The 55587-nt window shown below is 68.9% G+C and carries 53 protein-coding genes (2 of these 53 running past the window's edge); 32 read left to right on the top strand and 21 right to left on the bottom strand.

Going from position 1 to position 55587, the window contains the following annotated elements; genetic code table 11:
• From I5803_RS10540 to I5803_RS10505, 8 genes are all read left to right on the top strand, one after another.
• Positions 1-615: the 3' portion of a beta-ketoacyl synthase chain length factor gene (locus I5803_RS10540; protein ID WP_196986321.1), read on the top strand. Its footprint begins 201 nt before the window's first position; only the last 615 of its 816 coding nucleotides appear in the window; its start codon lies beyond the left edge, outside the window; its stop codon occupies positions 613-615.
• Positions 615-1043, top strand: coding sequence for an ApeP family dehydratase (locus I5803_RS10535; RefSeq protein WP_196986320.1), 429 nt, complete (start codon positions 615-617; stop codon positions 1041-1043). The genes I5803_RS10540 and I5803_RS10535 overlap by 1 nt, the downstream gene beginning before the upstream one ends.
• Positions 1040-1783 carry a 3-oxoacyl-ACP reductase FabG gene (gene fabG / locus I5803_RS10530; RefSeq protein WP_196986319.1) on the top strand — a complete coding sequence of 248 codons (744 nt, stop codon included), beginning with the start codon at positions 1040-1042 and terminating at the stop codon, positions 1781-1783. The genes I5803_RS10535 and fabG overlap by 4 nt, the downstream gene beginning before the upstream one ends.
• A gap of 2 nt (positions 1784-1785) precedes the next feature.
• Positions 1786-2631: a glycosyltransferase family 2 protein gene (locus I5803_RS10525; RefSeq protein ID WP_196986318.1), complete on the top strand. Its 846-nt coding sequence runs from the start codon at positions 1786-1788 to the stop codon at positions 2629-2631.
• On the top strand, positions 2628-3362 hold the full coding sequence (locus I5803_RS10520; RefSeq protein ID WP_196986317.1) for an ABC transporter ATP-binding protein: 735 nt from the start codon (positions 2628-2630) through the stop codon (positions 3360-3362). The genes I5803_RS10525 and I5803_RS10520 overlap by 4 nt, the downstream gene beginning before the upstream one ends.
• A gap of 2 nt (positions 3363-3364) precedes the next feature.
• Complete coding sequence (locus I5803_RS10515) at positions 3365-4582, top strand: ABC transporter permease (protein ID WP_196986316.1); 1218 nt, start codon at positions 3365-3367, stop codon at positions 4580-4582.
• Positions 4583-4641: 59 nt separating this feature from the next.
• Complete coding sequence (locus I5803_RS10510) at positions 4642-4917, top strand: hypothetical protein (protein WP_196986315.1); 276 nt, start codon at positions 4642-4644, stop codon at positions 4915-4917.
• A gap of 88 nt (positions 4918-5005) precedes the next feature.
• Entirely contained in the window at positions 5006-5266 is a 261-nt protein-coding gene (locus tag I5803_RS10505) for a hypothetical protein (RefSeq protein WP_196986314.1), read from the top strand.
• A 19-nt stretch (positions 5267-5285) separates the two neighbouring features.
• On the opposite strand, the gene I5803_RS10500 is transcribed toward I5803_RS10505, so the two are convergent.
• The 4 genes from I5803_RS10500 to I5803_RS10485 form a co-directional block, all read right to left on the bottom strand.
• On the bottom strand, positions 5286-5567 hold the full coding sequence (locus tag I5803_RS10500) for a cupin domain-containing protein (protein ID WP_196986313.1): 282 nt from the start codon (positions 5565-5567) through the stop codon (positions 5286-5288).
• 19 nt (positions 5568-5586) lie between these two features.
• Positions 5587-6498: a glutaminase gene (locus I5803_RS10495; RefSeq protein ID WP_196986312.1), complete on the bottom strand. Its 912-nt coding sequence runs from the start codon at positions 6496-6498 to the stop codon at positions 5587-5589.
• Positions 6499-6529: 31 nt separating this feature from the next.
• Positions 6530-6985, bottom strand: a complete 456-nt coding sequence (locus I5803_RS10490; RefSeq protein ID WP_196986311.1) for a carboxymuconolactone decarboxylase family protein — start codon at positions 6983-6985, stop codon at positions 6530-6532.
• Between the two features lie 95 nt (positions 6986-7080).
• Positions 7081-7956, bottom strand: a complete 876-nt coding sequence (locus I5803_RS10485; RefSeq protein WP_196986310.1) for an RNA polymerase sigma-70 factor — start codon at positions 7954-7956, stop codon at positions 7081-7083.
• A gap of 136 nt (positions 7957-8092) precedes the next feature.
• On the opposite strand from I5803_RS10485, the gene I5803_RS10480 reads away from it, so the two are divergent.
• Both I5803_RS10480 and I5803_RS10475 read left to right on the top strand, forming a co-directional pair.
• A complete protein-coding gene (locus I5803_RS10480; RefSeq protein WP_196986309.1) occupies positions 8093-9967 on the top strand; it encodes a SwmB domain-containing protein in 1875 nt (624 codons plus the stop codon).
• 29 nt (positions 9968-9996) lie between these two features.
• A complete protein-coding gene (locus I5803_RS10475; protein WP_196986308.1) occupies positions 9997-11040 on the top strand; it encodes an RNA methyltransferase in 1044 nt (347 codons plus the stop codon).
• Here the strand turns inward: I5803_RS10475 and I5803_RS10470 are convergent.
• From I5803_RS10470 to I5803_RS10460, 3 genes are read right to left on the bottom strand one after another with little or no spacing between them, the layout of a single operon-like run.
• Positions 11008-12795, bottom strand: a complete 1788-nt coding sequence (locus I5803_RS10470; protein WP_196986307.1) for a peptide ABC transporter substrate-binding protein — start codon at positions 12793-12795, stop codon at positions 11008-11010. The genes I5803_RS10475 and I5803_RS10470 overlap by 33 nt on opposite strands.
• Positions 12796-12831: 36 nt before the next feature.
• Complete coding sequence (locus tag I5803_RS10465; protein WP_196986306.1) at positions 12832-14076, bottom strand: DEAD/DEAH box helicase; 1245 nt, start codon at positions 14074-14076, stop codon at positions 12832-12834.
• Positions 14073-14300, bottom strand: coding sequence for a hypothetical protein (locus tag I5803_RS10460; protein ID WP_354001647.1), 228 nt, complete (start codon positions 14298-14300; stop codon positions 14073-14075). The genes I5803_RS10465 and I5803_RS10460 overlap by 4 nt, the downstream gene beginning before the upstream one ends.
• A gap of 67 nt (positions 14301-14367) precedes the next feature.
• Here I5803_RS10460 and I5803_RS10455 point away from each other — a divergent pair, with 67 nt between their 5' ends.
• Positions 14368-14622 carry a hypothetical protein gene (locus I5803_RS10455; RefSeq protein ID WP_196986305.1) on the top strand — a complete coding sequence of 85 codons (255 nt, stop codon included), beginning with the start codon at positions 14368-14370 and terminating at the stop codon, positions 14620-14622.
• 22 nt (positions 14623-14644) lie between these two features.
• Complete coding sequence (ltnD, locus tag I5803_RS10450) at positions 14645-15562, top strand: L-threonate dehydrogenase (protein ID WP_196986304.1); 918 nt, start codon at positions 14645-14647, stop codon at positions 15560-15562.
• Between the two features lie 10 nt (positions 15563-15572).
• On the opposite strand, the gene I5803_RS10445 is transcribed toward ltnD, so the two are convergent.
• Positions 15573-16067: a hypothetical protein gene (locus tag I5803_RS10445; RefSeq protein ID WP_196986303.1), complete on the bottom strand. Its 495-nt coding sequence runs from the start codon at positions 16065-16067 to the stop codon at positions 15573-15575.
• 89 nt (positions 16068-16156) lie between these two features.
• On the opposite strand from I5803_RS10445, the gene I5803_RS10440 reads away from it, so the two are divergent.
• Positions 16157-16855 (top strand): type 1 glutamine amidotransferase domain-containing protein, encoded by a 699-nt coding sequence (locus I5803_RS10440; protein WP_196986302.1) that lies wholly within the window; start codon positions 16157-16159, stop codon positions 16853-16855.
• A gap of 15 nt (positions 16856-16870) precedes the next feature.
• On the opposite strand, the gene I5803_RS10435 is transcribed toward I5803_RS10440, so the two are convergent.
• A complete protein-coding gene (locus tag I5803_RS10435; RefSeq protein WP_196986301.1) occupies positions 16871-17080 on the bottom strand; it encodes a hypothetical protein in 210 nt (69 codons plus the stop codon).
• Positions 17081-17173: 93 nt separating this feature from the next.
• Complete coding sequence (locus tag I5803_RS10430; protein WP_196986300.1) at positions 17174-18037, bottom strand: ion transporter; 864 nt, start codon at positions 18035-18037, stop codon at positions 17174-17176.
• Between the two features lie 39 nt (positions 18038-18076).
• On the opposite strand from I5803_RS10430, the gene I5803_RS10425 reads away from it, so the two are divergent.
• From I5803_RS10425 to I5803_RS10415, 3 genes are read left to right on the top strand one after another with little or no spacing between them, the layout of a single operon-like run.
• Positions 18077-18304 (top strand): DUF3820 family protein, encoded by a 228-nt coding sequence (locus I5803_RS10425; protein WP_196986299.1) that lies wholly within the window; start codon positions 18077-18079, stop codon positions 18302-18304.
• 7 nt (positions 18305-18311) lie between these two features.
• On the top strand, positions 18312-18674 hold the full coding sequence (locus I5803_RS10420; RefSeq protein ID WP_196986298.1) for a hypothetical protein: 363 nt from the start codon (positions 18312-18314) through the stop codon (positions 18672-18674).
• Positions 18675-18686: 12 nt separating this feature from the next.
• Positions 18687-19634, top strand: coding sequence for an acetamidase/formamidase family protein (locus tag I5803_RS10415; RefSeq protein WP_196986297.1), 948 nt, complete (start codon positions 18687-18689; stop codon positions 19632-19634).
• Here the strand turns inward: I5803_RS10415 and I5803_RS10410 are convergent.
• Positions 19619-20515 carry a LysR family transcriptional regulator gene (locus I5803_RS10410; protein ID WP_196986296.1) on the bottom strand — a complete coding sequence of 299 codons (897 nt, stop codon included), beginning with the start codon at positions 20513-20515 and terminating at the stop codon, positions 19619-19621. The genes I5803_RS10415 and I5803_RS10410 overlap by 16 nt on opposite strands.
• Before the next feature lie 89 nt (positions 20516-20604).
• Between I5803_RS10410 and I5803_RS10405 the strand changes: the two genes are divergently transcribed.
• A complete protein-coding gene (locus I5803_RS10405; RefSeq protein WP_196986295.1) occupies positions 20605-21672 on the top strand; it encodes a tartrate dehydrogenase in 1068 nt (355 codons plus the stop codon).
• A 29-nt stretch (positions 21673-21701) separates the two neighbouring features.
• Complete coding sequence (locus I5803_RS10400; protein WP_196986294.1) at positions 21702-22655, top strand: tripartite tricarboxylate transporter substrate binding protein; 954 nt, start codon at positions 21702-21704, stop codon at positions 22653-22655.
• A gap of 7 nt (positions 22656-22662) precedes the next feature.
• Here I5803_RS10400 and I5803_RS10395 read toward each other — a convergent pair whose 3' ends face one another.
• Both I5803_RS10395 and I5803_RS10390 read right to left on the bottom strand, forming a co-directional pair.
• Positions 22663-24114, bottom strand: coding sequence for an RNB domain-containing ribonuclease (locus I5803_RS10395; RefSeq protein ID WP_196986293.1), 1452 nt, complete (start codon positions 24112-24114; stop codon positions 22663-22665).
• A gap of 4 nt (positions 24115-24118) precedes the next feature.
• The gene (locus tag I5803_RS10390) at positions 24119-24958 is read right to left on the bottom strand and encodes a nucleotidyltransferase (RefSeq protein WP_196986292.1); all 840 of its coding nucleotides are present in this window, start codon (positions 24956-24958) and stop codon (positions 24119-24121) included.
• 130 nt (positions 24959-25088) lie between these two features.
• On the opposite strand from I5803_RS10390, the gene I5803_RS10385 reads away from it, so the two are divergent.
• Entirely contained in the window at positions 25089-25859 is a 771-nt protein-coding gene (locus tag I5803_RS10385; RefSeq protein WP_196986291.1) for a metallophosphoesterase family protein, read from the top strand.
• 15 nt (positions 25860-25874) lie between these two features.
• Here the strand turns inward: I5803_RS10385 and I5803_RS10380 are convergent, their stop codons facing one another.
• The gene (locus I5803_RS10380; protein WP_196986290.1) at positions 25875-26693 is read right to left on the bottom strand and encodes an isocitrate lyase/PEP mutase family protein; all 819 of its coding nucleotides are present in this window, start codon (positions 26691-26693) and stop codon (positions 25875-25877) included.
• Between the two features lie 133 nt (positions 26694-26826).
• Here I5803_RS10380 and I5803_RS10375 point away from each other — a divergent pair, with 133 nt between their 5' ends.
• From I5803_RS10375 to I5803_RS10365, 3 genes are read left to right on the top strand one after another with little or no spacing between them, the layout of a single operon-like run.
• A complete protein-coding gene (locus tag I5803_RS10375; protein ID WP_196986289.1) occupies positions 26827-27852 on the top strand; it encodes a hypothetical protein in 1026 nt (341 codons plus the stop codon).
• Positions 27853-27857: 5 nt separating this feature from the next.
• Positions 27858-28799 (top strand): hypothetical protein, encoded by a 942-nt coding sequence (locus I5803_RS10370; protein WP_196986288.1) that lies wholly within the window; start codon positions 27858-27860, stop codon positions 28797-28799.
• 9 nt (positions 28800-28808) lie between these two features.
• Positions 28809-30692, top strand: a complete 1884-nt coding sequence (locus tag I5803_RS10365) for a PAS domain-containing hybrid sensor histidine kinase/response regulator (RefSeq protein ID WP_196986287.1) — start codon at positions 28809-28811, stop codon at positions 30690-30692.
• A 4-nt stretch (positions 30693-30696) separates the two neighbouring features.
• Here I5803_RS10365 and I5803_RS10360 read toward each other — a convergent pair whose 3' ends face one another.
• From I5803_RS10360 to I5803_RS10350, 3 genes are read right to left on the bottom strand one after another with little or no spacing between them, the layout of a single operon-like run.
• A complete protein-coding gene (locus I5803_RS10360) occupies positions 30697-30954 on the bottom strand; it encodes a DUF5985 family protein (RefSeq protein WP_196986286.1) in 258 nt (85 codons plus the stop codon).
• Between the two features lie 3 nt (positions 30955-30957).
• A complete protein-coding gene (locus tag I5803_RS10355) occupies positions 30958-31215 on the bottom strand; it encodes a DUF5985 family protein (protein WP_196986285.1) in 258 nt (85 codons plus the stop codon).
• Positions 31216-31605, bottom strand: coding sequence for a hypothetical protein (locus I5803_RS10350; RefSeq protein WP_196986284.1), 390 nt, complete (start codon positions 31603-31605; stop codon positions 31216-31218).
• Positions 31606-31782: 177 nt separating this feature from the next.
• Here I5803_RS10350 and I5803_RS10345 point away from each other — a divergent pair, with 177 nt between their 5' ends.
• Together I5803_RS10345 and I5803_RS10340 are read left to right on the top strand one after the other, a co-directional pair.
• Positions 31783-38964: a HAMP domain-containing protein gene (locus I5803_RS10345; RefSeq protein ID WP_435520850.1), complete on the top strand. Its 7182-nt coding sequence runs from the start codon at positions 31783-31785 to the stop codon at positions 38962-38964.
• A gap of 13 nt (positions 38965-38977) precedes the next feature.
• The gene (locus I5803_RS10340) at positions 38978-40675 is read left to right on the top strand and encodes a response regulator (protein WP_196986283.1); all 1698 of its coding nucleotides are present in this window, start codon (positions 38978-38980) and stop codon (positions 40673-40675) included.
• Here the strand turns inward: I5803_RS10340 and I5803_RS10335 are convergent.
• Both I5803_RS10335 and I5803_RS10330 read right to left on the bottom strand, forming a co-directional pair.
• Complete coding sequence (locus I5803_RS10335) at positions 40629-40994, bottom strand: hypothetical protein (protein ID WP_196986282.1); 366 nt, start codon at positions 40992-40994, stop codon at positions 40629-40631. The genes I5803_RS10340 and I5803_RS10335 overlap by 47 nt on opposite strands.
• 62 nt (positions 40995-41056) lie before the next feature.
• On the bottom strand, positions 41057-48805 hold the full coding sequence (locus I5803_RS10330) for a hypothetical protein (RefSeq protein WP_196986281.1): 7749 nt from the start codon (positions 48803-48805) through the stop codon (positions 41057-41059).
• A 299-nt stretch (positions 48806-49104) separates the two neighbouring features.
• Between I5803_RS10330 and I5803_RS10325 the strand changes: the two genes are divergently transcribed.
• From I5803_RS10325 to I5803_RS10310, 4 genes are read left to right on the top strand one after another with little or no spacing between them, the layout of a single operon-like run.
• Complete coding sequence (locus tag I5803_RS10325; protein WP_231402382.1) at positions 49105-49605, top strand: phage tail protein; 501 nt, start codon at positions 49105-49107, stop codon at positions 49603-49605.
• A 13-nt stretch (positions 49606-49618) separates the two neighbouring features.
• Positions 49619-50137: a phage tail protein gene (locus I5803_RS10320; RefSeq protein ID WP_196986280.1), complete on the top strand. Its 519-nt coding sequence runs from the start codon at positions 49619-49621 to the stop codon at positions 50135-50137.
• Positions 50138-50139: 2 nt separating this feature from the next.
• Complete coding sequence (locus tag I5803_RS10315) at positions 50140-50643, top strand: phage tail protein (protein ID WP_196986279.1); 504 nt, start codon at positions 50140-50142, stop codon at positions 50641-50643.
• 3 nt (positions 50644-50646) lie between these two features.
• Positions 50647-51210: a GNAT family N-acetyltransferase gene (locus I5803_RS10310; RefSeq protein WP_196986278.1), complete on the top strand. Its 564-nt coding sequence runs from the start codon at positions 50647-50649 to the stop codon at positions 51208-51210.
• Here I5803_RS10310 and I5803_RS10305 read toward each other — a convergent pair.
• Positions 51121-51408 (bottom strand): DUF6916 family protein, encoded by a 288-nt coding sequence (locus tag I5803_RS10305; protein ID WP_196986277.1) that lies wholly within the window; start codon positions 51406-51408, stop codon positions 51121-51123. The two genes, I5803_RS10310 and I5803_RS10305, sit on opposite strands and share 90 nt — an antisense overlap.
• Before the next feature lie 44 nt (positions 51409-51452).
• On the bottom strand, positions 51453-52211 hold the full coding sequence (locus tag I5803_RS10300) for an IclR family transcriptional regulator (protein WP_354001646.1): 759 nt from the start codon (positions 52209-52211) through the stop codon (positions 51453-51455).
• A gap of 112 nt (positions 52212-52323) precedes the next feature.
• Between I5803_RS10300 and I5803_RS10295 the strand changes: the two genes are divergently transcribed.
• The 4 genes in view from I5803_RS10295 to I5803_RS10280 are tightly spaced (at most 58 nt apart) and all read left to right on the top strand, a layout consistent with a single transcriptional unit that may run on beyond the window.
• Positions 52324-53295: a Bug family tripartite tricarboxylate transporter substrate binding protein gene (locus I5803_RS10295; RefSeq protein WP_196986276.1), complete on the top strand. Its 972-nt coding sequence runs from the start codon at positions 52324-52326 to the stop codon at positions 53293-53295.
• A gap of 30 nt (positions 53296-53325) precedes the next feature.
• A complete protein-coding gene (locus I5803_RS10290) occupies positions 53326-54009 on the top strand; it encodes an RraA family protein (protein WP_196986275.1) in 684 nt (227 codons plus the stop codon).
• A complete protein-coding gene (locus I5803_RS10285; protein ID WP_435520849.1) occupies positions 54006-54935 on the top strand; it encodes an NAD(P)-dependent oxidoreductase in 930 nt (309 codons plus the stop codon). Before I5803_RS10290 ends, I5803_RS10285 begins: the two co-directional genes overlap by 4 nt.
• 58 nt (positions 54936-54993) lie before the next feature.
• On the top strand, positions 54994-55587 hold the 5' portion of the coding sequence (locus tag I5803_RS10280) for an aldo/keto reductase (protein WP_196986274.1). Its footprint extends 363 nt past the window's final position; the window shows 594 of its 957 coding nt (coding positions 1-594); the start codon lies at positions 54994-54996; its stop codon lies beyond the right edge, outside the window.

Genomic DNA, 55587 nt, shown 5'->3' with positions numbered 1-55587 from the left:
CAGGCGCTGCAGGGCAGCCCGTTCGCCGCGCAGGACCTGCGTTCGGTGTTCGCCACCGACGAGGGCACGGGCGAGGTCTGCCAGCAGATGCTCGAGACACTGGCCACCACGCGGCAGGTCTCGCCGCTGCTCTTCTCGAATTCGGTGGTGAATGCGCCCTCCGGCTACTTCTCCATCGCATGGCGCACCCGGCGGCCGGCGACGGTCGTGAGCCTGGGCATGGAGAGCTTCGCGAGCGGCCTGCTGTGCGCCGTCACGGAAGCGCTGGCGGACAACGAACCCGTGCTGCTCGTGGTCTACGATCCCGCCATGACGGCGCCCCTGAACGAACTGCTGCCCATTGCGCAAGGCACCGCCGCCGCGTGGATCGTCAGCGGCGGAACGCCGCGTGGCGACGCACCGGTGCTGGCATCGTTTGCGCTGAGCCTGGAGGATGCCGGCGCGCAGCCGGCTTCGCCGCTTCCCGGCTGGATGCCGGCGGCGTGGGCCGGGCATGCGAGCGCGCGTGCGCTGGCCGCGCTGTCGCTGATGGACGCGGCCGCCGGAGCGGCCGGGGGCTATCCGCTCGGCGGGCGCACGCTGCGCCTGCAATGCATGGCGAAGGCCGCGCCGTGATGCTCGACCGCGCACAGATCGAACGCGTCGTGCCCCATGCGGGCGCGATGTGCCTGCTGGACGAAGTCTCGAGCTGGGATGCCACGCACATCGCCTGCAGCAGCGCCGCGCCCACCGCGGCCCATCCGCTTGCGCGCGATGGCAGCGTGCCCGCCATCGCCGCCTGCGAATATGCCGCGCAGGCCGCGGCGGTGCATGGCGCACTGCTCGATGGCGCCCAGGCGCCGCGTCCCGGCATGCTCGCCAAGCTCATGGACATCGAGATGCATGCGTGCGCATTCGAATCCGGAGGCGCACCCGTCACGGTCCGCGCCGACCTGGAAAGCCGCGTCGCCACCGGCTGCCTGTACCGGTTCGAGGTGCGGGGGGACCAGCCCATCGCCAGTGGACGGTTCATGGTCGCCTTCACGGAAGGGGCGCCGGGATGAGCGCCACCGCCCACGGCGCCACGCGGCGCGCGCTCGTGACCGGCGGCAGCGGCGCCATCGGCGCGGCGATCTGCCGCGCGCTCGCGGCGCAGGGCGCGCATGTCATCGTGCATGCCCATCGCGGCACGGAGCGTGCGCAGGCGCTTGTCGCCGAACTCACCGAAGCGGGGCACGGCGCGCAGGCAGTCGCGTTCGACCTCTCGGATTCGCGGCAGGTGCGTGACGCGACGGAGTCGATCCTCGCGGCAGGCCCGATCCAGATCCTCGTCAACAACGCCGGCATGCACCGCGACGCGCTGCTCGCCGGCATGGACGAAGCGACCTGGCTCGACGTGATCGACACGAACCTCAACGGATTCTTTCGCGTGACGCAGCCGCTGCTGATGCCCATGGTCCGTACACGCTGGGGGCGCATCGTCAACATCAGCTCGGTGGCGGGACAGGCGGGCAACAAGGGCCAGGGCAATTACGCGGCCGCCAAGGCGGGCCTGCACGGCGCCACGAAGTCGCTCGCGCAGGAGCTCGCCGGGCGCGGCATCACGGTGAATGCGGTGGCGCCCGGCGTCATCGAAACGGACATGGCGCAGGACGCGTTTCCTCCGGAGCGGATCAAGGCGCTGGTGCCCGCGGGCCGCGCCGGACGCGCGGAGGAAGTCGCCGCGGTGGTTGCCTTCCTGGCCTCGGAAGGCGCAAGCTACGTCACGGGCCAGGTGATCGGGGTGAACGGAGGCCTCTACTGAATATGGAATCCATACGACAGGAGACGGGCGCATCCGCCTGGGAGGGCGTGTGGATCGCGATCCCCGCCTACCAGGAGGAACGCACGATCCGCACGCTGGCGCAGGAAGCGCTCGCGCAATGCCCGCGCGTCATCGTCGTGGACGACGGCTCGAGCGACGGCACCGCGCGCTGCCTCGAAGGCCTTCCGGTCCGGCTCATCCGCCATCCGCAGAACATGGGCAAGGCGGCGAGCCTGTGCACGGCGTTCCAGTACGCGCTCTCGCAGGACGCGCAGTGCGTCATCGCCCTCGACGGCGACGGCCAGCACGACGCCGCCGATGCGCCGGTGCTGCTGGCCGCCTGGCGCCACCACCCTGAGAGGATCGTCATCGGCTCGCGCCTGCATGACCGCTCGCAGTTCCCGCCTTCGCGCTATCGCGCCAACAAGTTCGCGTGCTTCTGGATCTCGTGGGCGGCGCGCCATCCGATCGCCGATTCGCAGTCTGGCTTTCGCGTGTATCCGCGCGAGGTCATGCGGCTCGCGCTGTCGGGCCGCGTGCGCGGCAGCCGCTTCACCTTCGAAAGCGAGATCCTGATCGAGGCGGCCTCGCGCGGCCACGAAACGCTGGCCGTGGCCATCCCGGGGCGCTACCCGGTGCATGCGCGCGCGAGCCACTTCCGGCCCGTCATCGACATCGCCAAGATCGTGGTGATGGTCGCGCGCCGGCTGCTCCTGAGCGGCATGGCGCCGCTCGGGCTCTGGCGCAGCCTGCATCCGGCTGTGGTCCTTCCGGGAAGGCATGCGGCCGGCGCAGCGGCCGGGTCGCACGACATGCTGGGCGCCGCGACCAAGGCTTCCGCGCAATGACGGCGGGCGCCGCGGTCATCGCGGCCGAGCAGCTCACCTACCGCTACGCGGGCCAGGACGAGCCGGCCCTTCGCGGCGTCGATCTCACGCTCCTGCGCGGCCACGCCATCGGCCTGCTCGGCCCCAATGGCTCGGGCAAGTCCACGCTGATCAACCTGCTGGTCGGCTTGCGGCAGCCGCAGGGCGGCCGCATCCGGCGCGAACCCTCGCAGTCCGTCGCGTGGGTGCCGCAGGAGTACGCGTTCTATCCCGAGCTCACCTGCATGGAGAACCTGCGCTTCTTCGCGGGCATGCTGGACCTCCCCGGCGAGGAGGCCGCGCGGCGCGTCGAGTCGGCGGTGCACACCTGCATGCTGCAGGAGTTCGCGCAGCGTCGCGCCCGCCATTGCTCGGGCGGCGTGCGGCGGCGCCTGAACCTGGGCATCGCCCTGCTGCAGCAGCCGGCGGCGCTGCTGCTGGACGAGCCGACGGCCGGGGTCGACCCGCAATCGCGGGCCTTCCTGCTCGATCGCGTGCGGGACATGGTGGCGGCGGGCACGTCGGTGCTCTATGCCACGCATTACATGGAGGAGGTGAGCGCGGTGTGCTCGCACATCCTGCTGCTCGACCACGGGCGGGTGCTCGCGAGCGGCGACCTGGCGACGCTGCTGCGCGGCCCCGAAGGACAGGCGCCTTTCGCGGACCTCGAGGCGCTCTTCATGCACTACACCCAGCGCCGGCTGCGGGACTGACGATGCACGGCACGCCCCCCATCGTCCACGCGCTGCGCCAGGTCGCGCGGCTCGCCGCGAAGGAGTGGCGCCTGCTCCTGCGCAATCCGCACGGGCTGGCCGTGCTGTTCCTGATGCCCGCGATCTTCGTGCTGGTGATGTCGTTCACGCTCAAGAACACGCTGATCGCGCGCATCGACCTGCCGAAGGCGGGCTGGGTGCTGGAAGACACCGGGCAGATCGCGGCGCAATGGACACGCGAATGGCTGCAGCGCAACGGCGGCGAGCGCTTCGCCTCGCGCGCGCAACTGCAGGCGGCGCTGAAGGCGCGGCAGGTCGAGGCGGGCGTGGTGGTGCGCGCGCCGCTGCTCGGCGAGGACGGGCGGCCGCGGCCGCAGCAGCTGGAGCTGTGGCTCGGCAACCTCGTGCAACCCGCCGCGGCGGCGCGGCTGCGCTCGGAGCTCACGTTCTCGCTGCTGCAGGTGCAGCTGAAGATGGCGGCCGCGCAGGCCGGGCCGTTCGCGAGCGTGCTGCTCGATAGCGCGCAACCGGAGCAGTTGTCGGCGCAGGGCGCCCCGGCGGTGCGCTACCTCTACGAGATCGAATCGGGCCGCACCATGACGGCGGTGCAGCAGAGCGTGCCCGCCTGGCTGGTGTTCGGCATGTTCTTCGTCGTGATCCCGATCGCGGGCGTGCTCATCCAGGAGCGCAACGAGGGAACGCTCGCGCGGCTCGCGACGATGGGCGTGCATGCGCAGGCGATCCTCGGGGGCAAGCTGCTGGCCTTCATGGCCCTCAACTGGGTGCAGCTTGCTTTCATGATCGTCGTCGGCCGCTGGGTGGTGCCGCTGCTCGGCGGCGATGCCCTGCACCTCGATGTCTCGGCCGGCTGGTTCCTCGCGATGGTGTTCGCCACGAGCGCGGCCGCCGTGGGCCTGGCATTGCTCATCGCGGCCCGCAGCACGAGCTTCGACCACGCCGCGGCGCTCGGCGGCGGCCTGAACGTCGTCCTGGGCGCGATCGCCGGGGTGATGGTGCCGCGCATGCTGATGCCGCCCGGCCTGCAGCGCGTGTCCGAATGGTCCCCGATGGGGTGGGCGCTGGACGGCATGCAGTCGGTGTTCCTGGGCGACCCGACGCCGGCGCTGATGCTGCCGCGCATCGGCCTGCTCCTGTGCTTCGCCCTGCTCTGCCTTGCCGCGGCCTGGTGGCCGCTGCGGCACCGGGCGGGCCCTGCCTGAGCCCCAAACCTGCAATACTTCGGGCGGCAATTTCCAACCATGTCCACCGAAAGACAACCATGAAGCAAATCATCGCCGCGATCGCCATGACCCTGGCCCTGTGGCCGCTCGCCCACGCCCAGGAAACGGCGGGCGACAAGGCGCAGAAGGCCAAGACCGAAGCCGTGCAGGCCAAGCGCGAAGCGGGCAGCGAAGTGCGCAAGGCCGGGCGCAAGGTGAAGGCCACCGGCCGCAAGGCACGCCAGGCCGTCATCACGCGCTGCGCGGACGGCCGTCACACCGTCAAGGGTGCCGCGGGCTGCAAGGGCCACGGCGGCGTGAGCGACCCGAAGTGAACCGGCCCTGGCCGGGGCATCGCGGCTGATCCATTCATGAGGCGGCGGCTGACAAGGGGCCGCCGCGCGCGTTCCTAGAATGGGTTCGATGGGATACGGGAACGCCACCGCAATCGAGACCGAGGGGACCACCTTCGGCCAACTGGTGCTGGGCCAGTACCTGCTGAAAGACCCGCCGGGCGACGAGGGACAGACCTTTTTCCTCGTCCTGGGCGTGCAACCTTCGATCGACCCGCGCCTGCTGTCCATCCGGGTCACCGACTCGGAGGGCTACGAATCCATGTTCACGGCGGAACCCGCCGGCAAGGCCCGCGTCGGCGCGGGCGACGTGCAGCCCTGGGGCGATTGATCGCGTTCGGGGGCCGCGCTCAGGACTTCCGCGCGACCCAGTAAGTCGCGCCCGAAGCGCCATAACGCTCCGTGTGCGGCGTGTCGGGCGCGAGGTGGAAGGTATCCCCGGGCAACAGCCGCCGCTCCACGCCGTTCTCTCCCAGCCACATCTCCCCCTGCACGACCAGCGCATCGGCTTCGAAGGGGTGGGTGTGCGTCTCCAGCACCGTGCCCGGTTTCCACACGCGCTCCAGGACCTCGTCGAATCCGCGGGCGAGGGCGCCCGACTGGAACTGCGCGAACGTGGGGAGCTGCTTCATGGCGGCACTGTAGCGCGCCTCAGAAAATCGACAAGCCCGTCTTCGCCGCAAAGAGCTCCAGCGCCTTCATGCCCAGCAGGGAATTGCCGCTCGGCTCCAGCGCCGGCGACCACACGCACAGCGTGAGCCGGTCTGGCACGACGGCCACGATGCCGCCCCCGACGCCGCTCTTGCATGGCAGCCCGATGCGAAAGGCGAACTCGCCGGCCGCGTCGTAGGTGCCGCAGGTCAGCATCAGCGCGTTGACGCGGCGCGTCTGGCGTTCGTTGAGCACCGGCTCGCCCGTGTACGGATGCGCGCCGTCGCGGCACAGGAAGCCCGCCGCGCGCGCGAGCTGCACGCAGCTCATCGTGATCGCGCAATCATGGAAGTACGCATCGAGGACGGGCCCCACGTCGTTGTCGATGCGGCCGAAGCTCTTCATGAAGTTGGCGAGCGCCACGTTGCGAAAGCCCGTCGCCGCCTCGGACGCGGCCACCTCCGCGTCGAAGCCCACCGGCTCGCCGCACAGGCTGGAGAGCAGCGCCAGCATCCGGGCCTTCGCGTCGCACCGGCTCACGAGCCTGTCCGTGACGGCCAGGGCGCCGGCATTGATGAAGGGGTTGCGCGGGATGCCGTGCTCCGCCTCGAGTTGCACCAGGGAGTTGAACGGGTTGCCCGACGGCTCGCGGCCGATGCGCTCCCAGAGGGTGTCGCCCAGTTCGCGCATGGCCAGGGCGAGCGAGAACAGCTTGGAGATGCTCTGGATGGAAAACGGCGTGCCGCTGTCGCCGGCCTGCGCCTCCTCGCCGTCGCAGGTGCGCAGGGCGATGCCGAACTGCGCCGCGGGCACGCGGGCGAGCGCGGGGATGTAGCTCGCCACCTGGCCGCCGCGGCCCAGCTCGGGGCGCAGCGTGGCGGCGATGTCGTCGAGAAGGGGCTGGAAGTGCATGGGGCATTGTCGCCCCGCGCACGTGGCCGGCTCAGGCTTTCCCGGGGACCGGGTTGCGGAAGCCCAGGTTCAAGAGGTTCCATGCGTTGATGACCGAGATCGCGAAGCCCAGTTCGGCGATCTCCTCGTCGCTGAACTGCGTCCTGAGCCGCGCGAACTCTTCATCGTTCGTGGCGTGGTGCGAGCGCGAGGTCACCGCCTCTGCCCAGTTCAGCGCGGCCCGTTCGCGGTCGCTGAAGAAGGGCGACTCGCGCCAGCCCGCCACGGTGTTGAGGTGGCGCGGGTCGGCGTCGAGCTTGACCAGGTCGCGCCAGTGCATGTCGATGCAGTAGGCGCAGCCGTTGATCTGCGAGACGCGCAGGAAGACGAGGTCGGTCAGGCGCGCGCCGAGCAGGTCGCGGCGCACGGCGGCGGAGACGTTCAGCATGCCCTGGAAGGCCTTGGGCGCGAGCTGGAAATAGGGGAGGCGTGCGTGGAGCGTCGTCATGATGGGATGCCTTTCGTGTTGCGGAAGCCGCACCGTGCGGCCTCCGATACGAACAAGACGCGCCGACGCTCGCGCTTGTGACAACCCCGGGTGCTTCAGTGCAGCGGCGGCACGCCTGCGAGCTTGTCCGGGTTGCGCATGGCATAGATGCCCACGACGCGCTCGCCATCGGTCTCGCAGCTCAGGACGGACTCGACCTGCCCGTCGAAGTAGCGCACCAGGCCGGGCTGCCCGTTGATGGTGGCGATGCGGTAGACCAGCCGGTCGCCCATGCGCAGGGCGCTGGCCAGGAACAGGTTCGCGAGACGGTCGGCACCGCGCATCACCTGCGCGAAGGCGCTCGCCTTGCCACCGCCGTCGCCCACGAGCTCGACGTTTTCCGCCAGCATCGCGCGGATCGCGCTGCGCTCGCCGCTGCGCGCGGCCGCCATGAATTTCTCCAGCACGCGGCGATGCGCCTCGCGCGGCACGTCGAAACGCGGGCGTTCCTGCTGCACGCGCCCGGTCGCCCGGTGCACGATCTGGCGGCAGGCGGCCTCGGTCTTGCCGAGCAGCGACGCGATCTCCGCATAGTCGTGATCGAACACCTGCCGCAGCAGGAAGGCCGCGCGCTCTTCGGGCGAGAGGCGCTCCAGCACGAACATCAGCGCGACGGACACGTCGCTCGCCAGTTCGGCCGCGGATTCGGGCGTGTTCTCGTCCAGTTCGGCCACGAGCGGCTCGGGCAGCCACCAGCCGGTGTAGGCCGCGCGCTCCGTCTTCGCGGCACGCAGCCGGTCGATGGAAAGGCGCGTCACCACCGTCACCAGCCAGGCCTCCGGCGACTTCAATTCGCCGGCGTCCGCGCGGCTCCAGCGCAGCCAGGCGTCCTGCAACACGTCTTCCGCATCGGCACGCGTGCCGAGCATCCGGTAGGCGATGCCGAAGAGGCGGGGGCGCAACGCCGCGAAAGGGTCGGGTTCGGTGCTCATGGAACGAAGACGCGCAAGTGCCCGCGTTTGTGACATCGCCCATCCTACGCCGCCCGGGTGCGTCTGTAACAAGCGGTGACACCACTGCCGAGTTCGTCTACAGTGGCCGATTCGTTTCATTCCCAGGGAATCCCACATGGCAACGACCAGCCAGGAAATCGTTCTTGAACTCGTCACAGGCATGTTCGGCGCCGCGCCGGGCAAGTCCTTCCTCGACCCCCTCGTCCTGCAGCTGAACGCCCGTGGCGAACTCCAGCTCGCGATCGACCTGGGGCAGTCCACCTATTTCAGGACGCTCTACCCGACCGACCAGGGCGGCTACGCGTTCGCGAATGCCTTCCTCTCCAAGTTCATCCCCGGCTTCACGGTGAACGAGCCCGCGCACCTGTGGGCGCTCAACTGGATGGCCGACCGCATCGACCATGGCGTGCCCGCCGGCCAGGTGGTGCTGGAAGCACTGCAGGCGCTCGAGAACGTACCCGCGGACAACCCGACCTGGGGCGCGACGCTCGCCCAGTGGAAGCACTGGACCGACATCGCGCGCGAGTTCTCCGTCAACGACGCGCTGAGCGGCTCGTCGCTCGAGCAATTGCAGGACGCCCTGCATGCGCCTGTGTTCCAGGGCGCCGACGTCGACGGTGCGACGCTGGTGCTGCATTACGCCGACCTGAACGGGCTCGATGCGGTGAACGGCCCGGTCGCGGCCAACTTCGCGGTCACGGTGAAGGGCGCGGCGCGCGCGGTGCAGACCGTGGCCGTCGATTCGGCCGCGCACACCGTGACGCTCACGCTCGCCAAGGCCGTGCTGTTCGGCGATGCCGTCACCGTGGCGTACACCGACCCGACGGCCGCGGATGACGCCAAGGCGATCCAGGACTCGGTGGGCAACGACGCGGCGAGCCTCGCCGCCACCGCGGTGACCAACAACACCGTCGAGGTGCCCGACACGACCGGTCCGGAATTCGTCTCCGCCAACATCGACGGCAACGTGCTCGTCATGACCTACGACGACGCAGGCCAGCTCGACGTCGAGCACCCGCCTCTCGTGGGCGCGTTCACCGTGAAGGTGGACGGCGTGGCTGTCGCGATCAGCGAAGTGCAGGTGAATCCGCCCGCGAACGAAGTGATCCTCCTGCTCGCTGCCCCCGTGACGGACGCGCAGGAAGTCACCATCGCCTACCACGACCCCAGCAACGCGGACGATGCGGCCGCCCTGCAGGACACCCTGGGCAACGACGCGCCGACGCTCGCCGCCACCGACGTCGACAACATCACCGTGGACACGACCGCGCCGGTGTTCGACGAAGCCACGATCGTGGGCGACACGCTCGTGCTCAGCTACATCGAAAAGCATGCGCTGGATGCCGATGGCGCACCCTTGCCCACCGCTTTCGCGGTGAACGTGGGGGGCTCGGCCGTCGCCGTGGATTCGCTGCACGTCGACGCCGCCGACGGCACCGTGACGTTGACGCTCGCGAGCGCGGCGGAGTTCGGCGACGCCGTGACCGTCGCCTACACCGACCCGACCGGCGGCAACGACAGGCACGCGCTGCAGGACGTCGCAGGCAACGACGCGGCGACGCTGCCGGCCACCGCCGTGACGAACGACACGCCCGACACCGCCAAGCCGGTGTTCGCGAGCGCGTCGGTCAACGGCGCGACGCTGGTCATGACCTACACCGATGCAACGAACCTCGACGGCGTGGGCAGCCACGCGCCGCTGCCGGGCTTTTTCGCGGTGAAGGTGGCGGGCGTCGTCGACCTGGTGACCGCGGTGAGCGTCAACGCCGCCGCCAAGACAGTGTCCCTCACGCTGACGACGGCCGCGACGAACGGCCAGGTCGTCACCGTGGCGTACACCGACCCGACCTCCGGCAACGACACGCGCGCAATCCAGGACCTCGCCGGCAACGACGCGGCTTCGCTGGCCGCGCATGCGGTGACGAACGTGACGATCGCCTCCCTGTCGCTGATGGGCGCGCACGCGGACCTGTTCGACACCGGCGCCTGAGCCGCCGCCGCGCGCGGTAAGCTCGCGCGATGACGACGATCGGCCATTTCCGCGAGAGCCTGCGTGCGGCCGGGGCCAAACCCGGCCACGCGCAGCGCGTGCTGCGGCTGTGGGCGCAGGCCCTGCCGCAGGACAGCGGCAGGCGCGACATCGATGACTTTTTGCCCAAAACGCTGCGTGCCGCGCTGCCGGGGATCGAGGCCGAGCTCTCGGGCCTGGCCCGTATCGCATCGCGGCATCCCGGGCAGGACGGCTCGATGCGGCTGCTCGTGCAGCTGGCCGACGGCCAGACCTGCGAGAGCGTGCTGCTGCCGCGGGACGGCTTGTGCGTGTCCAGCCAGATCGGCTGCGCGGTCGGCTGCCGCTTCTGCATGACGGGCAAGGACGGCTTGCTGCGGCAGGTCGGCAGCGCAGAGATCGTCGCGCAGGTGGCGCTGGCCCGCACGCTGCGGCCGGTGAAGAAAGTGGTGTTCATGGGCATGGGCGAGCCCGCGCACAACCTCGCGAACGTCATGGAGGCGATCGAACTGCTGGGCACCGTGGGCAACATCGGGCACAAGAACCTCGTCTTCTCCACGGTCGGCGACGAACGCGTGTTCGAGCGCCTGCCGCAAGGCCCGGTGAAGCCCGCGCTCGCGCTGTCGCTGCACACCACGCGCGCGGACCTGCGCGCCGAGCTGCTCCCGCGCGCCCCGCGCATCTCGCCGGACGACCTCGTCGAAGCAGGCGACGCCTATGCGCGCGCGACGGGCTATCCGATGCAGGTGCAGTGGACGCTGCTCGAAGGCGTGAACGACACGGCGGAGGAAGTCGCGGGCATCGTGCGGCTGCTGAAGGGCCGGCGCGCGGTGCTCAACATGATTCCGTACAACACCGTGCCGGACCTGCCGTTTCGCCGTCCCGCGTGGGAGAAGGCCGTGGCGCTTGCACGCGAACTGCACGGCAAGGGCGTGCTGACGAAACTGCGGGACTCCGCGGGCCAGGATGTGGACGCCGGCTGCGGGCAGTTGCGCGCGCGGTCGCTGCCGCGTTCAGCCGGGTCAGGCTTCCCGGTACCAGTCGTGCAGCTGTGAGAAGTCCAGGTCCCAGCCGCTCATCACCGGCTTCAATTTCGTGGAGGCGGCCGTGACCCGCGTGCGGTTGATCAGCGGAACCACGGCGACGTCGCGGATCACCAGGTCGTTGAGCGCGATGTACATCGCGGCGCGCTTGACGGGGTCGAGCTCCGATTCGGCCTGCGCGTACAGCTTCTCGTAGGCGTCGCTGTGCCAGCGGGCGAGGTTGCGGCCCTGCCACTTGTTGGCCTTCTGCGAAATCTCGGCGCGCGTGAAGCGGTTCATGAAGAGGGCGGGGTCGGGGGCGCCGGCGAGCGAGGTGAACATCTGCATGTCGCACCAGAACTTGCCGTTGGTGTCGGGGTTCGCGAGGTCGGTCGAGAAGAACACGGAGCCGCTCACCGACTTCAGCTCCAGGTCGATGCCGGCCTTCTGGCAGGCCTGCTTGATGACCGCCTGCTCCTTCTGGCGGATGCCGTTGACCGACGTCTGGAACACGAGTTTGAGCTTGCGCCCGCCCTTCGCGCGCACACCGTCCGCGCCTTTCTTCCATCCGGCGTCTTCCAGCAGCGCGTTCGCCTTGTCCACGTTGAATTCGAATCGGTTGTTCGGTGAGCGAAAGCGCGAGGGCGCGTTGAGGTAATTGGGCGTCGCGATCCCCGTGCGCCCGTAGATGAAGTCCTGGATGCCCTTTCGGTCCGCCAGCAGCGCCATCGCCTGGCGCACGGCGAGGTCGCTGAAGGCGAAGTGCCTGCTCTTGATGCTCGCGCGCTCGCCGTCGACCTCCGTCCACGGGTCGGTCATGTTGAGCTGCATGAACTCGATGTCGCCCGCGACGGTGATGACGACGCGGCCCTTGCCGCCGTCTTCCATCCGCTTGAGCACTTCGTCTTCCACCTGCAGGTTCCAGGCGTAGTCGTATTCGCCGGTCTGCAGCACCGCGCGCGCGGCGGAGGTCGCGTCGCCGCCGCCCTTGATCTCGATCGTGTCGAAATACGGCCGGTTGGGCATGTGGTAGTTCGGGTTGAGCGCGCCGCGCAGCAGGTCGCCCGGCTTGAAGTCCACGAACTTGTACGGGCCGGTGCCGACCGGCTTCAGGTTGGCGGGCGCATCGCGCGACTTCGCGCCGGTGTAGGCCGAAAAGAGATGCTTCGGGATCAAGGACTCCGTGCACAGCGCGCGCGACCAGAAGGGCGAGGGTTTGTCGAAGGTGATGCGCAGCGTGAGGTCGTCCACGCGCTCGGCCTTGAAGCCGGTGAAGCTGCCACCGGTCGTGGTGGCCGTCGCGGGGTCGCGCGAGTACTCCCAGTTGAAGACACAGTCGTCGGCGGTGAAGGGCTTGCCGTCGTGCCAGGTGACGCCGGGCTTGAGCTTCCAGGTCACCGTCTTGCCGTCGGCGGCGAGGCCGCCGTTCGCGCGCGACGGGATCTGCGCGGCGAGCACGGGCACGAGCAGGCCCTCGGCGTCGTAGGCCGCGAGCGGTTCGTAGAACACGCGCGCGCCTTCCGCGTCCTTGTTGCCCGTAGCGAAGTGGGGGTTGAGCAGCGTCGCGCCCTGCCAGAAGAGGCACTTCAGCGCGCCGCCGCCGCCGCGTTTCGTGGGCTTGTAGACGGATGCGGGCGCCTGCGCATGCGCCTCGCCGGGGTTCAGGAGGAGTTGCGCCGCCATGGGCGCCGTCAGGCCCAGCGACACCATCCGCTGGATGAAGCCGCGCCGCGCGAGGCGGCCCTCGTGGACGTCATCGACCAGTCGCCTGAGCTGCGCTTCGTTCATGGTGCTGCCTTCGACCCCCGCGGGCCGGGGGCGGGCTCATTTTGTACCAGCGGCGCGCAGCTTGTCTTTCTTGTTGGGCCGCTTGCCCTTGATGCCGCCCGCTGCAGCCCCCGGCAGCGGCTCGGGAGCGATATCCACGGGTTCGAAGCCCGGCACCTGCTCGCGTGGCAGCGTCATGTGCTGGCGCTTCTCGATGAGGCGGAAGTGCGCCTCGGTGGCAGCGCTCACGAAGCTCACCGCCATGCCCGCCGCGCCTGCGCGGCCCGTGCGGCCGATGCGATGGACATAGTCGTTCGGCGAGCGGGGCAGGTCGTAGTTCACGACGATCGCCAGGCCCGGGATGTCGATGCCGCGCGCCGCGAGGTCGGTGGTGACGAGCACGTCCCAGCGGCCATCCTTGAAGTCCTGCAGCACCTCGGTGCGCCGCCCCTGGCTCATGTCGCCGTGCAGCGGCACGGCGTAGACGCCCCGGTCGTACAGCTTGCCCGCGACGAGTTCGACTGCGTAGCGCGTCGCCACGAACACCAGCACGCGCTCCCACTTCCCTTCCTGGACGAGATGGCGCAGGAGTTCCGTGCGGCGCTTCGCGTCGACCGCGATCACGCGTTGCACGATCGCCGGCTCCGCGCCGGGCTCGGTCGCCACGTCGATGCGAATCGCTTCGTGCAGCAGGCTGGCGGCCAGCGCCTCCACTTGGGGCGGGAAGGTTGCGGAGAACATCAGGGTCTGGCGCTTCGCGGGCAGCGCGGCGAGCACGCGCTCGCGCTCCGCGCTGAAGCCGAGGTCGAGCAGGCGATCCGCTTCGTCGAGCACGAGCGATTCGACGGCGTCCAGCCGCAGTGCGTTTCGCTCGAGCAGGTCGAGCAGCCGCCCGGGCGTGGCGACCACCACATCGGCGCCGCCGCGCAGGTTCATCATCTGCGGATTGACCGATACGCCGCCGAAGAGCACGGCGATCTTCAGGCGATGCGCGGCCCCTGCGCCCAGCACGCGAAACACTTCGCCCACCTGCGCCGAGAGCTCGCGCGTCGGCACCAGCACGAGCACGCGCGTGCGGCGCGGCGCGAGGTGCTTTCCCGCGGCCAGGCGCTGCAGCAACGGCAGCGCGAAGGCGGCCGTCTTGCCCGAGCCGGTGGCGGCGAGGCCGAGCAGGTCCCGCCCTTGCAGCAGCGGCGGGATCGCCTGGACCTGGATGGGCGTGGGCGTGTCGAAGCCCGCATCCTTGCACGCGGCCGCCAGCGTGCCGGAGAGCCCGAGAGAGGCGAAGGAGGGTTCGCTCATGGCGAGCGATGCAGGCGCGGCGCGGACAGTGCTTCCAGGCTTTCGGTGATCGCGAGGTCGACATCGCGCCACTTGCCGTTGAGCCTGGCGGCGGCCAGCGCTTTCTCGAGCGCGCGCAGGTCCCGCACGCTGGGCGCGACCTTGATCTGGGCGATCGCCGCCGCGGGGTTGCCCGCGCGCAGCACGGCCATGACTTTGCCGGGCCAGGGGGAGGGAGAGGGCACGATGGTGTTCCGTGGGGCGGTGAAAGGCTTATTGTCCCCCCGCGGCGGGTTCACTTACAGTGCAGGCATGGCCGAAGCCTCCATCACTACCGGCACCTACAAGCTGTATCCCTCGCCGCGCAACCGCGTGCGCGAAATCTTCCTGCATGAAGTCTTCGTGCCGCATCCCTATGCGATCGTCGATCCGCCGAGCTACGACCCGAGAGGCAGGTGGAGCCTGTTCGCCGCGCACCGGCTGGCCGACGGCAAGAACGGGCAGCTCGTGACCTTCGAGCTGGAAGCCGATGCGCAGCGGTTCAGCTCGCGCTTCGTCCCGGACTGAACACACCCCAGGAAAAACCTCGATGAACACCTCATCCGCAGCGGCCCGGGTCGCCGTCATCGGCCTCGGCTCCATGGGCCTGGGCATGGCCCGCTCGCTCCTCAAGGCCGGTTTCGACGTGTCGGGCTGCGACGTGGCCCAGGCCGCCGTGACGCGCCTGGCCGAAGCCGGCGGGCGCGGGGCGACATCGCCCGCGCAGGCAGCGCAGGATGCTTCGGTCGTCGTGTCGGTGGTCGTCAACGCGGCGCAGACCGAGCAGGTGCTGTTCGGCCCGGGCGGCGCCGCGGAAACCATGGCGCCCGGCGCCGTCTTCGTCTCGTCGGCCACCATGGACCCCGAGAAAGCGAAGGACTTCGGCCGGCGCCTCGAGGCGACGGGCCGCCTCTACCTCGACGCGCCCATGAGCGGCGGCGCGGTGCGCGCCGCCGAAGGATCGCTCGTCTTCCTCGCGTCCGGCAGCGAAGCGGCCTTCGCAAAAGCCCGGCCCGCGCTCGACGCGATGGCGGGCAAGGTCTACGAGCTCGGGCCGGAAGCGGGGCAGGGCGCGGCCTTCAAGATGATCAACCAGCTGCTCGCCGGCGTGCACATCGCGGCAGCGTCGGAGGCGATCACTTTCGCGGCGCGCCAGGGGCTGGACATCCGCAAGGTCTACGAGGTGATCACCGCGTCGGCCGGCAATTCGTGGATGTTCGAGAACCGCGTGCCGCACGTGCTGGACGGCGACTACACGCCGCGCAGCTCGGTCGAGATCTTCGTGAAGGACCTGGGCATCGTGCAGGACATGGCCCGCTCGGCGCGATTCCCGGTGCCGCTCGCCGCCGCGGCCCTGCAGATGTTCCTCGCGACCGCGGGCGCGGGCATGGGCGCGGACGACGACGCATCCGTCGCGCGCCTGTATGCGCGCATCTCCGGCACGCCGCTGCCGGACGACGAGAAGTAACCTTTCGCGCTCAGCGCACCGCTTGCGGGCTGAACCGCGCCTCGCCCCAGGCGCTCGCGCTGGCGCGCGTGAGCTTGAAGCCGGGCGATACGCGCGCTTCCCCGAGCACCTCCCCGGATGCGTCCGTCGCGCGCAGCATCGCCGTGGGGTTCTCCTCGTCGGGCTCGATGTCCAGCGTGACGCTGACGCGCTCGCCGTGGTGGGTGATCGCGATCTGCTGGTGCAGCGTCGCATGGAGCTGCTGCTCGTGGCGGCGCACGAATTCCGCGGCGGTCTTCACAAGGGTGTTGAACGCGGAGGTGTCCAGCGGTTTGGGATTCTTCTTGTCGCGGCCCATGGTCCACGGGCCGACCAGCGCGGGTTCGGCCTGGCCGTCGGGCGTCATGGAAACAGCCCAGCCGTCGTCGTCCTCGTTCTTGATGACGCGCGCGGTCCAGCCGTTGTCCTGCCAGAGGCGCGCCTCGTGGATGGCTTCCTGTTGAGTATCGTCTTCGGGGGATGTCATGGGGTGATTGTGCCGCGCGAAATTTCCCAAGCTCAGCCGCCTCCGCTTCCCTTACGATGAATCGACATGCAATTCACGGGGTCACGCACATGAAGATTCTGATGGTTCTCACCTCGCACGACCGCCTGGGCGATACGGGCAAGAAGACGGGCTTCTGGCTCGAGGAATTCGCGGCGCCTTATTACGTCTTCAAGGACGCAGGGGCCGACATCACGCTCGCGTCGCCCGCGGGCGGCCAGCCGCCGCTCGATCCGAAGAGCGACGAGCCCGACGCGCAGACCGCCGACACGAAGCGCTTTCGCGCCGACAAGGAGGCCGTGCAGGCGCTGGCGTCCACGAGCCGGCTCGCGTCGGTGCGGGCGGACGATTACGACGCGGTCTTCTATCCCGGCGGCCACGGCCCCTTGTGGGACCTCGCGGAAAGCCGCGAGTCGCAATCGCTGATCGAGGCCACGCTCGCCGCCGGCAAGCCCGTCGCCGCCGTGTGCCATGCGCCGGGCGTGTTGAAGAATGTGAAGGCCCCCGATGGGTCCCCCCTGGTGAAGGGCAAACGGGTGACCGGTTTTGCCAACAGCGAGGAAGAGGCGGTCGGCCTCACGAAGGTCGTGCCCTTCCTCGTCGAGGACATGCTCAAGTCTGCGGGCGGCCACTACAGCCAGGGCGCCGACTGGTCCTCGCACGTGGAAACCGACGGGCTGCTGGTGACGGGCCAGAACCCGGCTTCGTCCGCCGAGGCGGCCAAGGTGCTGCTGAAGGTGTTGAGCGAGCAGCCGTCAAAAACGCACTGAACGAGCCGGGCGGACTCAGTGCGGGTCCGCCGCCTCCACCGCCGGGAAAGCCAGTTCCCGGCCGATCATCGCGCGGGCGTACAGGTAGTTGTTTCGGCTGACTTCGCTCAGGCCGTCCAGGTCCACGCGGCCGCGGTCGTCGCAAGGAAAGGAAAAGCCCCGCCCGCTCTGGTACAGGGACCGGAAGCACAAAAAGAAGCTGGTTGACCGGGACTGCTGTGTCATCTCGCATCTCCTCGCCGGCAGGCGATGCGCATACAACGCGCGCCGGGGCGTCCCAGCGGACGCCCGGCTGCAAAGCAGCGGTGAAGTTACGTTTCAGGACGCATCGGCGGCGGCCGTGGAGAGCGGCGCGCCGCACATCTCGCAAAAGCGCGCCTGGGGCGACGCGGCCGGGGCGCCGCACGCATGGCAGGTGCGGGGCGCCGGCAGGTCGCCGCGGCGCCGCACCGCGATTTCCGCCGTCACGATGCCCGTGGGCACCGCGAGCGTTCCCCAGCCGATCAGCATCATGATCGATGCGATGAAGCGCCCGAGTTCGGTCTTGGGCGTGAGGTCGCCGAAGCCGACCGTGGTGATGGTCGTGATCGCCCAGTACACGGACGTGGGGATGTCCTTGAAGCCATGCTGCGGCCCTTCCACGACGTACAGCAGCGTGCCGACGATCAGCACCACCATCAACACCGCCGAGAGGAACACGAGGATCTTGCGGCGGCTCGCGGCCAGCGCGTCGCCAAGCATCTGGTACTCGGCCACGTAGTCGGCGAGCTTGAAGATCCGGAAGATGCGCAGCAGGCGCAGGATGCGCACGTCGATCAGCGCCTGCGCCTCGGGAAAGAAGATCGCGAGGTAGGTGGGCAGCACCGACAGCAGGTCCACGATGCCGAAGAAGCTGCGCATGTAGCGCAGCGGCCGCTGCACGCTCAGGATGCGCGCGATGTATTCGAGCGTGAAGAGCGCCGTGAAGCACCACTCGGCGATGTCGAAGGCGAGTCGATACCGCCGGTTGAGGCTCTGCACGCTGTCGGCGATCACCACCGCGACACTCACGATGATGACGGCGATGATGACCTTGTCGAAAGCGCGTCCGGCGGGTGTTTCCGATTGGAAGATCACCTCGTGCATGCGGCGGCGCCAGCCCTGCGGCGGGCGGCCCAGTTCGCTGGACGTGTCGGTCACCATGGGCGCCAATGGTAGTCGGCGCCGCGCCACAATGGGGGAATGCACGACTCCGAGCAACTGCTGCGCCTGCTGCGCACCGAGATGCCCTACGGCAAGTACAAGGGCACGCCGATCGCCGATCTCCCGGGCAACTACCTGAACTGGTTCGCGCGCGAGGGCTTTCCCCCGGGCGACCTCGGCCGCCTGCTGGCGCTGATGCACGAGATCGACCACAACGGGCTGCAGGACCTGCTCAAGCCGCTGCGTGCCTCCCGCCGCGATGCCTGAAGGGGTCATGCCGCTTCTCTATCTCGACTTCGACTTCAGCGACGAAGAATCCGGGCGCGGAAGTTTCGACGCCATGGCTTCGGTGCTGCCCGAACGGTTGCCTGCCTTGCTCGCCGAGATCAGCGAAGTCCTGCGCTGGGCCGTGCGCTCCTTCGGCGCTGCGGCGGCGGAGGCCGACCAAGGCGAATGGGATTTCGAATTGCAGGGTGTCGCCGAGCCGGACGATGCGCTCGATGTCTCCTTCGATGCGCAACGCGGCACGGTCGAGCTCTCGCCCGGCCCCGGCAGCGCGCGCGTGACGCTGACGCTCACGCTCGGCGGCTCGCCCGCCTTCTGCGACGCCTTCCGCGAGGCGTTCGCGGTGGGCTAAGCTAGCCGCACCATGCATCACCACCTGAAGTCTTCCCCCGAGTCGGTCCACTGGGGTTGGTTCGACGCGGCGCTGCCGCACGCCATCACCATCGACAGCGGCGACAGCGTCACGATCGAGGCGCTGTCCGGCGGCCCCGCGAACCTGCCGGGCGAGGGCTTCCACGTGCCGCCGGAACTTCTGCACGTGCACGAGAAATCGCAGCGGCGCTTGCCCGGCCACATCCTCACCGGTCCCGTCGGCGTTCGCGGCGCGATGCCGGGCGACGTGCTGGAAGTGCGCATCCTCGACGTGCGGCTGCGCCAGGACTGGGGCTATACCTTCGTGCGTCCGCTCGCGGGCGCGCTGCCGGGCGAGATCGACGCGTTCGAGCAGATCATCACGCGCCTGGACGGCGAGCGGAACGTGGGCACGCTGCCCTGGGGCCTCGAGATTCCCTTGCGTCCCTTCTTCGGCGTGATGGGTGTGTCGCCGCCGAAGGCCTGGGGCTCGATCTCCTCGATCCAGCCGCGCGCGCACGGCGGCAACCTGGACAACAAGGAGCTCATCCCCGGCGCCACGCTGTACCTGCCCGTGTTCAACGAAGGCGCGGGTTTCTCCGTGGGCGACGGCCATGCGGTGCAGGGCGACGGCGAGGTGTGCACGACGGCCATCGAGACCGCCCTCACCGGCACCTTCGAGATCCACCTGCGCAAGGACCTGCGCCTCGACTACCCGGCCGCGGAGACGCCCACGCATCTCGTCACCATGGGCATGGACCCGGACCTCGACACTGCAGCGAAGGACGCACTGCGCCGCATGGTCGATCGCCTGGTGCAGGAGACGGGCCTGTCGCGCCCGCGCGCCCTGATGCTGATGAGCCTGGTCGCGGACGTGCGCGTCTCGCAACTTGTCAACGAGCACAAGGGCATCCACGTCATGTGCCCGAAGTCGGCGCTCTCGCCTCAGCCCGCGAAGTAGCGCGACAGGTGCTCGACGAAGGCCTGCACGCGCATGGTCTTCGCGTGCTGCAGGGGATACACCGCATGGATGTCCGCCGGCGGCGTCTGCCAGTTCTCCAGCACTGGCTGTAGCCGCCCGCTGCGCAGGTAGCGCGCGACGTCCCACTCGGCGCGCAGCACGACGCCCAGCCCGGCCAGCGCCCAGCCGACGGCGACTTCGCCGTCGTTGGTGCTCAGGTTGCCGTGCGCCTTCACCGTCTCGGTGCGCCGGCCGCTCGTGAGCCGCAGCAGGCCCTGCGCATCGTCCGCCTGCCGGATCGAGATGAAGTTGTGGCGTGCGAGCTCCTGGGGGTTGCGCGGCGTGCCGGCGCGCGCGAGGTAGGCGGCCGACGCGCACAGCAGGCGCCGGTTGGGGGCGAGCATCCGCGCGACGAGGCGCGAGTCCGGCGGCTCGCCGAAGCGGATGCCCACGTCGTAGGCCTCGTCCACGATCGGCGGCGGGCTGGCGGTCAGCTGCAGCTGCACTTCCACGCGCGGGTACTTGCGCGAGAAGCTCGCGATCGCCGGCGCGACCTGCATGCGGCCGAAGCCCAGGGTCGCGTTCACGCGCAGCAAACCCGCGGGCTGCGCGCGCGCCGCCTGCAGGCCGCTTTCCACCGCCTCGATTTCCTCAAGGATCCGCCGCGCGCTGTCGAGGTAGGTGCGGCCCTGCTCGGTGAGCGACAGCCGCCGTGTGGTGCGGTTGAGCAGCGGCACGCCCAGGCGCGCCTCCAGCGAGGTGAGGCGCTTGCTCACCGCGGCGGGCGTCACCTGCAGCTCGCGCGCCAGCGCGGCCAGGCTCGCGCAACGGATGAGCTGCGCGAAGAACTGCATGTCCTGGGAGGAGGTGTTGCGGCTCATTGGTGAATCCCCGGTTGAGAATGGATTGAATTCTGCCTCCGGATCCGCGGCGCGGGCCGGCCTACAGTCCTTCCAACACAGGAGTGGCCATGAAGACATACAGGATCGCCTGCATCCCGGGCGACGGGATCGGCAAGGAAGTGGTGCCCGCCGGGCAGAAGGCGCTGCAGGCGCTGGCGGACTCGGGCGCGGATTTCCGCTTCGAGTTCACGTCCTTCGACTGGGGCGGCGACTACTATCGCGCGTACGGCAAGATGATGCCGGACGATGGCCTGGAGCCGCTGCGCAAGATGGACGCGATCCTGTTCGGCTCGGCGGGCGATCCGCACATCCCCGACCACATCACGCTGTGGGGCCTGCGCCTGAAGATCTGCCAGGGTTTCGACCAGTACGCCAACGTGCGCCCCACGCGCATCCTGCCCGGCATCGACGCGCCGCTCAAGCGCTGCACCGCGAAAGACCTGGACTGGGTGATCGTGCGCGAGAACTCGGAAGGCGAATACGCCGGCGTCGGCGGCCGCGCGCATCAAGGCCACCCGATCGAGGTGGCGACCGACGTCAGCATGATGACCCGCGCGGGCGTCGAGCGCATCATGCGCTTCGCCTTCAAGCTCGCGCAGTCGCGTCCCCGCAAGCTGCTCACGGTGGTGACCAAGTCCAACGCCCAGCGCCACGCGATGGTGATGTGGGACGAGATCGCCCTGCAGGTGAGCAAGGAGTTCCCGGACGTGAAGTGGGACAAGGAACTCGTGGACGCGTGCACGGCGCGCATGGTCAACCGCCCCGCGTCGCTCGACACGCTGGTGGCCACCAACCTGCACGCGGACATCCTGAGCGACCTCGCGGCGGCGCTCGCCGGCAGCCTGGGCATCGCGCCCACCGGCAACATCGACCCGGAGCGCCGCTACCCGAGCATGTTCGAGCCGATCCACGGCTCCGCCTTCGACATCATGGGCAAGGGCCTCGCCAACCCCGTGGGCACCTTCTGGAGCTGCGTCATGCTGCTCGAGCACCTGGGGGAAAACGATGCGGCCGCGCGGCTCATGCGCGTGATCGAATCGGTCACGGCGGACAAGGGCCTGCACACCGGCGACCTCGGCGGCCAGGCGACCACGGCCATGGTGACGGACGCCGTGTGTCAGCGATTGAAGTCGTAAGCAGTTCAACGATTACCAAGGAGACAGACATGAAAAAGTTCATCGGCGCCCTCGCGCTCGCGGCCCTCGCGCCCTTCGCCCACGCGCAATCCGTGCCCTGCCCGGAGAAGAACGTCAACTACTGGCAGGCCTTCCCGCCCGGCGGCGAGTCCGACCTGTCGGCGCGCCACCAGCAGGTCGTGCTGCGCAAGAAGTGCGCGAACATCGACACCATCATCCAGTACAAGGCGGGCGCCGGCGGCGCCCTGATGTGGTCGCAGATGAACCAGCTGCCGGGCGACGGCCTGAACGTGGTGGGCGTGAACCTGCCGCACATCGTCTTCCAGCCGATCGAAGGCCAGGTGCAATACAAGACGGCGGACGTGACGCCGGTGTACTGGTTCCACTTCACGCCGGACATCCTCGTGGTGCCCTCGTCCAGCCCGATCAAGACCTTCCAGGACTTCGTGAAGGCCGCGAAGGCGAGCCCGGGCAAGCTGAGCCTGGGTGGCTCGGGCCAGTTCTCCGCCAACCATGCGGCGCACGAGCGGCTCGACGCCGCCTTCGGCATCCAGACGCTGTACGTCCCCTTCAAGGGCACGGGTGACATGGCGACGTCCGTGATGGGCGCGCAGGTCGACGGCGCGATGACGTACACGCCTTTCGCCATCACGAACCGGGAGCGCATCCGCCCGCTCGCGGTGGCGATGGACAGGCGCCACCCGCTGATGCCCGACGTGCCGACCTTCAAGGAGCTCGGCGTCGACTGGGTCGACGGCGCCTACCGCGGCATCGGCGTGCCGAAGTCCACCTCGCCCGAAGCGCGCAAGCGCCTGTCGGACCTGTGGCGCGGCCTGAACAACGACGCCGAGATGAAGGAGCTCGCGGCGAAGAACGGCTTCGAGCTGGTGAACGTCGGCGTCGAGGAGATGGATGGCTTCATGGCCGGCAAGACGAAGCTCTACACCGAAGGCGCCGCGCGCATGGGGCTGGGCAAGAAGTAGCCCGGGACTAGGCGCGCTCGAAGTCGATGTAGCCCTGCGCCGCATCGACCGCCACCAGACGCACGCGCGCCGTGTCGCCGACGTCGAGCCCTTCGAAGCCGCGCACCACGCGGCCTTCGACCATGGGCCGCGCGATCCGCACGAAGGTGCCCTTGGGCGCCGCGCCGGTGACGATCGCGTCGAAGCGCTCGCCGATGCGGTGTTGGAGAAGGAACGCAGCCGCGGCCTTGAGCACCTGGCGTTCGACCTTGGCCGCGTTGTCCTCCTGCAGCGTGCAATGGCTCGCGATCGCCGCCAGCGTCTCGGCGGAATAGGGCGGCGGCCGTCTCGCGAGCGCGGCCTTGAGCAGGCGCTGCGTCACCAGGTCCGGATAGCGGCGGTTGGGCGCGGTGGAGTGCGCATAGTCCGCCACGGCCAGGCCGAAGTGGCCGGGCCCGGCGGCGCCCGGCGCGGTAGCCGCGTACTCGCCCGACCCGAGCATCTTCACCACCGAGAGCGACAGGTCGGCGAACCCTTCCGGGTCCGCCGCGCGCCGCGCCTGGAGGAACGCGTCGAGCGCCACGGGGTCCGGCGCCGCGGGCAGCTGCACGCCCTGGCCCGCCGCCAGGGCGACGAGGCGGTCCCAGCGGCGCGGCGCCTGCAACAGGCGGCGCAGCGAAGGAAACTGCTGCTGCGCGAGGAAGCGCGCGGTCGCACCATTGGCCGCGATCATCAGGTCCGCGATCAGGTCTTTTGCGCGGTTCTTCTCGTCGGGGCGCAGGTCCACCAGCTCGCCCTGCTCGAACACCGGGCGCGATGAGGCGGTCTTGACGTTGAGCGCGCCGCGCTGCTGGCGCCATTGCCGCAGTTGCGTGGCGACTGCATCGTGCATGCGCAGCTGCTCCTCCAGCCCCCGCACGCGCGCGAGATGCGCGGGCGCGGGCCCCGTGCCGTCGAGCCAGGCGGACACCGCGTCGTAGGTGAGCTTGGCCTGGTTGAGGACGCAGGCGCGGTACACCTCCGACGACGCCACGGTCCCGTCCGGCTGCACCTGGAGGTCCACGACGACCGCGAGCCGCTCCTCGCCTTCGTGCAGGGAGGTGAGGTCGGTGGAGAGGATCTCCGGCAGCATCGGGAACACGCCGGCGGCGGTGTACACGGAGGTCGTGTTGGTCGCGGCGTGCGCGTTCACCGCGCCGTCGGGCCGCACCAGCGCATCGACGTCGGCGATGGCGACCAGCAGGCGCGTCGCGCCGCCGGGCAGGGCCTGCGCCACGCTCAGCTGGTCGAGGTCGCGTGTGTCGTCGTTGTCGACGGAAAACCAGGGCATCGCGCGCAGGTCGCGCACCGGCGCGGTGGAATCCGCGGGCGCGGGGCGCGCCGTTTCCGCCTCGCGCACGGCCTGCGGCGTGAAGGTCGGCAGCAGGCCACGCGTGCGCATCGCCGACTCGGCGATCTGTTTCAGGTCGATGGGAGCCATCCGGCTATTGTGGTGCCTGCCGCGCGGGGATCGCCTCCGTCCACACCGTCACGTCGCGCGGCGTCATGGTGCTCGCGGGCGTGAGCCGGCCGTCCACGTAGCCCAGCCGTTCCACGTCGTGCAGGTATTGCTCGCGCGACAGCAGCGTGCCGGCGCAGACGTGCGGATCCTCCTCGGGCGGCATCATGGTCTCCGCCGTGAGCCGGTCGATCAGCTTGTCCATCACCCATTTCGGGATGCGGTGGCGCTCGCCGGGGTAGATGTAGCCGAAGAGCGTGAGGTGCGCGAGCAGCACGCGCCAGTTCGAGCCGAAGCGCTCGACGAGCCCCTGCCAGTCGAGCTGCTCGGCGTTGGCCTGCAGCGTGTGCGCGATGTCCGCGCCGTCGTAGCGCTCGCGCTCCATGATGAAGGCCTTGGACAGGAAGCTGTCTTCCATGTTGGCGATGCGCACCGGCACGCCCAGCACGTCGGCCATCGGGTTGTGGCGGAACCACCGGTCGTCCACCGGCGTCACGCCGTTGCCCGAGTTGAAGATCAGGTCGATGAAGTCCTCGCCCGCATACACCTTGGCGAGCCAGTGCGGATAGGTGAGCTCGGCCCGCCAGCCTTCGGCCTGCATGAGCGCCGCGACACGGTCGTAGTCGGCGCGCTGGATGAACAGGTCGAGGTCCTTGGTGGGCCGGCGGATGCCGGTGAAGCAGGCGTGCGCGAACGCGCCGCCCACCAGGAAGGGCACGCCCGCATCCGTGAGCGACTGCAGCGCGCGCCGGTAGAACGCGGCGGTGTCGGGGTGAACCTCTTCTTCGAGGGACGGCGCGAGGACGGCGTTGGAGGGAGAGGTCATGGCCTCACCATAAGCAGGCGCCGGGGCGCCGTGGCGTGACGGGTTGCCCCATGCAACGTCGGCTTTGGCCTACACCCCGCGACGGCGGATTGCCCATGCCCGCGCGCGTTCCCGCTTGCATCATCGTGTCATGGGCCAGTCCGCCAACTCCAATACCGTCCGCTTCGCCGCCATCGGCGACATCCATGTCACCAAGGATTCCGCCGGTTCCCTGCGCGCCCTCTTCGCGCAGGCGGGCGCCGCCGCGGATGCACTGCTGCTCTGCGGCGACCTCACCGACTACGGCACGGCCGAAGAGGCGCAGGTGCTCGTCGACGAACTCAGTGTGGTGAAGATTCCCATCGTCGCCGTGCTCGGGAACCACGATTACGAATCGGGCACGCCCGAGGTCGTGACCGCGGCGCTCACGCGCGCCGGCGTGCGCGTGCTCGATGGCGAGGCGTGCGAGATCGAGGGCGTGGGCATCGCCGGCGTGAAGGGCTTCGCGGGCGGCTTCGGGCGCGGCTCGCTCGGCGCGTGGGGCGAGCCGGCGATCAAGGTCTTCGTGCAGGAAGCGCTCAACGAGGTGCGCAAACTCGAGTCGGCGCTCGCCAAGCTGCGCACGCCGCGGCGCATCGCCATGCTGCATTACTCCCCCATCGTAGGGACGGTGGAGGGCGAGCCGGTGGAGATCTATCCCTTCCTCGGCTCGAGCCGGCTGGAGGAGCCCCTGCTGCGCTATCCCGTCGACGCCGTCTTCCACGGCCATGCGCATCGGGGCACGATGGAAGGCCGCACGATCAACGGCGTGCCGGTCTTCAATGTCGCCAAGCCGCTGCTGCAACGCAGCCGCCCGGACGTGCCGCCCTTCCGCCTGTTCGAAGTGGCGCGCGAGCTCGCGGAGAGCCCGGTCGAGGCTTGATGCGCCAGCGCCGCGTCAGGCGAACGGCGCGAACATCCCGTTGAGCTCGCGGCTCGGCGTCGCGCCGGCGAATCCGTCGAAGGAGCCTTCCCGCAGCGTCCTGGCCGCGTCCAGCGCGCCAGCCCACGCGGCGCGCGCCAGCGCCCCCCCGATGCTGATGCGCCGCACGCCCATCTCCGCGAAGTCCGCCACGCGCGTGCCGGGTTTGGAGATCACCACGTTGACCGGCTTGGGCGCGACCGCGCGCACCATCGCGACGATGTCCGCCTTCGCCATCACGCCGGGTGCATAGAGGCAGTCCGCGCCGGCCTGCGCGAAGGCGACCAGCTTGTCGATGGCGGGAGTGAGCGCGGACGGATCGACCAGCAGGCCCTCGGTACGCGCGACGAGGATGACGTTTTGCCCGCTGTCGTCGATGGCGCGGCGCGCGGCGCGGATGCGCTCGGTGGCGAAGGCGATGTCGTAGAGGCCCGTGGGCGTGCCGTCCCGGTCCTCGATCGACAGGCCGGCCACGCCGGTGTCGATCGCGAGCCGGACGTTGGCCGCCACGCCTTCGGGTTCCTCGGCGAAACCGGACTCGTAGTCGGCATTGACGGGCAGGTCCGTGGCGCGGCACAGCTGCGCGAGGTGCTCCAGCACGCCGTCCCGGGTCACCTGGTTGTCCGGCAGGCCGATGGTCCACGCGTAGCCCGCGCTCGTCGATGCCAGCGCGGAGAAGCCCAGGTGCGCCAGCATCCGCGCGCTGCCCACGTCCCAGGGGTTGGGCAGCACGAAGCAGCCGGATTGGTGCAGGGCGCGAAACGACGCGCGGGCGGCGGTGACATCGTGCGGCATGGGCGGACTCCTCGGTGGCGGTCGGGCAGGAGCGCCAGTATGCAACCGCCGTTGCACCGCTGCGTCGGGGCGGGTATATGCGGTTTGCATGCAAACCCCATGCGCCGTTACCATGTGCGGTGGAGGGTGGCTTATGAATGCACCGTTGATGCGGATGGGGTTGATCGGCTTTGCCGACGAGCAGTACCTGCTCAACCTGTTGATGGCACGCAGCCAGGCCGTCCGCTGGCAGCCGGGTCCCGTGGCCGATGCGGACGCCCTGTGGATCAACGGCGAGCACGCCCTGCCCGTTCGCGGCCAGTTCGTGCGCGTTCCCTCCGGGCAGCCGGACAAGCCGGCGATTTCCCTGAACCTCAGCGAGATCGACCGGCCGTTCGCCTTCACGCTGCCCGTGCGCTCGCCGCTCTTCACGCCGCCGCGCGCGTTCGATCCGCATTCGGCAGAGAGCGTCGCGCAGATCCTGCGCGCCTTCGAGTCGGAATTGAACCAGTCGACGCTCGAGCAGACGCTCGGCGGGGAGATCGCCGAGCGCCGGCAGGACCTGCGCTCGCCCGTGTTCCACCTCATGCTGCAGGGCAGGCTGGTCGGCATCCTCAACGTCAATGGCGACATCGGCCTGGCCCCCGGCCTCACGGGTACGGAACTCCTGCAGGCGCAATGGACCGGGCGGCCCGCCGCGGCCGACGCGATGCCCCCCAACTTTTCCAAGACGACGATGGCGCGCGTGATGTGGCGCTTCATCGGCCGCTCCGACGGCGACCACCTGCCCCCGCGCTACCGGCAGGCGAAGATCTTCTACCGGCGCAAGCCCTCGGTGTCGCCGCGCATGATCCGCGACCCGCACCTGGCGGTGCTCTCGGAGCTGGGCACCATGCCGCAGACCTTCGCCCAGCTCGCCCTGTCCACCGGCATGGGCGACCGGCAGCTCAGCCAGGTGCTGGCGGCGCTCTATTTCGCCGGGTCGATCACGACCGATTTCCGCCGCGCCGCACCGGGCGCCACGGGCGACTCCACCTCAGGCGAAGGGGACCTGCCGCCCAGCGACATCCACTCGGACATCATGGGCGACACCCCGGAGAGCGTGCCGACGCGGCCGGGGCGGCGCAGCCGCGGCTCCGAAGCGATGACGGTGCCCACGCCGCTCGAACCGAAACGCTGAACGGCATGTCGCCGGGTACCGGTCCGGACACCGCGCCCCGCAAACCCTCGGGCCAACCCCCGCACGTGCTGGCGGCGTGGATGGCCGACGCCATCCACGAGGTCCACACCGAACACCTGCCCCGCGTCGTGCAGCTGCGCGACATCCTGGAAGCCCAGGCGCAGGCGTGGGAGGCGCAGGAACTCGAGCAGACATTCCACGCGCTCCTGCTGGCGGCCCGCGGGCTGGACCTCCAGGCGCTGGCGATTCCCGCCTGGTGGCGGCGCCTGTGGCCGTGGGGCCGCCGGCCGGCGCAGGACTTCGAGGCGGCGCATCGCGCCATGCTGGCCGCGGCGGGCGACGCCCGGCAGCGACTCGATGCGCTCGCGCGCGAATGGCGGCCCATCGCGTCCGCCTCGCGGCGTGCCGTGGTGGAGCTGGACCTGGAGCATCGGGCCATCGCCGGCGAAACCGGGGATGCGGTCCACTGGCTCGCGGAGCTGACGGAGCACCTGTCCGCGGGTCCCGTGCCGGGCAAGGAGGAGCGGATGCGCAAGTGGGCCCAGGCCGCGCAGCAAGCGACCCAGGCCCTGAAGCGCCTGGACACCATCGGCGACCTCGTGGGCGAAACCGTCCTGGTGGGCCGCACCCTCTTCGAGCGGCGCACCATCTGGCTGGAGCAGCTGCGGCGCGACCTCGATGCCTTCGACCGCGAGTGGTGTCCCCGGGTGGCGGCCCTGTCCGGCGGCCACTGCACGGCGCAGCAGCTGGAGCCGGCGGCGGAGGTCCATGCGCGGCTGCTGGACGGGTTCGAGCGGACGGACAGCGCGGTGATGGCCCTGCGCATCGAGGCGCAGGGGTTCGGGCAGCTGCTGTCGCGGCTGGGCGAGCAGTTCGCGGCTCCGGGGCCATCCCCTATCGAGGACCGTAGGCCGGCGCCTACGTCCTCATCCGCCTCCCGGGAATAACATGGCCCCATGGAGCCTGATATTGAGCGCGCCGCAGGCGAGGTGCAGGGTACGGATCGTTTTCGCCTGCTGGTCGATTCGGTGGTCGACTACGGCATCTTCATGCTCGATCCGGCCGGCAACGTCGCTTCGTGGAACACCGGCGCCGAGCGCATCAAGGGCTATACGCGTGCGGAAGTCATCGGCCGGCACTTCTCGATGTTCTATACGCAGGAGGCGCGCGACCGCGGCTGGCCAGAACACGAGCTGCGCGCGGCGACGCGCGAGGGCCGCTTCGAAGACGAGGGCTGGCGTGTCCGCAAGGACGGCTCGCAGTTCTGGGCGAATGTCGTCATCACCGCGCTGCACGACAGGGCCGGCGGGCTCGCGGGCTTCGGCAAGGTCACGCGGGACCTGACCGAGCGGCGCCAGCACGAGGAGGCGATGCGCGAAAGCGAGGAGCGCCTGCGGCTGCTCGTGGAAGGCGTGCGCGACTACGCGATCTTCATGCTGAGCCCGGACGGCATGGTGGAGAGCTGGAACTCGGGCGCCGAACTCCTCATCGGCTACCGCGCGGGCGAGATCATCGGCTCGCACTTCAGCCGCTTCTACCGGCCGGAGGACGCGGCCGCCGGCCAGCCGGCGGCGGAACTGGAAACCGCCTTGCGGGTGGGCCGCGCGGAAGGGGAGGGCTGGCGCATCCGCAAGGACGGAAGCGCCTTCTGGGCCAACGTGGCGGTGTCCCCCGTGCGCGACGCCCATGGCGTGCTGCGCGGCTTCGCCAAGGTGACGCGCGACATGAGCGACCGGCGGCGCCTGGAGCAGCTGGAGAATTCCAGCCGCCGCATGAACGAGTTCCTCGCGATGCTCGCGCACGAGCTGCGCAACCCGCTGGCGCCCATCCGCAATGCGGTGACGGTGCTGCAGCTGGAACCTTCGCCCAGCCCCATCGTGCGCAGCAGCCGCGACATGATCGACCGTCAGCTCACGCACATGACGCGCCTGGTGGACGACCTGCTAGACGTCGGCCGGCTCACCAGCGGCAAGGTGCGGCTGAAGAAGGAGCGGATCCTCTACAACCAGGTCGTGGCTCGCGCGGTGGAAGGCGTGCGCCCGCTCATGGATGCGCGCCACCACGAGTTCCACGCCCGCGTGCCTTCCGCCGACATCCACGTGATGGCGGACGCCACGCGGCTCACGCAGGTGATCCAGAACCTGCTCACCAACGCCGCGAAGTACACGCCCGCCGCCGGCCGCATCGAGCTGGAAGCCTCGGTGGACAACGGCGTGCTGACCACGCGCGTCACCGACAACGGGGCGGGCCTGAGCGAGCCGGCGCGCGAGCAGATCTTCGAGCTCTTCTTCCAGGGCGCGGAACAGGGGCAATCGAAGGAAAGCGGGCTGGGCATCGGCCTCACGCTGGCCAAGTCGCTGGTGGAGATGCACGGCGGGTCGATGCAGGCCAAAAGCCCCGGCCCCGGGTTGGGCAGCACCTTCAGCTTCACCATTCCCAACGCCACGATGGAAGGCCGTGGCGGCGCGGACGGCGGCGCGGGGAGCGCGCGCGTGCTCATCATCGACGACAACCGCGACGCCGCGGACAGCCTCGCGGAAATCCTGCGGCTGATGGGTTGCTCCGTCAAGACGGCCTATGACGGCCCGACCGGGATCGCACGCGCCAAGGAATACGCGCCCCACGCGGCGCTGGTCGACCTGGGCATGCCGGACATGAACGGCTTCGAAGTGCTGAAGGCGCTGCGGGTCGATTCGCCGCGCCTGCTGGTGGCGGCGGTGACCGGCTACGGCAACGAGGAAGACAAGCAGCGGACGACCGCGGCCGGCTTCGACCTGCACTTCGTGAAGCCGGTGGACTTCGCGACGCTGCAGGCGCTGGTGGGCCGGCTCGTGCCTTGACGCGTCAGGCCCGCGGCCGGTTCTTCTGCCAGATGGCCACGATGATCAATCCGTAAGCCACCACCCGCAGGCCGTAGAACACCGGGCTGAGTTCGCTCGCCTCGGGCAGCAGGCCCAGCGCGAGCCGGTTGATGCCCTCGATCCAGAACGAGCCCGCGAAGTAGAGGAAGAAGCCGTCGCGCGTCGTGCGCCAGAAGCGGAAGAAGAACAGGCCCGCGACGAACGAGCCCGCGACGATGCCGCCGGTGAGTATCTGTTCCATGGCTCAGTCTTCCTCCCACACCAGCCCGACGACGAGCAGCATCACGGCCGCGAAGCCGACGGCCAGCCGCCACAGCTTGAGGTCCGCATCCGGCAGCATGACCTTGTCCACGACCAGCACGACGTTGTTGACGGTGAGCAGCGCGAAACACAGCGCGCTCCAGAAGAGGAGCCGGTGCCCGCCGAGCCGCCAGGTGCGCCACAGGAAGACGAAGCAGGCCAGGCTGGTGAGCGCGCACAGCGAATAAATGATGGCCGCCATCTAGTCCTCCTTCTTCCAGCGGAACGCGTCCGCGAACTGCTGCGCACGCCGTTCCGTGCGCGAATGGATCAGGTCCGTCACCGCGACCAGGTGCGTGGTGTAGCAGCCGGCCAACGCATCCAGGCGCTGTGCCAGGTCATCCGAAGCCGGCCGGTAGGCGAAGGCGGTCGTGCCCTCGGCCGCGGCGATGCCTGCGTCGCACAGTTGCTGCAGCAGGTCGGCGGCCGCCTTGCGCCGCGTGTACAGCGCCTTCGCCATGCGCGGCGCATCCCAGTGCTGGATGCGGTCGGCCCGCATCAGCAGCATGGCCTCGAGAAAGGGCACCGACGGCACGCTCGTGAGGATGAAGCGGCGCACGTCGGGGGAAAGATGCTCGGGTGGGTCAGCCATGGGGCGTGAATTTATCCTGTATCGCACGGCTGAGCCGGCCGAACTCATGCGTTGTGGGCTTCGTCCTACACCGGGCGTCGGCCAACGGGAAGACACTGGCAAACCCGCGCGCCTTCCCAGGAGGAGGTAGCGCGCACGGCCCGCGATGTTTGCGGGTGCGAACTTACGGAGTCACGCATGGATCAGGCAATACAAACGGGGACCAAGCGCAAGGCGGCCAAGGCGATGACGATCCGGACGCGAAACGCATCCGGCAACGGTCATCCTCCGGCGGAACTCGGAGAGGGCGCCAGGCCCTGGGAAGACAACGAGGTCCGCTCCCGCCAGATCCTGGCGGCGATGATGGCCTTCTCCAACGGTGACTTCAGCATGCGCCTGCCGGCCGACTGGGTCGGCACCGATGCGCGCATCGCCGAACACTTCAACACCGCGATCGCGAATGCAGAGCGCATCGGCAGCGAGGCCGAGCGCCTGCGCGTCACGGTGGGCAAGGAAGGCCGGCTCGCGCAGCGGATGTCCGCGCCCGGCGCGCTGGGCGGGTGGGCCGACCAGGTCGATTCATTCAACACGCTGATCGACGACCTGGTGCGCCCCACCACCGACATCGCGCGCACGATCGGCGCCGTGGCGAAGGGCGACCTCAGCCAGTCGATGGAACTGCAGGTCGATGGCCGGCCGCTGAAGGGTGAGTTCCTACGGTCCGCCAAGCTCGTGAACACCATGATCGAGCAGCTCTCGGTCTTCACGTCGGAAGTGACGCGCGTGGCGCGCGAAGTGGGCACCGAGGGCAAGCTCGGCGGCCAGGCCAAGGTGAAGGGCGTGTCGGGCGTGTGGAAGGACCTGACCGACTCCGTGAACCAGATGGCCGGCAACCTCACGGCGCAGGTGCGAAACATCGCGGACGTGACGATCGCCGTGGCCAACGGCGACCTGTCCAAGAAGATCACCGTGGACGTGCGCGGCGAAATCCTGCAGCTGAAGGAAGCGACGAACACCATGGTGGACCAGCTTCGCTCGTTCGCGTCCGAAGTGACGCGGGTGGCGCGCGAGGTGGGTACCGACGGGCGACTGGGCGGCCAGGCCGTGGTGCCCGGCGTGGCCGGCACCTGGAAGGACTTGACCGACTCCGTCAACTCCATGGCGAACAACCTGACGTCGCAGGTGCGAAACATCGCGACGGTGACGACCGCCGTGGCCCGCGGCGACCTGTCGCGCAAGATCACGGTGGAAGTGAAGGGCGAGATCCTGGAGCTGAAGGAAACCATCAACACCATGGTGGACCAGCTCAATGGCTTCTCCTCCGAGGTGACGCGCGTGGCGCGCGAAGTGGGTACCGAAGGCAAGCTGGGCGGCCAGGCGCAGGTGCCCGGCATCGCGGGCACGTGGAAGGACCTGACCGACTCCGTGAACTCCATGGCCTCGAACCTCACGGGGCAGGTGCGAAACATCGCGGGCGTGGCAACCGCCATCGCGAAGGGCGACCTGTCGTCCAAGATCACGGTGGAAGTGAAGGGGGAGATTCTCGCGCTGAAGGAAACCATCAACACGATGGTGGACCAGCTCAACGGCTTCGCGTCGGAGGTGACGCGCGTGGCGCGCGAAGTGGGTACCGAAGGCAAGCTGGGCGGTCAAGCCCAGGTGCCGGGCGTCGCGGGCACGTGGAAGGACCTGACCGACAACGTGAACTCGATGGCGTCGAACCTCACGGGCCAGGTGCGAAACATCGCGGAAGTGACGACCGCGGTTGCGAACGGCGACTTGTCCAAGAAGATCACGGTGGACGTGAAGGGTGAAATTCTCGAATTGAAGGAAACCATCAACACGATGGTGGACCAGCTCAACGGCTTCTCGTCGGAAGTGACGCGGGTGGCGCGCGAAGTGGGCACCGAAGGCAAGCTGGGCGGCCAGGCCGTGGTGCCGGGTATCGCGGGTACGTGGAAGGACTTGACGGACTCCGTGAACTTCATGGCGTCGAACCTCACGGGCCAGGTGCGAAACATCGCGGAAGTGACGACCGCCGTGGCGCGCGGCGACTTGTCCAAGAAGATCACCGCCGACGTGCGCGGCGAGATTCTCGAACTGAAGAACACCATCAACACGATGGTGGACCAGCTGAACGGCTTCGCGGGCGAAGTGTCGCGTGTGGCGCGCGAAGTGGGTACGGAAGGCAAGCTGGGCGGCCAGGCCGTGGTGCTGGGCGTGGCCGGTACCTGGAAGGACCTGACCGACAACGTGAACTCGATGGCGTCGAACCTCACGGGCCAGGTGCGGAACATCGCGGAAGTGGCGACCGCCGTGGCGAACGGCGACTTGTCCAAGAAGATCACGGTGGACGTGAAGGGCGAAATCCTCGAGCTGAAGAACACGCTCAACACCATGGTGGACCAGCTCAACTCCTTCGCCGGCGAAGTGACGCGCGTGGCGCGCGAGGTGGGCACGGAAGGCAAGCTGGGCGGACAGGCGCAGGTGCGTGGCGTGGCCGGCACCTGGAAGGACCTGACCGACAACGTCAACTCCATGGCCAACAACCTGACGTCCCAGGTGCGGAACATCGCCGACGTGACGACGGCCGTGGCGCGGGGCGACCTCTCGCGCAAGATCACGGTGGAAGTGAAAGGCGAAATCCTTCAGCTCAAGGACACCATCAACACGATGGTGGACCAGCTGAACGGCTTCGCCTCCGAAGTGACGCGTGTGGCGCGCGAGGTGGGCACCGAAGGCAAGCTGGGCGGCCAGGCCGTGGTGCCTGGCGTCGCGGGTACCTGGAAGGACCTGACCGACAACGTGAACTTCATGGCATCGAACCTGACGGGCCAGGTGCGCAACATCGCGGACGTGGCCACGGCCATCGCCCGCGGCGACCTCTCGCGCAAGATCACGGTGGACGTGAAGGGCGAGATCCTCCAGCTCAAGCAGACCATGAACACCATGGTGGACCAGCTGAACTCCTTCGCGGGCGAAGTCTCGCGCGTGGCGCGCGAGGTGGGCACGGACGGCAAGCTCGGCGGCCAGGCCGCGGTGGAAGGCGTGGCCGGCACCTGGAAGGACTTGACGGACAACGTGAACTTCATGGCGTCCAACCTGACCGACCAGGTGCGAAACATCGCGGAAGTGACGACGGCCGTGGCGAACGGCGACTTGTCCAAGACCATCACCGTGGACGTGCGCGGCGAAATTCTCGACTTGAAGAACACGATCAACACCATGGTCGACCAGCTGCGATCGTTCGCGGCGGAAGTCTCGCGCGTGGCGCGCGAGGTGGGTACGGACGGCAAGCTGGGCGGCCAGGCGCAGGTGCCCGGCGTGGCGGGCACGTGGAAGGACTTGACGGACAACGTCAACTCCATGGCCAACAACCTGACGGGCCAGGTGCGGAACATCGCGGACGTGGCGACCGCCATCGCGCGGGGCGACCTGGGCCGCAAGATCACGGTGGACGTGAAGGGCGAAATCCTCCAGCTGAAGGAAACCATCAACACGATGGTGGACCAGCTCTCGGCCTTCGCCTCCGAAGTGACGCGCGTGGCGCGCGAAGTGGGTACCGAAGGCAAGCTGGGCGGCCAGGCGCAGGTGCCCGGCGTCGCGGGCACGTGGAAGGACCTGACCGACAACGTGAACTCGATGGCGTCGAACCTCACGGGCCAGGTGCGAAACATCGCCGAAGTGACGGTGGCCGTGGCCAACGGCGACCTGTCCAAGAAGATCACGGTGGACGTGCGCGGCGAGATCCTGCTGCTCAAGGAAACGATCAACACCATGGTGGAGCAGCTTCGCTCCTTCGCCTCGGAAGTGACGCGCGTGGCGCGCGAAGTGGGTACCGAAGGGCGCCTGGGCGTGCAGGCCGTGGTGCCGGGCGTCGCCGGCACGTGGAAGGACTTGACCGACTCGGTCAACACCATGGGCGCGAACCTCACCTCGCAGGTGCGCAACATCGCGGAAGTGACGACGGCCGTGGCGCGGGGCGACCTGAACCGCAAGATCACGGTGGACGTGAAGGGCGAAATCCTGGAGCTGAAGGACACCATCAACACGATGGTGGACCAGCTCAACTCCTTCGCCGGCGAAGTGACGCGCGTGGCGCGCGAAGTGGGCACGGAAGGCAAGCTGGGCGGCCAGGCCGAAGTGTCCGGCGTGGGCGGCACCTGGAAGGATTTGACCGACAACGTGAACTTCATGGCGTCCAACCTCACCGAGCAGGTGCGAGGCATCGTGAAGGTCGTGACGGCCGTGGCCAACGGCAACCTGACGCAGCGCCTGACGGTGCAGGCCAAGGGCGAGGTGGCGGCGCTCGCCGACACCATCAACGGCATGACCGACACGCTGGCAACCTTCGCCGACCAGGTGACGAACGTGGCGCGCGAAGTGGGCGTGGACGGACGGCTGGGGGGCCAGGCCAACGTGCCGGGCGCCGCGGGCACGTGGAAGGACCTCACGGGTAACGTGAACCTGCTGGCCGCCAACCTGACGACGCAGGTGCGAGCGATCGCGGAGGTGGCGACGGCCGTGACCAAGGGCGACCTGACGCGTTCCATCCAGGTGGAAGCCAAGGGCGAGGTGTCCGAGCTCAAGGACAACATCAACACGATGATTTCCAACCTGCGCGAGACGACGGAGTCGAACCGCGAGCAGGACTGGCTCAAGACCAACCTGGCGCGCTTCACCGGCATGCTGCAGGGCCAGCGCGAGCTGGATACCGTGGGCCGCATGCTGCTCACCGAACTCGCGCCGCTGGTGAACGCGCAACAGGGCACGATCTACCACTGCAGCAGCGCGGACGACCGCAGCGCCGACCTCACGCTGCTCTCCAGCTACGCGCAAAGCGGCAAGGTGCAGCTCGCGCGCACGATCCGCATGGGCGAGGGCCTCGTGGGCCAGGCGGCGGTGGAGCGCAAGCGCCTGCTGCTCACCAACGCACCGCCGGACTTCGTGAACATCTCCTCGAGCCTGGGCGAAGCGCGCCAGGTGAGCGTGGTGGTGCTCCCGGTGATGTACGAGAACCAGACCAAGGCGGTGATCGAGCTCGCCTCGCTGCACCCCTTCACCGTGGTGAACCTGAACTTCCTCGACCAGCTCGCCCTGGGCATCGGCGCGGTGTTCAACACCATCGAGGCGACGATGCGCACCGAAGGCCTGCTCACGCAGTCGCAGCAGCTCACGGTGGAACTGCAGTCCCGCCAGATCGAGCTGCAGCAGACCAACGAGGAGCTCGGCACCAAGGCCCGCCTGCTCGCCGAGCAGAACGCCGAGGTGGAGCGCAAGAACCGCGAGGTGGAACAGGCCCGCGGCGCGCTGGAAGAAAAGGCGAAGGAGCTCGCGCTCACGTCCAAGTACAAGTCGGAGTTCCTCGCGAACATGTCGCACGAGCTGCGCACGCCGCTCAACTCGATCCTGATCCTGTCGCAGCAGCTCGCGGAAAACTCCGCCGGCAACCTCGCGCCGAAACAGATCGAGTTCTCGCGCAACATCAATTCCTCGGGCTCGGACCTGCTGCACCTGATCAACGACATCCTGGACCTGTCCAAGATCGAGTCGGGCACGGTGACGGTGGAAATCGAGGAGGTCACCTTCAACGGCCTGCGCGACAACATCGACCGCAACTTCCGCCACGTGGCGGAGGCGAAGAACCTGCCCTTCCACATCCACTTCAGCGACAACCTGCCGCGCGCGATGGACAGCGACCCGAAGCGCCTGCAGCAGGTGCTGAAGAACCTGCTCTCCAACGCGGTGAAGTTCACTTCGCAGGGCCACGTGGAAGTTCGCGTCGGCCTCGTCACCGAAGGCTGGAGCCCCGACCACCCCTCGCTCAGCCAGGCGCCGGCCGTCGTGGCCTTCGCGGTGGAAGACACCGGCATCGGCGTGCCGCCCGAGAAGCAGCGCCTGATCTTCGAGGCCTTCCAGCAGGCGGATGCGGGCACCTCGCGCAAGTACGGCGGCACGGGCCTAGGCCTCGCGATCTCGCGCGAACTCGCGTCGCTGCTGGGCGGCGAGATCCGCCTGTCCAGCGTGCACGGCCAGGGCAGTATCTTCACCCTGTACCTGCCGCTGCACTACACCGGCAGCAACGCCGCGCCAACGGTGACCCCGCAAACGGATCCCGATGCGGCCATCTCCGCACGTTCGCTAGTGCAGCTGCCCGTGGCGCGCCAGGAGCACATCCTGGACGACCGCGATGCGATCGTCGAGGGCGACAAGGCGGTGCTGGTGATCGAGGACGACCCGCACTACGCCCGCATCCTGCTGGGCCTGGCACGCGACAAGGGCTTCAAGGGCCTCGTCGCCACGCGCGGCGCGCACGGTCTCGCGCTGGCCCGCCAGTTCCGGCCGACCGCGATCCTGCTGGACATCTTCCTGCCCGACATGCTGGGCTGGACGGTGCTCAACCAGCTCAAGCTCGACCCGGCCACGCGGCACATCCCCGTGCAGATCGTGAGCATGGAGGAAGAGCGCCAGCACGGCCTGTCGCACGGGGCCTTCGCGTACCTGGTGAAGGAGCCGACCACCGACAACCTGGAGATCGCCTTCGACCGCATCCGCGAATTCACGGTGCCGCGCACGAAGCGGCTGCTGGTGGTGGAGGACAACGAGATCGAGCGCAACGCCGTCGTGGAGCTCCTCGGCTACAAGGACATCGAGATCGTGGCCACGGGCCGCGGCGACGCCGCGCTCGAGTTGATGCGCGACCAGCCGTTCGACTGCGTGGTGCTCGACCTTCGCCTGCCGGACATGACCGGCTTCGAGCTGCTCGAGAAGTTCCAGGAGGATCCGTCCCTCGCCGACGTGCCGGTGGTCGTCTTCACGGGCAAGGACCTGAGCAGCGCGGAGCAGGCACGCCTGAACTCCATGGCCAAGAGCATCGTGCTGAAGGATGTGCAGTCGCCCGAACGCCTGCTCGACGAGACGGCCCTGTTCCTGCATCGCGTGGTCACCGACATGCCGGCGGACAAGCAGCGCATGCTCGACAAGCTGCACCACTCGGAGGAGGTGCTGCGCGGGCGCAAGGTGCTGGTGGTGGACGACGACGCGCGCAACATCTTCGCGCTCACGTCGGTGCTGGAGAACCACGAGATCGAGGTGCTGAGCGCGACCAACGGCCGCCACGCGATCGAGCTGATCCAGAGCACGCCCGACCTCGCGATGGTGCTGATGGACATCATGATGCCGGAGATGGACGGCTATGAGACCATGCGCGAGATCCGCAAGGACCCGCAGTTCCGTACACTCCCCATCCTGGCCCTCACGGCCAAGGCGATGAAGGGGGATCGCGAGAAATGCCTGGACGCGGGTGCGAGCGACTACATCGCCAAGCCCGTCAACACCGACCAGCTGCTCTCGCTGATGCGTGTATGGCTGTTCCGCTGATACGGAGAACGATTTGAATCCCACCGAGGGCGTCCCCGCGATCCTGGAGCAGACGAACATCCTGATCGTCGACGACGAGCCCAAGAACCTCGTCGTGCTCGAGACCGTCCTGGATGACCCGAGCTACCGGCTGATCCGCGCCGGCTCGGGCGACGAGGCCCTGATGCGCCTGGTGCAGCACGAATTCGCCGTGCTGGTGCTGGACGTGCGCATGCCGGGCATGAACGGCTTCGAGCTCGCGATGATGGTCAAGCAGCGCAAGAAGACGGCGAGCGTGCCCATCATCTTCCTCACGGCCTATTACAACGAGGACCAGCACATCCTCGAGGGCTACGGCAGCGGCGCGGTGGACTACCTGCACAAGCCGATCAACGCGTCCGTGCTGCGCTCCAAGGTGGCCGTGTTCGCGGAGCTCTACCGGCGCGGCCGCGCGCTCGAAGTTGCGAACCGCGCGCTCACGCTCGAGGTGTCCGAACGGCGGCGCGCGCAGGAGCGCCTGTCCGAACTCAACGAGAGCCTGGACCGCCGCGTGCAGGAGCGCACGGAGGCCCTGGAGAAGAGCGAATCGCAATTGCGCGACGCGGACCGGCGCAAGGACGAATTCCTCGCGACGCTCGCGCACGAGCTGCGCAACCCGCTCGCGCCCGTGCGCACCGCGGCGCAGCTGCTGCAGATGCCCCGGCTCGAACCCGAGCGGATCGCGTGGTCCGCGGACCTGATCGACCGCCAGGTGACGGTGATGAGCCGCCTCATCGACGACCTCATGGATGTGAGCCGCATCAACCAGGGCAAGATCGACCTCAAGCGCCGCAAGGTCCGGCTGGCGGACCTGCTGCGCGACGCGCTGGAAATCGCGCGGCCCCTCATCGACGAGAGCGGGCACGAATTCCACATGGTGCCGACGCCCGAGGACATGGAGCTGGACGCCGACCCGATGCGCCTGTCGCAGGCCATCATGAACCTCCTCAACAACGCGGCGAAGTACACCGAGCGCGGGGGCCGCATCGAAGTCGCGGCCGTGCGCCGGGCGAACAACGCCGTCATCACCGTCCGCGACAACGGCATCGGCATCCCGCCCGAGCGCCTGGACAGCGTGTTCGAGATGTTCTCGCAGGTGGACACCGCGCTCACGCGCTCGCGCGGCGGGCTGGGCATCGGGCTCGCGCTGTCGCGGCGCCTGATCGAGATGCACGGCGGCACGCTGATCGCGAGCAGCGGCGGCCCCGGGGAGGGCAGCACGTTCACCGCGACCTTGCCGCTCCTCGCGCAGGAGGCCGAAGCGGCGCCGCCGCCGGAGAAGCGCACCGCCGCGCAGCTCGAGGCCGCGGCCGCGCCGATGAAGGTGCTGATCGCCGACGACAACGTGGACGCCGCGGACACGCTCGCGATGCTGATCGAGATGCTGGGGCATGACGTGCGCCACGTGAACGATGGCGAAGCCGCGGTGGACGCCGCGGCGAAGTTCGAGCCGCGTGTCGCGCTGATCGACCTGGGCATGCCCAAGCTGAACGGCTACGAAGTCTGCAAGCAGATCAGGCAGTTGCCCAATGGCAAGGACGTGATCGTGGTGGCCGTGACCGGCTGGGGCCAGCCCGACGACAGGCGCCGCTCGGCCGAAGCGGGCTTCGACCGCCACCTCGTGAAGCCGGTGGACCCTTCGGCGCTCACCCAGCTGCTGGGCGAACTGGCGCAAGCGCAGCGCAACGGCTGAGCGCGCGCAGCGCGGCCACCGCGTCGGCGTGCTTGCGCTTCAATGCCGCGACCTGCGCCCTTCGCTCCTGCGGGGACGCCGGCCGCACCAGCGCGCGCAGCAACTGCGCATGGCGCATGACGAGCTCCGTGAGCTGCGACGACAGCTGCGGCAGCGAAGCGATGAGCTTGCGGATGTGGTCCAGCTCGGCATCGGCCGCCCGGCACAGGGCGCGGTCGCACCAGCTTTCGAGCAGCTGGTCCCAGCTGGATTCGTAGCGCTCGAGCGCTGCGCCGACCAGGAGGGCGGAGACGCCCGAATCGATGGGATGAGTAGCCATGCGCGGCACTATAGGGCGGTGCGTGGGCCCGGGTGGCTCAACAACGAGGCGTTACGCTTGCGTCAGGGGCCCGCTGCCGGGTCCAGGCCGATGAGCGCGATCAGGTCGTGGACATCCGGCAGTCGCCGTTCACCCGATTCCAGGTAACCGTACATCAGCGAGTCGGCGCTTGCGCCGGCGTAGGCGTCGTCCAGTCCGAGCACGTGGCCGATCTCGTGCATCACCGCGGTGAGCAGGTCCAGGCGGCCGGCGGCCGCGTCGCGTGGTGCCATGCCATGCGTGGCGGTGACGGCGGAAAACTCCGCGTCGTCCAGGGGCGAGTGATCGACCCACCAGCCGTGGCCCGCCGCGTCGAGGTCGATCAGCACCAGGCTGCTGCCCACGGACGTGCCGAGCCATGCGCCGGACATGTCGGCGAGCCCGAAGGCCAGGTGGGACAGCGTCTCCCACTGCGCTTCGGTGAGCGGCAAGGCTTGCCAGCGCTGCACGGCGGCGGCAGCGATGGGGCCGAGCTCGTCGAGGCTGAGCGTGCCGCCGTTGCCCTCGCCGAAATGGTCGTGCGCAAGCAGCGGAAGAGAAGGCGTCGAAGCAGCCGGCGGGGCCGCCTGGCCATAGCTGGGCGAACCCGTTACCGCGACGGTGGCGCCGCCATTGGCACTGGCCACCGCCGCTGCGTTCGCTTGCGTGAGGTTGAGCGTTCCGATGGAATTCTCGGTGAGCTTGATCACCCCGCCCGCGTTGAAGCTGTTGCCCGAGATGCTCAGGTTGATGGTGCCGTTTTGCGTGGCGCCCAATCCGGCGGTGGCGTCGAATTCCACGTGATTCGACGTTTCCGTGTCCTGGATGTCGTTGCCCGTCACCGTGGCATTCAGTGTCGAGGTGCCGATGGCCCGCAGGCGCAGGACTTCGATCACGGTGCCGGTGTTCGCGTCGATCACGTTGCCCGTGACGGCGGCTGTCAGGGTGGCACCGGACGTCGTCTGCACCAGCACCGCGTTGGCGGAACCGTTGCCCGACGTCCACAGCGGGCCGGCCTGGCCGATGAGGTTGTTGGAGATGATGACGTTGCCCGCGCCGTTGGTGCCCAAGGTCGGGTTGTTGGTGAAGTTGACGTGGATGGCCGGCTTGGTCGTCACCGGGTTCATGACGGAGGCGAACGTGTTCCCGCTGATGTCGGCGATGAAGTTCACGTCGCCCAGGGGATTCAGCGACACGCCGCCGTTGCCGTTCCCCGCCGCGGCGTTGCTGAACTGCGAGCCGGAGATCGTGATGCGCACGGTGCCGGAGGATCCCGTGATGCCATCGACCTGCACGCCATCTCCCGCGAGCCCGGTGAAGGTGGAATCGATGACCTGCAGCGTCATGCCGGAGGTACCTTGCGCCTCCATGAAGATCCCGTCGTTGGCCGTCGCCGCGTTGGCGAACGTGGTGTCGGAAACGACCAGCGAGGACAGGTTGGCATCGCTGTTGACGATCGTGAAGCCGTTGCTGGTTTTGGTGCCGCCCGCGTCGAATCCCGTCACCGTGCTGTGGCTGAGCGTGTTGGTGCCCAGCAGGTTCGTCGCGAGGATGCCGTCGCCCGTGGTGTTCTGGATCAGCATGTAGCCCAGGTCGATCGAGCCGCTCGTGACGGATACGCCGTCGGCGGTGGTGTTCTGGATCGTGCCGCCACTGTTGGGCGCACCCGTGCCCGTGACGGTCAAGCTACCCGCCGCGCCGGTGTCGTTCAACATGATGCCGTTCGCCCCGCCGCTGGACGAGATGCTGCTGAAATTCAATCCCGACGCAGCGATCGCGACGCCGGTGAGGGAAACGGCGGCTGCGTTGGTCGATGAGAGCGTGTTGCCGCTTCCGAGGATGGCGAGGGACGAGACCGCGCTGCCGGAGATTCCGGCCGCGCCGTTCGTCGTGACGCTGAGCGAGCCGCCCGTGAAGTTGACGGCCGAGGACACATTGGACAGCGCGATGCCCGCGCTGCCGGTGGAGTCGATGGCGAGCGCGCCCGCGAAGTCGATCGCGCCGCCGGCGATGTCGGCGATCACCACGCCACTCGAATTGCCGCTGGTGTGCGTGAGGTTGCCCGACAACGTGATCGAGCCGGCGCCCGCCGCGCGGTCTTCGATGTCGACGGTGCGCACCGTCCCGGTGCTGCTCGCGGTGCCGCCGAAATTGATGGCGACGCTGCCCCCGGTGCCTGCCGTCCCCGCTCCATCGCCGACGAGGAAGGCCGTACCCGCCGAGCCGGAGATGCCTCCGGCGGTCACGGCGAAGCTGCCCGTGAGTGCCGTGCCCGCGAGTTGCAAGCCTTGCTGCGTGGAGCCGGTGGACGTCAGCTTGTCGATCACGACGTCGAGCGCGCCGCCCTGGTCGATGTCGACGGCCATGCCCATGCCCGTCACGTCGACGTCGCTGACGGTCAGCGTGCCCACCGTGCCGTTGCCGTCGGAAATGCCGGTCTGGCTGCCGAGCGTCGTGTCGATGTTCAGCCCGGTGACCGTGTTGCCGATCGCCAGGTCGACGCCGTGGTTGCCGGCGCCGGTGAGCGACAGCGTCGGCGTGGTGGCGACGCTGCCCGAAACGAAGGTGACGGCTTGTCCCGTGACCGGGTTGGTGAATTGCAGCGACTGGCCCTGCCCCACGAGATGCTGGTTGGCCAGCAGGTTGAAGCCATCCGCTTCGGAATAGATGCCCGCGCTGCCGTACTGGAGGTAGATGTAGTCGCCGGCACCGTCCGCGGCGAGGGCGTTGAACGACGCGACCGTGTTGAACGGATCCGCGGCCGTGCCCGAGTTCCCAGTGTCCGCGGTGGTGTCCGCGTTGTCGATGAAGAACACCTGCGGGACCACGCCCACCTGGAAGGACTTGGTGCTGCTGGCAGCGAAGTCGCTCGCCGACACGGACAGCGTGTCCGGACCCGTGAACCCGTCGGCGCTCTTGTACGACATCGACGCAAGCGCCGCATTGACCTGCGCCACCGTGCCGGAGAGCACCACGCTGCCCGTGCCGTTCCCGCTCGCGCCTGCACCGCCCGCCAGGCCGAACGTGACGCCGCCATTGGCGGCGGTGACCGTCGCCTGGATGGGGTTTGCGCCTGCATCGGGGTCATTCACCGACACGCCGGGGATGGACAGGCTCGTGTTGGAGAAAGCCGTTCCCACTGCCGCGTTCGCAGGCACAGTCGTCACCGGCGCGTCGTTGACCGCGGTGACGTTGACGGTGGTCGTGGCCGCGCCACTGGTGCCGCCCTGGCTGTCGGTCGCCTGGAAGCTGATGGTGCGTGCCGCCGTGGAGGGGGCGTCGCTGGTGTTCGCGTAGGCGACCGACCGCAGGGCGGCCTGGTATTGCGCCGCGGTGGCGGAGCCCGAAAGGGTCAGCACGCCCGTGCCCGCATCGAAGCTGCCGGTGATCACGCCGGCGGGGGTGAAGGACAGGACGTCCTGCCCCGACGCGAAGTTGCCCGAGATCGCCACGGTCGCCCCCGTCATGCTTCCCTCCGCATCGGTGAGCGTCAGGCCGCTGCTCACCAGGGTGGCGGATGCGTTTTCGGTGTAGGAGATGGTGCTGCCGGAAGCGATCACGGGCGCGTCGTTCACCGAAGTGACGGCGATGTCGCGGGTGATGGGGTTGCTCCCATGGTTCAACCCCGCGCCGTCGTCCACCTGGAAGCTGATCGTGCGCGTTGCGGTGGCAGGGTCCTCGCTGGTGTTGGCATAGGTGACGCTGTGCAGCGCCGTTTCGTAGGCGGCGGGCGACGCACCGCCGCTCAGGGTCAGCTCACCCGTGGCTGCGTTGAAGCTGCCCGTGATGCCGCCGCCGGGGGTGAAGGCGAGAACATCCTGGCCGCTCGCGTAGTTTCCGGTGATGGCGACCGTGGCGCCTGCGAGCGTGGTGCTGTCGGCGTCAGCGAGTGCGATGCTGCCGTCGATGACCGTCGCGGCGTCGTTCTCGATGTACGCCAGGGCGGTGGAGTTCGAGTGGGTGGCCACCGGCGTGTCGTTGACGGAGACGACGGGGACTGTCGCGCCGCCCGAAGCGGTATCGCTGCCCCCGTCGCCGTCGACGAGCGTGAATTCGATCGTGCGTGGCGATGTCGACGGGCTCTCGGACGTGTTGGAGAACGAGATGGCGCGCACGAGTGCCTGCACCGCGGCAGGGGTGGCCGTGGCGCTGTCGAAGGTGACGACGAGGGCGCTTCCGTTGGCGCCGCCGGTGTAGCTGCCGATCGCGCTGCCGCCGTAGGAAACAATGGCGCCGCTCACGCCGATCTGCCCGGCGGAATTGCCCTGGTGGATCACGCCCAGCTGGTCCGCGGCCGTGCCCGCGGCGGTGAAGCCCACCGTGAGCGAGCCGCCATTGAAATCGCCCGAATCGGTGTCGCCGACGGTAGCCGCCGGTGCGATCGCGGTGGCCGGATCATTTTCCGTGTAAGCCAGCGTCGTGCCCAGGGCGAGCACCGGCGCGTCGTTGCTCGCCGCAACAGTGAGCGTTCGGGTCGCGACAAGGCTCAGGTTGGAGACGGATTGCCCGTCGTTCACCTGGAACTCCAGCGTTCGCGTGGTGCCGTCGGGCGTGTCGCTGGTGTTGTCGTATGTGACGGACGCCAGTGCTGCCCGGTATTGGGCGAGCGTGCCGGCACCGGACAGCGTCAACGTCCCCGCTGCGGCGTCGTAGCCGCCGGTGATGGCGCCGCTCGGCGTGAACGCGAGTACGTCCTGGGCGGACTGCAGGCCCGCGGAGATACGGACCGTCACACCGGTGAGGCTGCCGGTGTCCGGGTCGGTCACGGCGAGGCCTGCATCCACCAAGAGCGGGCCGCCCGTGTCTTCCACGAAGGCCGCTGGCCCCGCGCTGGTCGTGACAACGGGCCGGGAGTTCACCTCGGTGATGGCGATGGCCTGCGCGGCGATGTTGCTGAGGTTGTGCGCGCCCTGGCCGTCGTTCACCTGCGTCGAGATGACGCGCGAGTCGCCGGGCGAGGTGCTGCTGGTGTCGAAGGTGACGGCCGCCAGCGCCGCCTGCCACTGCGCCGCGCTGGCGGTGGCACCTGCGGAGGTGAGCGCGAGCGTCCCGGTGGCGGCGTCGAATGCGCCGGCCGAGATGTTGCCGGTCGCGGCGGTGCCCGCGAATGCGAGCACGTCTTCTCCCGGGAGGAAGCCGCCGGTGACCTGCACCGTGGCGCTTGCCAACGTGGCGCTGTCCGGATCGGCGATGGAGACCGCCGCATCGACGGCCACGGCCCCGCCGCCCTCGGTGTACGCGCTGCTGCCGCTCGCGGCGACCACAGGCGCGTCGTTGACCGCGATGAGGTCGATCGTCGCCGAGGTCGAGGCGCTGCCGGCGCCGCCATCCCCATCGCCGACGGTGAAAAGCACGGCCCGCGACAGTGTGGAAGGATGGTCGGAGGTGTTCGAAAAGGCGATGTCGCGCAGCAGCGCCTGCACGGCCGCGGTGGTAGCCGCCGTGCTGTCGAAGGTGATGACGAGGTCGGACCCGCCCGCGCCGCCGCTCACCAGGCCGATGGCCGTACCCTGGTAGCTCACGATGCCGCCGCTCACGCCGATCTGCCCGGCACCCGCGCCTTGGTCGACGAGGGTGAGCTGATCCGAAGAGGTGCCGTTGCCCGTGAAACTCACCGAGACCGAGCCGCCGGCGAAGTCGGCCGAATCGGGGTCCGCGATCGTCGCCGAAGGCCAAACGGACGCGGCGCCGCCGTTCTCCGTGTAGGCGAGGGTGCCGCTCGCGGCGAGCACGGGCGCGTCGTTGACCGGCGTCACGGCGATCGCGGTTGCGGTGGCGGCGCTGTCGTCCGAACCGTCGTTCACCGTCCAGGTGAGGGTCTTGGCGGAGACCGGGCTGTCGTTCGTGGAGACGAACTGCACGCTGCGCAGGGCAGCCTGCCAGTTCGCGAGGGTGTCCGTTCCGGTGAGCACCAGCATGCCGGTCGCGCCGTCGAAGGTACCGCTGATGGCGCCCCCACCTGCGAACACCAGGGTGTCGCCCGGCTGGAAGCCGGAGGAGATCGTGACCGTGGCGCCCGAGAGATCGGCGTCATCCGCATCATGGATCGCCAGCAAGGGATCGATGGAGAACGCGGCTCCGTCTTCCACGTAGCTCGCACCGGAGGCCGCGATGGCCACGGGCAGGTCGTTGGTCGCTGCCACATTCACTGTCGCGGTATCGGTGGCCGCGTCCGGAAAGCCGTCGCCGTCGGACACCGTGAAACGCACGGTGCGGGCGAGCGTCGAGGGATCGTCCGATGTGTTGGAGAAGGCGATGTCGCGCACGAGCGCCTGCACGGCCGCGGGTGTGGCCGCGGCGCTGTCGAAGGCGACGACGAGGTCGCCGCCATTGCTCCCGCCGGTGGCGGTGCCGATGACGGCGCCCTCGTAGCGCACGGTGCCGCCGCTGATGCCGATCTCTCCGGGGCCCGAGCCCTGGTCGAGGATGGCGAGCCGATCTGCGGGTGTGCCGTTGGCGACGAACCCCACAGTGAGCGAGCCGCCGTTGAAATCGGCGGAGTCCACATCGACGACCGTCGCAGACGGCGCGATGACCGACGCGGTGCCGTTCTCCGTGTAGGCGAGCGTGGCCGCCGCGGCGAGGCCCGGCGCGTCGTTGACAGGTGTCACCGCGATCGTGGTGATGGCCGGGCTGCTGTCGCCGGTACCGTCGTTGGCGAGCCATGTGATGGTCTTCCCCACTCCAGGAGAGTCGTCGGTCGATGCGAACTGCACCGTGCGCAGCGCCGCCTCGTAGTTCGCGACCGTGGCCGCACCGGTAAGCGTGAGCACGCCTGCCGCGCCGTCGAAGTGGCCTGCGATGGAGCCGCCGCCCGCGAACACCAGCTCGTCGCCCGGCCGGAAGCCCGACGAGATGGTGACCGTCGCGCCGGCGAGCATGGCGTCGTCGGCGTCGGAGAGGGTGAGGGTCGCATCCAGCACCACGGGCGCGCCGCCTTCGGCGTACACCACCGGCCCGGCCGAGGTGGTGAGCACCGGTGGGCCTGCGTACACCACGCCGATCACCGCGAGGTTGCCCAGTGCGCCGCCATCGGATTTGACCTTGTCTTCGACCTGGACCGTGATGGTTCGCGGATCGAGCGAAGGTGCCGTCGCCGTGTTGGTGTACGTCACCGTTTGCAGCACGGCCTGGTACGCCGCCGCGCTGCCCTGGCCCTTGAGCGTCAGCGTGCCGGTCGCGGCGTCGAACCGTACACGGATGTCATGCGTACCGGTCGCGGACAGGACGTCCTGTCCCATGACGTAGCCGCCGGCAACGGTCACGCGCGCACCCTTGATGTCGCTGTCCGGGTCGGACAGCACCATGGCCGGGTCGAGGAATGCGGGTGCCTGCGCGGTGGTGTAGACGAGCGTCGGGGCGGCCGTGAGCTGCGGGGCATCGTTGACGGCGGCGATCTTGACGCGCAGGGGCGAGACGGCGCTCGCGCCATTGTCGGGCTGTCCGTCGTGGACCTGGAACGCGAACGACAACGATCGGGTCGGCGGGTCGTCGGAGGTGCTGGCGTAGGTGACCGAGCGCAGCAGCGCCTCGTACTGCGAGAGCGTGGCGGTGCCGGTGAAGGTCAGGGTACCGGACAACGCGTCGAAGGTGCCGTTGATGCCCGGCGCGGGCGTGAAGCCCACCAGGTCCACGCCGGGGACGTAGCCGCTGCCGGCTTGTACCGTGGCGCCGGAGAGCGTTGCGCCGTCCGCATCCGCGAGCGTCAACCCGGGGTCGATGGCCTTGGCGGCGCCGTTTTCCAGATAGGTCGAAGACCTGCCGTGCTTGATCACCGGCCGATGGTTAGCCATGCGCGAAATCCTTCCCTGTGTCTTTGAGTCGCGCGGCCAAGTATAGGTAGGAAGTTTGCGATGGTTCAACGCCTGCCACTGCAGATTTGCAGGGCAACAACAGCTTTCCGTCTGGACGCCCACGCGCTCTTCGCGCGCGCAACACTACTTATGGAAATGGGGATTTCCAGAGGGAATCACAACGAAGGACGAAGTGCGGAATTTTTCCGTTCGCGATGAATTCGCGCAAAAAATTTCGTGGCGCGCCCTTGTCTGGTGCAGAATGCGCTCCGCTAACTTTTGATTGATCAGGGAGACTTATGGCTCAACCCTATGTGGGCGAGATTCGCATGTTCGCGGGCACCTACGCGCCCGCCGACTGGATGTTCTGCGATGGGCAGATCCTGCCCATCGCTGAAAACGAAACGCTGTTCCAGGTGATACGCAACACATACGGCGGCGACGGCGTTTCGACGTTCGCCCTGCCGGACATGCGTGGCCGAATTCCCATCCACAACGGGGCTGGCTTCAAGGTCGGCGACGCCGGCGGCGCCGAGGAAGTGACGCTCGACACCGACCACATCCCGTCGCACACGCACGGCTTGCAGGCGTCCCCGGATCCTGCCAGTGGGCGCGTGCCTGCCGGCCAGGTATTCGGGCGGGCGCCCTCCGAGGCCTATGCGAGCGAGTTCACCGCGCAGCAGCTGTCGGCTCCATCCATCACGCCAGTGGGAGGCGGCCAGCCGCATACCAACTTCCAGCCTTACCTGTGCGTGCAATTCATCATTTCCCTGTCGGGGCTTTACCCGACACCCTCCTGAGCAGCGAGAGTTCATGGCCGATCCTTTCATTTCGGAAATCCGCATCTTTCCTTTCAACTACGCACCCCAGGGCTGGGCCTGGTGCGATGGCCAGATGCTCCCGCCGTCGCAGAACACGGCCCTCTTCGCGCTCATCGGCACGACCTATGGCGGCGACGGCAAGTCCACCTTCGCCCTGCCCAACCTGCAAGGCAAGGTGCCCATGCACGCGGGCCAGGGGCCGGGCCTGTCGCAGCACCCGCTGGGCGAATCCGGCGGCAGCGAGACGGTGACCCTGCTCCAGTCGGAGATGCCGGTGCACTCGCACGGCCTGAACGCGAGCGTGCGCGCGGCGGACAACCTCAATCCCGGGACGCTGTCCCCCGGCTCAGGCAACAACATCTTCGCGCCCGAGCCGGGCGCCACGGTGGTGGCTGCCGCGCCGCAGGCGCTGGCGCTCACCGGAGGCGGCCAGGCGCACAACAACATGCAGCCGTATCTCACCTTGTACTTTTGCATCGCCCTGCAGGGCGTATTCCCCCCACGGAGCTGACCATGGCCGAACCTTTCCTGTCCGAAATCCGTCTCATGAGCTTCGGCTACGCGCCCAGGGGCTGGGCCCAGTGCAACGGGCAATTGATGCCCATCAGCCAGAACCAGGCGTTGTTCAAGCTGCTCGGTTCCACCTTCGGCGGCGACGGCACCACGAGCTTCGGCCTGCCCAACCTGCAAGGCGCCGCGCCCCTGCACGTAGGTGGCGGCCACGTGCTCGGCGAGAGCGGGGGTGAGCAGGACCACACGCTCGTCACCGAAGAACTCCCCGAACATACCCACGTGCTGCAGGGGACCAGCGACGCCGCAAGCGTCGATGTTCCCGAGTCGTCGGAATTGCTGGCGCAGACCGTGATCGACATGTATCGCGCCCCCACCAACCTGACGGCGATGGATCCCGGGTGCGTGTCGAACGTCGGCGGCGGCCAGGCCCACGTCAACATGCAGCCCTTCCTGGCGCTGAATTTCTGCATTGCGATCCAGGGCATCTATCCGTCGGCCACCTAGCCTTTGGATCTTCCTCCAGGCTTTGCGCTGCGTCCGCGCACGGACGCAGACCTCGGCTTCCTGAGCGAGCTGTACGCGCAGTCACGCGCGGCGGAACTGGCGCCGGTTCCGTGGCCGGAGGAGCGCAAGCGTGCCTTCCTGAACGACCAGTTCTGCAAGCAGCACGCGCACTACCTCCAGCACTACCCGACCGCGCAGTGGTGGCTCGTCGTGCGGGACGGCGTGCCTGCCGGACGACTCTACCTCGCGCAAACGCCGGGTGAATTGCGCATCATGGACGTGACGCTGGTGCCTGGTTGCCGCAACGAGGGCGCAGGCACAGCGCTCATGCGGATGCTCATTTCCCACGCGGACAGGAACAGGCTTGCGATCACGCTGCACGTGGAGCCTTTCAATCCCGCGATCCGCCTCTACGTGCGGCTCGGCTTCCTGCACGTGGAGACGCGGGGCGTCTACCACTTCATGCGGCGCCCGGTGTCAGTTGAAGACGATTTCGTAGGAGGCGGCGTGCGCGTCGCGCCCGACGGGGACCATGAACAATTCGAGCCTTCCGCGCTGCGGATGTAGCAGCGCATGGACCCCTTGCGCCAGCACCGGCGCGGGCGGACCCGACAGGATCACGGCAAAGGGGTGAGCCCGCGGCGAGATCGGCGGGAGGTCGCGCGTTTCCACGACGCTCAGGGCGAGGCGGTTGCCCTGGTGGTCCACCGCGATGCTCGCGGGCTCGAGTCCGGTGAAGTCCCGGCGGGTCAGTTCTTGGATCATCGTTTCGCTTGATTGCACGCCTCGATTATCGGCGAGCGCGCAGTTCAGGGATGCCAGCGCGACACCGCGGCCGGCGTGTGCACCGACCGGCTGCCGGCGAGCGCGTACGAAAGCTGGTTCGCCGCCGCCATCACGGTCTTCGCATGCTTGTCCAGCCGCGCCTTGGTGAGGCGCGCGCTCGGCCCGGAGATCGCCATCGAGCCGAGGAGCCGCCAGTTGAGGCCGAACACCGGCGCCGACGCGCTGGACACCTCCGCCTCGCGCTCGCCGATCGAGACGTGAAAGCCGCGTTCGCGGATCTCCTCGTACACCTTGCCCTTGGCGCCCGAGAACGCGAGGATCACGCGGCCCGGCGCGCCCTTGTCGAGCGGCAGGCGTTCGCCGATGCGCACGTGGTGCCGCACCGCCTGCGGCCCCTCGACGCGGGAGATGCAGGCGCGGGTGTCCCCTTCGCGCACGTAGAAGGACGCGCTCTCGCCGGTGAGGCGCGAGAGTTCGCGCAGGCTCGGCTCCACGACGTTGTTCACGTCGAAGCCCGCCTGGTAGCGCGCGCCGAGCCAGCCCGTGGCGGGGCCGAGGCGCCACTGGCCGTCCTCCGTCTGCACCATGTAGCTGGATTTCGCGAGCGTGCGCGCGAGCCGCAGCGCGGTGGTCTTGTGCATGCCGGCGCGCCGGCTGAGTTCGGCGAGCGACAACGTCGATTCGCCCACGTGGAAGGCTTCCATCAGCGTCAGCGCGCGGGTGACGGCGGTGACGCCGCCTGCTTCGGGGGTGTCGGCGGGGGCTGGGTCGGTGTTTCGCACAGTGAACCGGGGGGCGTGGAATGAAACGCCATTGTATCGGGTGGAACACGGGTCTACAGTCATGCCCATCCCCCGCCATCCGTTGCGAGGGCCACCTCCAAGGAGACATCCCATGCTGTTCACCCGCCGTCTCGCGCTGGGCGCGATCCTCACCGCCACGCTCGCCACGAGCGCCTTCGCCGACACCTATCCCGGCAAGCCCATCCGCCTCGTCGTGCCCTTCCCGGCGGGCGGCGGCACCGACATCATCGCGCGCGACGTCGCGAACAAGGTGACCTCGTTCACCAAGTGGAATTTCGTCATCGACAACAAGCCGGGCTCCGGCGGCAACCTGGGCATCGACGCGGTCGCCAAGGCGCCGGCCGACGGCCTGACGCTGGTGCTCGGGCAGACCAGCAACCTCGCGATCAACCCGACGCTCTACAGCAAGCTGCCCTACGACCCGCTAAAAGACCTGACGCCCATCACGCTCGTCGCGAGCGCGCCGCTCGTGCTGGTGGTCGCCGCCGACTCGCCGTACAAGACGCTCGCCGACGTGGTCGCCGCGTCCAAGGCCAACCCGGGCTCGATCAACTTCGCCACGTCGGGCAACGGGACGGTGGCGCACCTCGCGACCGAGCTCTTCCAGAAGGAAGCGAAGATCAAGCTCACGCACATCCCCTACAAGGGCGCCGCCCAGGGCGTGACGGACGTGATCGGCGGCCAGGTGCAGCTGTACATGTCGTCCATCCCGACGCTCATCGGCCACATCAAGAACGGCAAGATGCGCGCGATCGCCGTGACGTCGAAGAAGCGCGTCAACGACCTGCCCAACGTGCCGACCATCGCCGAGTCCGGCTACAAGGGCTTCGAGGCAGTGACCTGGTTCGGCATCCTCGGCCCGGCCAAGCTGCCCAAGGACATCACCGCGCAGCTGAGCGCCGAGTTCAACAAGGCCCTGCACTCGGCCGACCTGCAGAAGCGCCTGGGCGACCAGGGCGCCGACGTCGAGGGCAGCACGCCCGAACAATTCGCGAAGCTGATCCAGTCGGACATCGTGCGCTGGGGCAAGGTCGTCAAGGAATCCGGCGCGAAGGTCGACTGAGGCCTGCGTCCCCACACCCAAGGAAACACCATGAGTTCACCCGACATCATCAAGGACTTCGCGCGCGTTCCCGCCGCCGTCGTGCAGGAAGCCTCGCAATACCAGCCCGCCATCCTCGCCGACGTCGCCGGGCGGCGCGGCGCGCTGCACGGGCGCATCAGCGCCCTGCGCCCCAACATGCAATTCGCCGGCAGCGCGCTGACCGTGGACGTGCGTCCCGGCGACAACCTCATGATCCACGCCGCGATCTCGCTGGCCAAGCCCGGCGACGTGCTGGTGATCGACGGCAAGGGCGACCTCACGGCCGCGCTGATGGGCACCATCATGATGAATGCGTGCAAGCAGGTCGGCATCGCCGGCGTCGTGATCGACGGCGCGGTGCGCGACACGCTGGAGATCGAGGATATGGGCTTCCCGGTCTTCGCCGCGGGCTTCAACCCGAACGGCCCGACCAAGCTCGTGCCGGGCCGCATCGGTCACCCGGTGACCGTCGGCGGCGTGGCGGTGCGGGCCGGTGACTTCGTCATCGGCGACGCCGACGGCGTGGTCGTCGTCGAGCGCGAGAAGATCGAGTCGCTGCTGCCCCTGGCCGCGAAGAAGGTCGCCGACGAAACCGCGCGCATTGCAGCCATCAAGAAGGGCGACACCGCCGCCAAGTGGCTGGTGCCCGCGCTGGTCGCGGCGGGCGTGCTCAGGCAAGGCGAATCCCTGTGAAAGTCCTCGTCACCGCCGCCGACCTGGCGCCGCAGGCCCTCGCACTGCTGGGCGACTACGAGGTTGTCTATGCCGGCAAGACGCCGACGGAGCAGGACATCGTCGACCTGTGCGCGGCGCACGACCCGGTGGGCATCATCGTGCGCTACAGCAAGGTGGGCGCCGCGGCGATGGACGCGGCGAAGTCCCTGCGCGTGATCTCCAAGCACGGCAGCGGCACGGACACGATCGACAAGGACGCCGCCGCCGCGCGCGGCATCGAGGTGCGCGCAGCCGCCGGTGCCAACGCGGCAGCGGTGGCGGAGCATGCGCTCGCTTTGCTGCTGGCCTGCGCGAAGTCGGTTCCGCAACTCGACGCGCGCATGCGCACCGGCCACTGGGACAAGGCCACGCACAAGAGCATCGAGCTCGAGGGCAAGACCGTCGGCCTGGTGGGCGTCGGCGCGATCGGCGCGCGCTTCGCGAAGATGGCCATCGCGATGGGCATGAACGTCGTCGCGTTCGACCCCTATGCGAAGGAATTCCCGCCCGGCGTTCGCAGCGTGACGCTGGAGACGCTCTGGCGCGAGTCCGATGCAATCTCCCTGCACTGCCCGCTGACCGCGGACAATCGCGGCTTGCTGAACGCGGCGACGCTTGCGCAATGCAAGCGCGGCGTGATCGTCGTCAACACGGCGCGCGGCGGGCTCGTGGACGAAGCCGCGATGCTGGACGCCGTGCGCAGCGGCCAGGTGGGCGCGGCCGGGCTGGACAGCTTCGCGCAGGAGCCGATGGTGGCCGGGCATCCGTTCGCCGGCGAGCCGCGCATCATCCTCAGCCCGCACGTCGGCGGCGTCACCGGCGAGGCCTACGTGAAGATGGGCGTGGGCGCGGTGCAGAACCTGAAGCAGGTGGTGGAGCAGGGGGCATCCAGGCGCGTGGCCTGAAGGAGGGGGCGGGGCCGTGCAAAATGGCGGCTCCACTTTTTTCCTCGGGAAGCGCGACATGCAGCAACGTCCCCTCGGCCGCTCGGGCATCATGGTTTCGCCGCTGTGCTTCGGCGGCAACGTGTTCGGCTGGACAGCCGATGAAGCCACCTCCTTCTCGCTGCTCGACGCCTGGGTCGACGCGGGCTTCAACTTCATCGACACCGCGGACGTCTATTCGCGCTGGGCGCCTGGCCACACCGGTGGCGAGTCCGAATCGGTGATCGGCCGCTGGCTCAAGAAGAGCGGCAAGCGCGACAAGGTCGTCATCGCCACCAAGGTCGGCATGGACATGGGCGACGGCAAGGTGGGCCTCGCACCGAAGTACATCGCGCAGGCCGTGGACGATTCGCTGCGCCGCCTGCAGGTCGACCGCATCGACCTCTACCAGGCGCACAAGGACGACGAGGCCACGCCGATGGAGGCGACGCTCGAGGCGTTCGCCGGCTTGATCCACCAGGGCAAGGTGCGCGCGCTCGGTGCGTCCAACTACAGCGCGGCACGGCTCGCGCAGGCCATCGAGATCAGCCGCAGCCGCAGCATGCCGCGCTACGAGACGCTGCAGCCCCTCTACAACCTGTACGACCGCGCGGTGTTCGAGAAGGACCTGCAG

Origin of the sequence: Caenimonas aquaedulcis, from assembly GCF_015831345.1 — a bacterium.
Classification (GTDB): domain Bacteria; phylum Pseudomonadota; class Gammaproteobacteria; order Burkholderiales; family Burkholderiaceae_C; genus Ramlibacter; species Ramlibacter aquaedulcis.
This window is presented reverse-complemented; position numbering and strand designations above follow the sequence as displayed.

What these genes read in the sequence shown, in the direction of transcription:
- I5803_RS10535 (WP_196986320.1), top strand. Translation starts at nt 615, where the DNA reads ATGCTCGACCGCGCACAGATCGAACGCGTCGTGCCCCATGCGGGCGCG.
- fabG (WP_196986319.1), top strand. Translation starts at nt 1,040, where the DNA reads ATGAGCGCCACCGCCCACGGCGCCACGCGGCGCGCGCTCGTGACCGGC.
- I5803_RS10525 (WP_196986318.1), top strand. Translation starts at nt 1,786, where the DNA reads ATGGAATCCATACGACAGGAGACGGGCGCATCCGCCTGGGAGGGCGTG.
- I5803_RS10520 (WP_196986317.1), top strand. Translation starts at nt 2,628, where the DNA reads ATGACGGCGGGCGCCGCGGTCATCGCGGCCGAGCAGCTCACCTACCGC.
- I5803_RS10515 (WP_196986316.1), top strand. Translation starts at nt 3,365, where the DNA reads ATGCACGGCACGCCCCCCATCGTCCACGCGCTGCGCCAGGTCGCGCGG.
- I5803_RS10510 (WP_196986315.1), top strand. Translation starts at nt 4,642, where the DNA reads ATGAAGCAAATCATCGCCGCGATCGCCATGACCCTGGCCCTGTGGCCG.
- I5803_RS10505 (WP_196986314.1), top strand. Translation starts at nt 5,006, where the DNA reads ATGGGATACGGGAACGCCACCGCAATCGAGACCGAGGGGACCACCTTC.
- I5803_RS10500 (WP_196986313.1), bottom strand. Translation starts at nt 5,567, where the DNA reads ATGAAGCAGCTCCCCACGTTCGCGCAGTTCCAGTCGGGCGCCCTCGCC.
- I5803_RS10495 (WP_196986312.1), bottom strand. Translation starts at nt 6,498, where the DNA reads ATGCACTTCCAGCCCCTTCTCGACGACATCGCCGCCACGCTGCGCCCC.
- I5803_RS10490 (WP_196986311.1), bottom strand. Translation starts at nt 6,985, where the DNA reads ATGACGACGCTCCACGCACGCCTCCCCTATTTCCAGCTCGCGCCCAAG.
- I5803_RS10485 (WP_196986310.1), bottom strand. Translation starts at nt 7,956, where the DNA reads ATGAGCACCGAACCCGACCCTTTCGCGGCGTTGCGCCCCCGCCTCTTC.
- I5803_RS10480 (WP_196986309.1), top strand. Translation starts at nt 8,093, where the DNA reads ATGGCAACGACCAGCCAGGAAATCGTTCTTGAACTCGTCACAGGCATG.
- I5803_RS10475 (WP_196986308.1), top strand. Translation starts at nt 9,997, where the DNA reads ATGACGACGATCGGCCATTTCCGCGAGAGCCTGCGTGCGGCCGGGGCC.
- I5803_RS10470 (WP_196986307.1), bottom strand. Translation starts at nt 12,795, where the DNA reads ATGAACGAAGCGCAGCTCAGGCGACTGGTCGATGACGTCCACGAGGGC.
- I5803_RS10465 (WP_196986306.1), bottom strand. Translation starts at nt 14,076, where the DNA reads ATGAGCGAACCCTCCTTCGCCTCTCTCGGGCTCTCCGGCACGCTGGCG.
- I5803_RS10455 (WP_196986305.1), top strand. Translation starts at nt 14,368, where the DNA reads ATGGCCGAAGCCTCCATCACTACCGGCACCTACAAGCTGTATCCCTCG.
- ltnD (WP_196986304.1), top strand. Translation starts at nt 14,645, where the DNA reads ATGAACACCTCATCCGCAGCGGCCCGGGTCGCCGTCATCGGCCTCGGC.
- I5803_RS10445 (WP_196986303.1), bottom strand. Translation starts at nt 16,067, where the DNA reads ATGACATCCCCCGAAGACGATACTCAACAGGAAGCCATCCACGAGGCG.
- I5803_RS10440 (WP_196986302.1), top strand. Translation starts at nt 16,157, where the DNA reads ATGAAGATTCTGATGGTTCTCACCTCGCACGACCGCCTGGGCGATACG.
- I5803_RS10435 (WP_196986301.1), bottom strand. Translation starts at nt 17,080, where the DNA reads ATGACACAGCAGTCCCGGTCAACCAGCTTCTTTTTGTGCTTCCGGTCC.
- I5803_RS10430 (WP_196986300.1), bottom strand. Translation starts at nt 18,037, where the DNA reads ATGGTGACCGACACGTCCAGCGAACTGGGCCGCCCGCCGCAGGGCTGG.
- I5803_RS10425 (WP_196986299.1), top strand. Translation starts at nt 18,077, where the DNA reads ATGCACGACTCCGAGCAACTGCTGCGCCTGCTGCGCACCGAGATGCCC.
- I5803_RS10420 (WP_196986298.1), top strand. Translation starts at nt 18,312, where the DNA reads ATGCCGCTTCTCTATCTCGACTTCGACTTCAGCGACGAAGAATCCGGG.
- I5803_RS10415 (WP_196986297.1), top strand. Translation starts at nt 18,687, where the DNA reads ATGCATCACCACCTGAAGTCTTCCCCCGAGTCGGTCCACTGGGGTTGG.
- I5803_RS10410 (WP_196986296.1), bottom strand. Translation starts at nt 20,515, where the DNA reads ATGAGCCGCAACACCTCCTCCCAGGACATGCAGTTCTTCGCGCAGCTC.
- I5803_RS10405 (WP_196986295.1), top strand. Translation starts at nt 20,605, where the DNA reads ATGAAGACATACAGGATCGCCTGCATCCCGGGCGACGGGATCGGCAAG.
- I5803_RS10400 (WP_196986294.1), top strand. Translation starts at nt 21,702, where the DNA reads ATGAAAAAGTTCATCGGCGCCCTCGCGCTCGCGGCCCTCGCGCCCTTC.
- I5803_RS10395 (WP_196986293.1), bottom strand. Translation starts at nt 24,114, where the DNA reads ATGGCTCCCATCGACCTGAAACAGATCGCCGAGTCGGCGATGCGCACG.
- I5803_RS10390 (WP_196986292.1), bottom strand. Translation starts at nt 24,958, where the DNA reads ATGACCTCTCCCTCCAACGCCGTCCTCGCGCCGTCCCTCGAAGAAGAG.
- I5803_RS10385 (WP_196986291.1), top strand. Translation starts at nt 25,089, where the DNA reads ATGGGCCAGTCCGCCAACTCCAATACCGTCCGCTTCGCCGCCATCGGC.
- I5803_RS10380 (WP_196986290.1), bottom strand. Translation starts at nt 26,693, where the DNA reads ATGCCGCACGATGTCACCGCCGCCCGCGCGTCGTTTCGCGCCCTGCAC.
- I5803_RS10375 (WP_196986289.1), top strand. Translation starts at nt 26,827, where the DNA reads ATGAATGCACCGTTGATGCGGATGGGGTTGATCGGCTTTGCCGACGAG.
- I5803_RS10370 (WP_196986288.1), top strand. Translation starts at nt 27,858, where the DNA reads ATGTCGCCGGGTACCGGTCCGGACACCGCGCCCCGCAAACCCTCGGGC.
- I5803_RS10365 (WP_196986287.1), top strand. Translation starts at nt 28,809, where the DNA reads ATGGAGCCTGATATTGAGCGCGCCGCAGGCGAGGTGCAGGGTACGGAT.
- I5803_RS10360 (WP_196986286.1), bottom strand. Translation starts at nt 30,954, where the DNA reads ATGGAACAGATACTCACCGGCGGCATCGTCGCGGGCTCGTTCGTCGCG.
- I5803_RS10355 (WP_196986285.1), bottom strand. Translation starts at nt 31,215, where the DNA reads ATGGCGGCCATCATTTATTCGCTGTGCGCGCTCACCAGCCTGGCCTGC.
- I5803_RS10350 (WP_196986284.1), bottom strand. Translation starts at nt 31,605, where the DNA reads ATGGCTGACCCACCCGAGCATCTTTCCCCCGACGTGCGCCGCTTCATC.
- I5803_RS10345 (WP_435520850.1), top strand. Translation starts at nt 31,783, where the DNA reads ATGGATCAGGCAATACAAACGGGGACCAAGCGCAAGGCGGCCAAGGCG.
- I5803_RS10335 (WP_196986282.1), bottom strand. Translation starts at nt 40,994, where the DNA reads ATGGCTACTCATCCCATCGATTCGGGCGTCTCCGCCCTCCTGGTCGGC.
- I5803_RS10330 (WP_196986281.1), bottom strand. Translation starts at nt 48,805, where the DNA reads ATGGCTAACCATCGGCCGGTGATCAAGCACGGCAGGTCTTCGACCTAT.
- I5803_RS10325 (WP_231402382.1), top strand. Translation starts at nt 49,105, where the DNA reads ATGGCTCAACCCTATGTGGGCGAGATTCGCATGTTCGCGGGCACCTAC.
- I5803_RS10320 (WP_196986280.1), top strand. Translation starts at nt 49,619, where the DNA reads ATGGCCGATCCTTTCATTTCGGAAATCCGCATCTTTCCTTTCAACTAC.
- I5803_RS10315 (WP_196986279.1), top strand. Translation starts at nt 50,140, where the DNA reads ATGGCCGAACCTTTCCTGTCCGAAATCCGTCTCATGAGCTTCGGCTAC.
- I5803_RS10305 (WP_196986277.1), bottom strand. Translation starts at nt 51,408, where the DNA reads ATGATCCAAGAACTGACCCGCCGGGACTTCACCGGACTCGAGCCCGCG.
- I5803_RS10295 (WP_196986276.1), top strand. Translation starts at nt 52,324, where the DNA reads ATGCTGTTCACCCGCCGTCTCGCGCTGGGCGCGATCCTCACCGCCACG.
- I5803_RS10290 (WP_196986275.1), top strand. Translation starts at nt 53,326, where the DNA reads ATGAGTTCACCCGACATCATCAAGGACTTCGCGCGCGTTCCCGCCGCC.